General features: G+C 69.4%; 50 protein-coding genes (2 of these 50 cut by a window edge). 21 read left to right on the forward strand and 29 right to left on the reverse strand.

The genetic code is table 11. The annotated features are described in order from the left end of the window. On the reverse strand, positions 1–466 hold the 5' portion of the coding sequence (locus tag FN976_RS08660) for an alpha/beta fold hydrolase (RefSeq protein ID WP_145892614.1). It extends 479 nt beyond the left edge of the window; only the first 466 of its 945 coding nucleotides appear in the window; it begins with the start codon at positions 464–466; its stop codon lies off the left edge, out of view. An 85-nt stretch (positions 467–551) separates the two neighbouring features. On the opposite strand from FN976_RS08660, the gene FN976_RS08665 reads away from it, so the two are divergent. Further along, positions 552–1,322, forward strand: coding sequence for a 3-hydroxybutyrate dehydrogenase (locus FN976_RS08665; RefSeq protein WP_145892615.1), 771 nt, complete (start codon positions 552–554; stop codon positions 1,320–1,322). 3 nt (positions 1,323–1,325) lie between these two features. Here the strand turns inward: FN976_RS08665 and FN976_RS08670 are convergent, their stop codons facing one another. Genes FN976_RS08670 through FN976_RS08685 form a run of 4 tightly spaced genes read right to left on the reverse strand, consistent with a single transcriptional unit; the run spans position 1,326 to position 4,068 of the window. Then, positions 1,326–2,141, reverse strand: coding sequence for a metallophosphoesterase family protein (locus tag FN976_RS08670; protein WP_145892616.1), 816 nt, complete (start codon positions 2,139–2,141; stop codon positions 1,326–1,328). After that, entirely contained in the window at positions 2,138–3,076 is a 939-nt protein-coding gene (locus FN976_RS08675) for a diacylglycerol/lipid kinase family protein (protein WP_145892617.1), read from the reverse strand. The genes FN976_RS08670 and FN976_RS08675 overlap by 4 nt, the downstream gene beginning before the upstream one ends. A gap of 42 nt (positions 3,077–3,118) precedes the next feature. Then, the gene (locus FN976_RS08680; protein ID WP_145892618.1) at positions 3,119–3,820 is read right to left on the reverse strand and encodes an SIMPL domain-containing protein; all 702 of its coding nucleotides are present in this window, start codon (positions 3,818–3,820) and stop codon (positions 3,119–3,121) included. 38 nt (positions 3,821–3,858) lie between these two features. Then, entirely contained in the window at positions 3,859–4,068 is a 210-nt protein-coding gene (locus FN976_RS08685) for a hypothetical protein (protein WP_145892619.1), read from the reverse strand. Positions 4,069–4,233: 165 nt separating this feature from the next. Here FN976_RS08685 and ompR point away from each other — a divergent pair, with 165 nt between their 5' ends. Together ompR and FN976_RS08695 are read left to right on the forward strand one after the other, a co-directional pair. After that, positions 4,234–4,965 carry an osmolarity response regulator transcription factor OmpR gene (gene ompR / locus FN976_RS08690; protein WP_145892620.1) on the forward strand — a complete coding sequence of 244 codons (732 nt, stop codon included), beginning with the start codon at positions 4,234–4,236 and terminating at the stop codon, positions 4,963–4,965. A gap of 62 nt (positions 4,966–5,027) precedes the next feature. Then, a complete protein-coding gene (locus tag FN976_RS08695) occupies positions 5,028–6,497 on the forward strand; it encodes a sensor histidine kinase (protein WP_145892621.1) in 1,470 nt (489 codons plus the stop codon). Between the two features lie 89 nt (positions 6,498–6,586). On the opposite strand, the gene ispF is transcribed toward FN976_RS08695, so the two are convergent. Continuing rightward, positions 6,587–7,069 carry a 2-C-methyl-D-erythritol 2,4-cyclodiphosphate synthase gene (gene ispF / locus FN976_RS08700; RefSeq protein WP_145892622.1) on the reverse strand — a complete coding sequence of 161 codons (483 nt, stop codon included), beginning with the start codon at positions 7,067–7,069 and terminating at the stop codon, positions 6,587–6,589. An 8-nt stretch (positions 7,070–7,077) separates the two neighbouring features. Continuing rightward, positions 7,078–7,773, reverse strand: a complete 696-nt coding sequence (gene ispD, locus FN976_RS08705) for a 2-C-methyl-D-erythritol 4-phosphate cytidylyltransferase (protein WP_145892623.1) — start codon at positions 7,771–7,773, stop codon at positions 7,078–7,080. Positions 7,774–7,873: 100 nt separating this feature from the next. On the opposite strand from ispD, the gene mfd reads away from it, so the two are divergent. Then, on the forward strand, positions 7,874–11,320 hold the full coding sequence (mfd, locus tag FN976_RS08710) for a transcription-repair coupling factor (protein WP_145892624.1): 3,447 nt from the start codon (positions 7,874–7,876) through the stop codon (positions 11,318–11,320). Beyond that, the gene (locus FN976_RS08715; RefSeq protein ID WP_145892625.1) at positions 11,320–12,249 is read left to right on the forward strand and encodes a CAP domain-containing protein; all 930 of its coding nucleotides are present in this window, start codon (positions 11,320–11,322) and stop codon (positions 12,247–12,249) included. Before mfd ends, FN976_RS08715 begins: the two co-directional genes overlap by 1 nt. 16 nt (positions 12,250–12,265) lie before the next feature. Here the strand turns inward: FN976_RS08715 and FN976_RS08720 are convergent, their stop codons facing one another. Continuing rightward, positions 12,266–13,237 (reverse strand): CvpA family protein, encoded by a 972-nt coding sequence (locus tag FN976_RS08720; RefSeq protein ID WP_145892626.1) that lies wholly within the window; start codon positions 13,235–13,237, stop codon positions 12,266–12,268. A gap of 92 nt (positions 13,238–13,329) precedes the next feature. Here FN976_RS08720 and serB point away from each other — a divergent pair, with 92 nt between their 5' ends. Beyond that, entirely contained in the window at positions 13,330–14,055 is a 726-nt protein-coding gene (serB, locus tag FN976_RS08725; RefSeq protein ID WP_145892627.1) for a phosphoserine phosphatase SerB, read from the forward strand. 42 nt (positions 14,056–14,097) lie between these two features. Here serB and FN976_RS08730 read toward each other — a convergent pair whose 3' ends face one another. Together FN976_RS08730 and FN976_RS08735 are read right to left on the reverse strand one after the other, a co-directional pair. Next, complete coding sequence (locus tag FN976_RS08730; protein ID WP_145892628.1) at positions 14,098–16,809, reverse strand: sensor histidine kinase; 2,712 nt, start codon at positions 16,807–16,809, stop codon at positions 14,098–14,100. Beyond that, positions 16,806–18,062 (reverse strand): MFS transporter, encoded by a 1,257-nt coding sequence (locus FN976_RS08735; protein WP_145892629.1) that lies wholly within the window; start codon positions 18,060–18,062, stop codon positions 16,806–16,808. Before FN976_RS08735 ends, FN976_RS08730 begins: the two co-directional genes overlap by 4 nt. 125 nt (positions 18,063–18,187) lie before the next feature. Here FN976_RS08735 and FN976_RS08740 point away from each other — a divergent pair, with 125 nt between their 5' ends. Together FN976_RS08740 and FN976_RS08745 are read left to right on the forward strand one after the other, a co-directional pair. Next, positions 18,188–19,318 carry an ABC transporter substrate-binding protein gene (locus FN976_RS08740; RefSeq protein WP_145892630.1) on the forward strand — a complete coding sequence of 377 codons (1,131 nt, stop codon included), beginning with the start codon at positions 18,188–18,190 and terminating at the stop codon, positions 19,316–19,318. An 85-nt stretch (positions 19,319–19,403) separates the two neighbouring features. Next, positions 19,404–20,033, forward strand: coding sequence for a CDP-alcohol phosphatidyltransferase family protein (locus tag FN976_RS08745; protein WP_145892631.1), 630 nt, complete (start codon positions 19,404–19,406; stop codon positions 20,031–20,033). A 22-nt stretch (positions 20,034–20,055) separates the two neighbouring features. Here FN976_RS08745 and FN976_RS08750 read toward each other — a convergent pair whose 3' ends face one another. Genes FN976_RS08750 through FN976_RS08760 form a run of 3 tightly spaced genes read right to left on the reverse strand, consistent with a single transcriptional unit; the run spans position 20,056 to position 21,882 of the window. Beyond that, on the reverse strand, positions 20,056–20,751 hold the full coding sequence (locus FN976_RS08750; RefSeq protein WP_145892632.1) for a hypothetical protein: 696 nt from the start codon (positions 20,749–20,751) through the stop codon (positions 20,056–20,058). A 14-nt stretch (positions 20,752–20,765) separates the two neighbouring features. Then, a complete protein-coding gene (locus tag FN976_RS08755; protein WP_145892633.1) occupies positions 20,766–21,389 on the reverse strand; it encodes an FHA domain-containing protein in 624 nt (207 codons plus the stop codon). A gap of 43 nt (positions 21,390–21,432) precedes the next feature. Beyond that, positions 21,433–21,882, reverse strand: a complete 450-nt coding sequence (locus tag FN976_RS08760; protein ID WP_145892634.1) for a DUF2721 domain-containing protein — start codon at positions 21,880–21,882, stop codon at positions 21,433–21,435. A 97-nt stretch (positions 21,883–21,979) separates the two neighbouring features. Between FN976_RS08760 and FN976_RS08765 the strand changes: the two genes are divergently transcribed. Together FN976_RS08765 and FN976_RS08770 are read left to right on the forward strand one after the other, a co-directional pair. Beyond that, entirely contained in the window at positions 21,980–22,420 is a 441-nt protein-coding gene (locus FN976_RS08765) for a universal stress protein (protein ID WP_145892635.1), read from the forward strand. 89 nt (positions 22,421–22,509) lie between these two features. Next, complete coding sequence (locus FN976_RS08770; protein WP_255440244.1) at positions 22,510–23,703, forward strand: YbfB/YjiJ family MFS transporter; 1,194 nt, start codon at positions 22,510–22,512, stop codon at positions 23,701–23,703. On the opposite strand, the gene FN976_RS08775 is transcribed toward FN976_RS08770, so the two are convergent. The 9 genes from FN976_RS08775 to FN976_RS08815 all read right to left on the reverse strand — a co-directional run bounded on the left by FN976_RS08775 (position 23,700) and on the right by FN976_RS08815 (position 30,651). After that, entirely contained in the window at positions 23,700–24,410 is a 711-nt protein-coding gene (locus FN976_RS08775; RefSeq protein ID WP_255440245.1) for a M23 family metallopeptidase, read from the reverse strand. The two genes, FN976_RS08770 and FN976_RS08775, sit on opposite strands and share 4 nt — an antisense overlap. Beyond that, positions 24,407–25,456, reverse strand: coding sequence for a L,D-transpeptidase family protein (locus tag FN976_RS08780; protein ID WP_145892637.1), 1,050 nt, complete (start codon positions 25,454–25,456; stop codon positions 24,407–24,409). The genes FN976_RS08775 and FN976_RS08780 overlap by 4 nt, the downstream gene beginning before the upstream one ends. Positions 25,457–25,528: 72 nt before the next feature. After that, the gene (locus FN976_RS08785) at positions 25,529–26,113 is read right to left on the reverse strand and encodes a molybdopterin-dependent oxidoreductase (protein WP_145892741.1); all 585 of its coding nucleotides are present in this window, start codon (positions 26,111–26,113) and stop codon (positions 25,529–25,531) included. A 37-nt stretch (positions 26,114–26,150) separates the two neighbouring features. Next, a complete protein-coding gene (locus FN976_RS08790; protein ID WP_145892638.1) occupies positions 26,151–26,846 on the reverse strand; it encodes a transglutaminase-like domain-containing protein in 696 nt (231 codons plus the stop codon). Between the two features lie 5 nt (positions 26,847–26,851). Then, complete coding sequence (locus tag FN976_RS08795) at positions 26,852–27,640, reverse strand: 2-keto-4-pentenoate hydratase (protein ID WP_145892639.1); 789 nt, start codon at positions 27,638–27,640, stop codon at positions 26,852–26,854. Further along, a complete protein-coding gene (locus FN976_RS08800; RefSeq protein WP_145892640.1) occupies positions 27,637–28,437 on the reverse strand; it encodes an SDR family NAD(P)-dependent oxidoreductase in 801 nt (266 codons plus the stop codon). The genes FN976_RS08795 and FN976_RS08800 overlap by 4 nt, the downstream gene beginning before the upstream one ends. Further along, positions 28,434–29,078: a glutathione S-transferase family protein gene (locus FN976_RS08805; protein ID WP_145892641.1), complete on the reverse strand. Its 645-nt coding sequence runs from the start codon at positions 29,076–29,078 to the stop codon at positions 28,434–28,436. The genes FN976_RS08800 and FN976_RS08805 overlap by 4 nt, the downstream gene beginning before the upstream one ends. A 77-nt stretch (positions 29,079–29,155) precedes the next feature. Continuing rightward, on the reverse strand, positions 29,156–29,629 hold the full coding sequence (locus FN976_RS08810) for a hypothetical protein (RefSeq protein ID WP_145892642.1): 474 nt from the start codon (positions 29,627–29,629) through the stop codon (positions 29,156–29,158). A 47-nt stretch (positions 29,630–29,676) separates the two neighbouring features. Beyond that, positions 29,677–30,651, reverse strand: coding sequence for a Bug family tripartite tricarboxylate transporter substrate binding protein (locus tag FN976_RS08815; protein WP_145892643.1), 975 nt, complete (start codon positions 30,649–30,651; stop codon positions 29,677–29,679). Positions 30,652–30,780: 129 nt separating this feature from the next. On the opposite strand from FN976_RS08815, the gene FN976_RS08820 reads away from it, so the two are divergent. Then, positions 30,781–31,380, forward strand: a complete 600-nt coding sequence (locus FN976_RS08820) for a 3'-5' exonuclease (RefSeq protein WP_145892644.1) — start codon at positions 30,781–30,783, stop codon at positions 31,378–31,380. Here FN976_RS08820 and FN976_RS08825 read toward each other — a convergent pair. Then, positions 31,364–33,394 carry a penicillin-binding protein 1A gene (locus FN976_RS08825; protein ID WP_145892645.1) on the reverse strand — a complete coding sequence of 677 codons (2,031 nt, stop codon included), beginning with the start codon at positions 33,392–33,394 and terminating at the stop codon, positions 31,364–31,366. The two genes, FN976_RS08820 and FN976_RS08825, sit on opposite strands and share 17 nt — an antisense overlap. Positions 33,395–33,496: 102 nt before the next feature. On the opposite strand from FN976_RS08825, the gene FN976_RS08830 reads away from it, so the two are divergent. After that, positions 33,497–34,315, forward strand: coding sequence for an aldo/keto reductase (locus FN976_RS08830; protein WP_145892646.1), 819 nt, complete (start codon positions 33,497–33,499; stop codon positions 34,313–34,315). 15 nt (positions 34,316–34,330) lie between these two features. Here the strand turns inward: FN976_RS08830 and FN976_RS08835 are convergent, their stop codons facing one another. The 3 genes from FN976_RS08835 to FN976_RS08850 all read right to left on the reverse strand — a co-directional run bounded on the left by FN976_RS08835 (position 34,331) and on the right by FN976_RS08850 (position 37,551). After that, the gene (locus tag FN976_RS08835) at positions 34,331–36,100 is read right to left on the reverse strand and encodes an NHL repeat-containing protein (RefSeq protein ID WP_186510796.1); all 1,770 of its coding nucleotides are present in this window, start codon (positions 36,098–36,100) and stop codon (positions 34,331–34,333) included. A 402-nt stretch (positions 36,101–36,502) separates the two neighbouring features. Then, a complete protein-coding gene (locus FN976_RS08845) occupies positions 36,503–36,814 on the reverse strand; it encodes an SUI1 family translation initiation factor (RefSeq protein ID WP_432417859.1) in 312 nt (103 codons plus the stop codon). Positions 36,815–36,864: 50 nt separating this feature from the next. Further along, complete coding sequence (locus FN976_RS08850) at positions 36,865–37,551, reverse strand: glutathione S-transferase family protein (protein WP_145892650.1); 687 nt, start codon at positions 37,549–37,551, stop codon at positions 36,865–36,867. Between the two features lie 79 nt (positions 37,552–37,630). Between FN976_RS08850 and FN976_RS08855 the strand changes: the two genes are divergently transcribed. From FN976_RS08855 to FN976_RS08875, 5 genes are all read left to right on the forward strand, one after another. Then, on the forward strand, positions 37,631–40,372 hold the full coding sequence (locus FN976_RS08855) for a S8 family peptidase (RefSeq protein WP_145892651.1): 2,742 nt from the start codon (positions 37,631–37,633) through the stop codon (positions 40,370–40,372). Between the two features lie 61 nt (positions 40,373–40,433). Next, positions 40,434–41,696 (forward strand): phospholipase D-like domain-containing protein, encoded by a 1,263-nt coding sequence (locus tag FN976_RS08860; RefSeq protein ID WP_145892652.1) that lies wholly within the window; start codon positions 40,434–40,436, stop codon positions 41,694–41,696. Between the two features lie 24 nt (positions 41,697–41,720). Continuing rightward, on the forward strand, positions 41,721–42,560 hold the full coding sequence (locus tag FN976_RS08865) for an alpha/beta fold hydrolase (protein WP_255440249.1): 840 nt from the start codon (positions 41,721–41,723) through the stop codon (positions 42,558–42,560). 89 nt (positions 42,561–42,649) lie between these two features. Then, complete coding sequence (locus FN976_RS08870) at positions 42,650–43,306, forward strand: helix-turn-helix transcriptional regulator (protein WP_145892653.1); 657 nt, start codon at positions 42,650–42,652, stop codon at positions 43,304–43,306. A 107-nt stretch (positions 43,307–43,413) separates the two neighbouring features. Then, positions 43,414–46,479: an ATP-binding protein gene (locus tag FN976_RS08875; RefSeq protein WP_145892654.1), complete on the forward strand. Its 3,066-nt coding sequence runs from the start codon at positions 43,414–43,416 to the stop codon at positions 46,477–46,479. On the opposite strand, the gene FN976_RS08880 is transcribed toward FN976_RS08875, so the two are convergent. The 3 genes from FN976_RS08880 to FN976_RS08890 form a co-directional block, all read right to left on the reverse strand. Next, the gene (locus FN976_RS08880) at positions 46,430–51,109 is read right to left on the reverse strand and encodes a Dyp-type peroxidase domain-containing protein (RefSeq protein ID WP_145892655.1); all 4,680 of its coding nucleotides are present in this window, start codon (positions 51,107–51,109) and stop codon (positions 46,430–46,432) included. The two genes, FN976_RS08875 and FN976_RS08880, sit on opposite strands and share 50 nt — an antisense overlap. Before the next feature lie 86 nt (positions 51,110–51,195). Beyond that, positions 51,196–52,635 carry a pyridoxal phosphate-dependent decarboxylase family protein gene (locus tag FN976_RS08885; protein ID WP_145892656.1) on the reverse strand — a complete coding sequence of 480 codons (1,440 nt, stop codon included), beginning with the start codon at positions 52,633–52,635 and terminating at the stop codon, positions 51,196–51,198. Then, positions 52,632–53,252, reverse strand: coding sequence for a DedA family protein (locus FN976_RS08890; RefSeq protein ID WP_145892657.1), 621 nt, complete (start codon positions 53,250–53,252; stop codon positions 52,632–52,634). The genes FN976_RS08885 and FN976_RS08890 overlap by 4 nt, the downstream gene beginning before the upstream one ends. A gap of 116 nt (positions 53,253–53,368) precedes the next feature. On the opposite strand from FN976_RS08890, the gene FN976_RS08895 reads away from it, so the two are divergent. The 4 genes from FN976_RS08895 to FN976_RS08910 all read left to right on the forward strand — a co-directional run. Next, positions 53,369–54,352, forward strand: coding sequence for a tripartite tricarboxylate transporter substrate binding protein (locus FN976_RS08895; protein ID WP_145892658.1), 984 nt, complete (start codon positions 53,369–53,371; stop codon positions 54,350–54,352). A gap of 94 nt (positions 54,353–54,446) precedes the next feature. Beyond that, positions 54,447–54,920, forward strand: coding sequence for a tripartite tricarboxylate transporter TctB family protein (locus FN976_RS08900; protein WP_145892659.1), 474 nt, complete (start codon positions 54,447–54,449; stop codon positions 54,918–54,920). A gap of 4 nt (positions 54,921–54,924) precedes the next feature. Continuing rightward, complete coding sequence (locus FN976_RS08905) at positions 54,925–56,415, forward strand: tripartite tricarboxylate transporter permease (protein ID WP_145892660.1); 1,491 nt, start codon at positions 54,925–54,927, stop codon at positions 56,413–56,415. Between the two features lie 53 nt (positions 56,416–56,468). Beyond that, positions 56,469–56,606: the start of a nuclear transport factor 2 family protein gene (locus tag FN976_RS08910; protein WP_145892661.1), read on the forward strand. The gene runs 333 nt beyond the window's last position; only the first 138 of its 471 coding nucleotides appear in the window; it begins with the start codon at positions 56,469–56,471; its stop codon lies beyond the right edge, outside the window.

Below are 56,606 nucleotides of genomic sequence, written 5' to 3' on the forward strand. Positions count from 1 at the left end.
TGCGTTTCAGGGCCTCCCACTGGATGACGGGCCCGAAGTCGTTCAGCACCAGGCGGCGCACGGGCACCGGCAAAGGCAGGCTGGGCGTGCCGCAAAGCGCGAGGCCGATCAGCCCGCCCATGCTGGTGCCCAGCCAGTCGAGCGTGCGCATGGGCGCCTGGGCGTGCAGCTGGCCCAGCATGTGGAGCATGTCGCTGACATAGGTGGGAACGGCGTACCCCATCGGGTCGCGCAAGGCGTCGCTGCGGCCGCGGCCCACGACGTCCGGGCAGATGACCCGCAGTGGCTCGTTCGAGCGCGCGAGCAGCGCCTGGGCGATCACGTCGAAGTCACGGCCCTGCCGCGTGAGGCCGTGCGCGCAGACGATCACGTGCGGCGCATCGCCCGAACCCCACTGCCAGTAGGCCATGCGGTGGCTCCCGCCCGCGTCGGGACAGGATACGTAGTTCAGCGTAGGTACGGTCATGGATGCGCAATGGCCCGGATTCGCCGGATACTTTGAGGCTGCCTGCTCTTTCGCAAGCATCCTAATTCATCCCGGAGAGAACCACATGTTGAAAGGCAAGACCGCCCTCGTCACGGGCTCCACCAGCGGCATCGGGCTGGGCATCGCCAAGGCCCTGGCGCGCCAGGGGGCCAACGTCATGCTGAACGGATTCGGCGACGTCGAGGGCCCCAAGGCGGAAGTGGCGGCGCTGGGCGTGCAGGTGGGTTACCACGGCGCCGACATGAGCAAGGCCGCCGAGATCGAGGCCATGATGAAAGCCGCGGCCGCGCAGTTCGGCCGCGTCGACATCCTCGTCAACAACGCGGGCATCCAGCACGTGGCCCCGGTGGAGGACTTCCCGCCTGAGAAGTGGGACGCCATCCTGGCCATCAATCTCTCCAGCGCCTTCCACACCAGCCGGCTCGCCCTGCCCCCGATGAAGTCCGCCAACTGGGGCCGCATCATCAACGTCGCCTCGGTGCACGGACTGGTCGCGTCGGCGCAGAAGTCGGCCTATGTGGCCGCCAAGCACGGCATCGTCGGCCTGACCAAGGTGACCGCGCTGGAAAACGCCACCACCGGCATCACCTGCAACGCCATCTGCCCGGGCTGGGTGCTGACGCCGCTGGTGCAGAAGCAGGTGGATGCGAAGGCGGCCGCGCTGGGCCTGTCGAATGAAGACGCCAAGAAGCAGCTGCTGGCCGAGAAGGAACCGTCGCTGCAGTTCACCACGCCCGAAGAACTCGGCGAGCTCGCCGTGTTCTTCTGCTCGCCGGCCGCGAACAACGTGCGCGGCGTGGCCTGGAACATGGACGGGGGCTGGGCGGCGCAGTAACCGTCAAGCGCCCAGCACCAGCTCGCGCTGGTGTGTGCGCTCGAAGCGCTCGTCCGCCAGGTCGTAATCCCAGCGTTCGACGGTGCAGGAACGCGGCGCTCCCTCCGCCGGTGGCTGCCACCGCACCACGTTGACCGAATTGGGCGTCCCATGCCGCACCCGGTGCGACACCGCCGTCCCCGCCTGCAGGCAATACAGCGCGCGCGGGGTGCCCGCGGCACGCTGGCACAAGTCGCTCACGTACGGCAGGTGGATGTGCCCGCCGAGCACCAGGTCGGCACCGGCCCGGGACCAGGCCTGCACGGCGGCCTCGCCGCCATGCAGGCGATCTTTCTCGTCCTCTTCCCGCATCACGCAGGCCGGCTGGTGGGTCACCACGACCCGCAACTGGCCGCGGCGCGCCCCACCCAGGCGCCGCACCACGCGCTGCACCTGTGCAGAGGACACTTCGCCATCCTTGTGGCGCTCCGGCCGCGTCGTGTTCACGCCCACCAGCAGCAGGTCGGGCAGGTCGATCTCGGGTTCCAGCTCGGCGCCGAAAGCCGCGCGGTAACCCGCATAGGGATTGAACAGCCGCGCCGCGAGGTTGTAGAGCGGGATGTCGTGGTTGCCCGGTAGCGTCAGCAGGTTCGCCACGCCCAGCGAATCGCAGAAACGCCGTGCCGCCTCGAATTCGGCTGGTCGTGCGCGCTGCGTGATGTCGCCGCTGTGCACCACGGCGTCGGGCGCCAGCTCGCGCGCGAGAGCCTGCAGCGCCGTGACCACCTTGGGCTGCTCCGTGCCGAAGTGCGTGTCGGAGATGTGCAGCAGCACCGTCATGCGGCACCGCCTCCGCCGTCCACCGGCTTCAGCAGCATCAACGGCTTGGGCGACACCGAAAATCGCAGGGGGGGCTGCATGCGGACCACTTCGCCATCGGTCGCCACCTCCAGCGAGCGCCGCGTGCCGGTTTTCACCGTTAGCGACCGGAAAGCAAAGCTGTCGAGTTCCTCGCTGTCGCCGAGCCGCCCCGTGACGCCACGCAACAGCAGGCGCCACTTGGCCCAGCGGCCCTGCGGACGCGGCGCGAGAGCAGCCAGGGTGCCGCGGCCCGCCGTACCCATCACCTCCGGCCCGATGCCGACGCGTTCCAGCTGCTCCCGGTTGTTCCCGACGAACAGCGTCGGGGTGCGCAGGTTGCGCAATTGACCATCCTGCTCGATCTCGAGCACGAGCCGGCGCCGCCAGCCAAGCAACGAGACAATGCCCGAAAGCAGCGCAACCCAGCGATGGCGTCCCAGCTTCTGCTTGAAGGCTTCCCGGTCGCTCAGCACGCGCGGGTACAGGCCGATGCTGGCGTTGACCAGGAAGACGCGCTGGTTCACCAGCCCCACGGCCACAGGCACCGGCTGCGCGGCCAGCAGGCAACGCGTCGCGTCCTCGGCTTCGAGCGGCAGGCCGTGCTCGCGCGCGAACAGGTTGAAAGTGCCCTGCGCGATCACGCCCAGGGTGCAGCCCTCGGTCAGCGCCGCCTGCGCGGCGCTGTTCAAGGTGCCGTCGCCGCCGACGGCCACCAACGCGCCGCCGGTTTCGCGCGCACGGCGGGCCGCCGTGCGGCAGGCCGACGCGATGTCAGGCGCGGGCACTTCGATGATTTCATGGGGGCGGCCGCTCGCCGCCAGCACGGCGGCGATGCGGTCGCGGGTCTCACGGGCTTCGTTTTCCCCGGAGCCTGGATTGAGCACCACGAAGAGCGGTGGAGGCGTGTCGGGCATCGGGGCACTGTAGAGCCCCGGTGCGTGAAGCCCTGTCGGACACTAGCGCAACTGGACGGAGCCCGAGACCGTGACCGTGACGGCGCTCTTCCCCGCTTCGACCGGCACGGCGGCATCGGCCAAGGCGGCCTTGGCTTCCATCGCCATCATCCGGGGGCGCGGCTGGAAGCCCGGCTCGCTCGCGTTCACCGACACCTCGCGCAGCGTGTAGCCCGAGAAGCCGAAGCCCTTGGCGAGTTCGGCCGCGCGCGCCTTGAAACGCTCGATGGCCTGCGCCTGTGCCTCGCCCTCGACCTTGTTGCGCTGTTCGCGGCTCAGGCCGAAGCTCACGCCGCCCAGCGTCATGGTCTGGATGCGGCCGGCCGTCTGGGTGATGCGCGGGAAATCGCGCCCTTCCAGCACCAGCTCGGCGGTACCCTGCCACCCGCTCATCTTGCCGTCGCGGCCGTGTCGCGGATAGAGAGCAAAGTTGCCGGTGCGTACATCCAGCTGGCCTGGCTGTGCGTTCTTGCGCGCCTCGTTGAGCGCGGCGTCCAGCGCCGTCTTCAGCTGCGTCTGCACCACCGCGGCGTCGGCGCCTTCGCGGGCCGTCGTCAGGTTCATCACCAGCAGGTCCTGCTGGACTTCGACGGTCCCGCGAGCTTCCAGTTGCAGGACGTTTTGCGGTGGCGGGTAGGGAACGGTCTGGGCGGAAGCCGCCGAGGCCCAGAGGGCGCATGCGGCGGCGAGAGTCTTGTAGGTCATCGAGGGGGTTCCTTGCATCCGGCGCGCAGCATAGCCGCCTAGGGGCGGCGTGCGGGCGCGCGGTTGAAGTCGGCGAGTTGCCGGCGCAGTTCCGCCCGCTCACCTGGGGAAAGCTGCCGCGGCTGGGCCTCGCCTTGGCCAGCCGCTGACACCTGGCGAACCGTCTGGCGCAGCTCGCCTCCCGCGGGTGAAGCCAGCGCTGGCAGGGCCGCCGCGAAGAACCAGAAGAGCAGGAAGGATGACTTCATACGCATGCAACGGTCGAGCGTACAGGCCGCTCACATCGCTGCTGTGAACGACTGCGCCCTCGGGCAACATTTGTAACACTGTGAAAAGCACCTCGGAAAAACCCGCACGGCCGGGTGCATGGCCCTCAGAATCGGCTCTGTTACAAATTGGATTCCCGGAGAACCATGACCCAAGCAGCCGCCCGAACCGACAAGATCCTGGTGGTCGACGACGACGCACGCATTCGCGACCTGCTGCGCCGCTACCTGACCCAGGAAGGGTTCGAAGTCATCCTGGCGGAAGACGGGAAGGCCCTCAACCGCCTGATGCTGCGCGAGACGGCCGACCTGATCGTGCTCGATCTGATGATGCCGGGCGAGGACGGCCTGTCCATCTGCCGGCGGCTGCGCGCCGCCAACGACCGCACGCCGATCATCATGCTCACCGCCAAGGGTGAGGACGTGGACCGCATCGTCGGCCTGGAAGTCGGCGCGGATGACTACCTCGGCAAGCCCTTCAACCCGCGCGAACTGCTGGCCCGCGTGCACGCCGTCCTGCGCCGCCGCCCCGCGCAGGAAGCGCCCGGCGCGCCGTCGTCCGACAACGAGGTGGTGTCGTTCGGCCCCTTCGCCTTCGACCTGGGCGCCCGCACCCTGCGCAAGAACGGCGACGAACTGCCGCTGACCACCGGCGAGTTCGCCATGCTGAAGGCGCTGGTGCGGCACCCCCGCCAGCCGCTGTCGCGCGAAAAGCTCGCGCAACTGGCCCGTGGCCGCGAGTTCGAGCCCTTCGACCGCAGCCTCGACGTGCAGGTCTCCCGCCTGCGCAAGCTGATCGAGGCCGACCCGGCGTCCCCCCGCTACATCCAGACGGTCTGGGGTGTCGGCTACGTGTTCGTGCCGGACGGCGCGGGCTGACAAACGGCTGCCGAGGACGGACAATGGCCTGATGCCCAGGCCTGTCCTCCCACGCCCCCAAGATGCGAACGCAAGGCGCTGAAGCCACCGGGCCGGTTCCGCTCGAAACCGGCCCCGCCCCGCTCGAAATGCGGCCCCGCGTGGGGCTGTCGCTGTTCTGGCGTACTTTCTTCCTGCTCTCGCTGCTGCTGGTCGGCTCCATCGTCGCCTGGCTGCAGACGTTCCGCGCGCTGGAATTCGAGCCGCGCGCCGTGCAGACGGCGCAGCAGATCGCCTCGCTGGTGAACCTCAGCCGCGCGGCGCTGGTCCACGCCGACCCCATCGCCCGCGTATCGCTGATCAAGACCCTGGCCGACCAGGAGGGCGTGCGCGTCCTGCCGCGCGAACCGGGCGACCGGTACTCGGCGCTGACCGGCAGCGCCATGGACCGGCGCATCGTCGACGAACTGGTCAGCCGCCTGGGCTCCGGCACCCTGATGGCCAGCGCCGTCAACGGCGAACAGGGCTTGTGGGTCGGCTTCAAGATCGAGCAGGACGCCTACTGGATGCTGCTGGACCGCACGCGGTTCTCGCAGGTGGGCGGCCGGACCTGGCTCGTCTGGCTGATCACGGCCGCCGCCTTGTCGCTGGCCGGGGCGGCTGTCATCGCCCGCCTGATCAACCGGCCGCTGAAGCAGCTGTCGTTCGCCGCGAGCCGCGTTCGCGATGGCGACTTCGATGCCAGCCGGCTCGACGAGAAGGCCGTGACCAGCGAAATCCGCGAGGTCAACATCGGCTTCAACCGGATGGCCCAGCAGCTCGCCAAGATCGAGCAGGACCGCGCCGTCATGCTCGCCGGCATCTCCCATGACCTGCGCACGCCCCTCGCGCGCCTGCGGCTGGAAACCGAGATGAGCGTGGTCGACGAGGACGCCCGCGCCCACATGGCCGCCGACATCGACCAGCTCGACGCCATCATCGACAAGTTCCTCGACTACGCCCGGCCGGACCATGCCGAGCTCAAGCCCGTGATGCTGAACGACGTGGTCGAGGCCTGCGTCTATGCGATCCAGGAGCAGACCGACATCCGCGTCAACCTCGACCTGCCGAAGAACCTGGAAGTGCTGGCCGACGAGGTCGAACTCGCCCGGGTCGTCTCCAACCTGCTGGAAAACGCGCGCCGCTACGGCAAGACGCCCGAGACCGGCATCGCGATCGTCGACGTGGCTGCCCGAGCCAGGAACGAATGGGTGCTGCTGAAGGTGCGCGACCACGGCATGGGCGTCTCACCCGACGCGCTCCCGAACCTGATCAAGCCGTTCTTCCGCGGCGACGCCGCCCGCACCGCCGCCACGGGCGCGGGGCTGGGCCTGGCGATCGTCGACAAGACGGTGCAACGCATGGGCGGCATCTTCGCGCTGGCCAACACCACCTCGGGCGGGCTCGCGGCGCACATCAAGCTGCAGCGGCCGCGGCCAGTGCAGCAGGCGGCGGCTGCCTCGGCGAAAGACCAGGCGGACAAGCGTGCCGCGCTGCGCGAAACGGCGGCTTGAATGTGCCTCCTGTAGGCTGGGTTGCGCGGAAGCGCACCTCAGCGTTTCGGGTTCGCCGGGGGGCGCTGGGGTCGCTGCGCGAACCCAGCCTACAACTCCCCCAGCAACAGCACAACAGCCCGAGCCTCGATGCTCTGCCCCATGCCGACCGGGCCGAGCTTCTCAGCCGTCTTGGCTTTCACGTTGACGGCAGCCGGTGCCAGGCCGAGCGCCTGAGCGATTCGCGCACGCATGGCATCGATGTGCGGCGCCAGCTTCGGCGCCTGCGCGACGATGGTGCTGTCGATGTTGGAGATGCGCCAACCCTCGGCCTGGACACGCTTGGCCGCCTCGGCCAGCAGGACGATCGAATCGGCGCCACGGAAGCGCTCATCGGTATCCGGGAAATGACGGCCGATGTCGCCCAGCCCGGCGGCACCCAACAAAGCGTCCGTGATCGCATGCAGCAGTGCGTCGGCGTCCGAATGCCCCAGCAACCCTCGCTCGTACGGAATCTCGACGCCGCCCAGCAGCAGCTTGCGGCCGGGCACGAGGGCGTGTGTGTCCCAGCCCTCGCCCACCCGGATCAGCATGGGGGCCATCACCTGCGCCCGCGCAGCACCGCTTCGGCCATGGCGAAGTCTTCCGGGTACGTCACCTTGAAATTCTGGGCACCCGCTGGCACCAGCAGCGGCTTCAGGCCCATGGCCTCGATCGCGCTGGACTCGTCGGTGATGCTGTTGTCCGCACCTTCCAGCGCCTGGCGCAACATGCCGAGGCGGAACATTTGCGGCGTCTGGGCCAGCCACTTGTCGTCGCGCGACAGCGTGCTGGCGACCCGGCCGCCCTGGTCGATCTTCAGCGTGTCCGCGAGCGGGTGGGCCAGGAGACCGCCGACTTCGTCGTCGGCGCAGGTGTCGATGAGGCGGTTGACGAGCTCCGGCGTGATCAGGCAGCGGGCGGCGTCATGCACCAGCACCCAGTCGTGGTCCACGGCACCGGCACGGCGCAGCTCGCGCAGGCCGTTGGCGACGCTGGCGGCGCGCGTGGCGCCGCCGCAAGGCACGACCAATGCCGAGGTGGTGGGGTTGCGTTCGAAGAAGCCGTCGCCCGGTGCGACCACGACGAGGGTCCGTGCGATCCGCTGTACCGCAGCGAATGCCGACAAGGTGTGCCAGATCATGGGCTGGCCGGCCACGCGCTCGTACTGCTTGGGTCCGGCCGTTCCGGCCCGGCTGCCGTTGCCGGCGCAGGGAATCAGTGCAAAGTACCTGGGGGCGGGGGAGTTGCCGTTCATGTCGTCCGTCGATTCATTCTATCCCCCGTAAAATCGGGGCACCACCCCGCCCTCTCAAGGCGCGGGGTGTTTTGCATTTGCGGTCACCGAACGATTGTTGATGGATTTACCCAAGCTTTCCCCCGGCAGGCGAATGACCCTGCCAAGACCCGTGGGTTCCGCCGACGCGCTGCTCGCGGCGCGGCTGGCCCTGCGCGAGCAGCAGGCGGGACGCCTGACGGCCATCGTCACCGCTGACGCGATCGACGCCCAGCGCCTGCTGGACGAGATCGGGTTCTTCGCGCCGGACCTGCGCTGCGCCCTCTTCCCGGACTGGGAAACGCTGCCGTACGACCAGTTCTCGCCGCACCAGGACCTCATCAGCGAGCGCCTCGCCACGCTGTGGCGCATCCTGCAGCGCGAGGCCGATGTCGTGCTGATGCCAGCGAGCACCGCGCTGTACCGCCTGGCGCCGCCGGCCTTTCTCGCGGGCTACACCTTTCACTTCCGGTTGCAGCAGAAACTGGACGAAGCACGCCTGAAGGCGCAGTTGACGCTGGCCGGCTACAACCACGTCACCCAGGTCGTGAGCCCCGGCGAGTACGCGGTGCGCGGCGGGCTGATCGACCTCTTCCCCATGGGCTCACCGGTGCCGTATCGCGTCGACCTGTTCGACGATGAGGTCGACTCCATCCGCACCTTCGACCCGGACACGCAGCGCAGCCTCTACCCGGTGCCCGAGGTGCGGCTGCTGCCGGGGCGCGAGTTCCCGATGGACGACGACGCCCGGGCGCGCTTCCGCAAGCGCTGGCGCGAGCTGCTGGAAGGCGACCCCACCCGCAGCCGCATCTACAAGGACATGGGCAACGGCGTCGCCACCGCCGGCATCGAGTACTACCTGCCGCTGTTCTTCGAGGACACGGCCACGGTGTTCGATTACCTGGGCGAGCAATCGATGGTGCTGTTGCACGGCGACCTGGAGCCCGCCTTCCAGCGCTTCTGGCAGGACACGCGCGACCGCTACCGCCTGGTGCAGGGCGACCCGGATCGCCCGGTGCTCCCGCCCGAAGCGCTGTTCCTGAACGCGGAGCAGTTCTACACGCGCGCCAAGGAGCATGCGCAGGTGGCACTGCGCACCGATGCGCAGGACGTGGCCGAAAGCGCCTGGTTCCAGAAGCTGCCGGACCTGTCGGTCGTGCGCGGCGCCGAAGACCCGTTGCAGCGCCTGAAGGACCACGCCAAGGCGACGGCGCATCGCGTGCTGGTGCTGGCCGAAAGCGCGGGCCGGCGCGAAAGCCTGCTCGATTTCCTGCGGGCGAGCCACCTCACGCTGCCGGCCTTCGATTCGCTGGAGGAATTCCAGGCGAGCGACGAGAAGCTCGGCATCGCCACGGCGCCGCTCGCCAGCGGTTTCGCCTGGGTCGAACAGGCGATCGACCTCGTCACCGAAACGGAGCTGTTCGCCACCACGGCCACCACGCGCCGCCGCAAGAAGCAGGAACAGGTCAGCGACGTCGAGGCGCTGATCAAGGATCTCTCGGAGCTCAACGTCGGTGACCCGGTGGTTCACGCGCAGCACGGCATCGGCCGCTACCGCGGCCTGATCAGCATGGACGTCGGCCAGGGCAGCACCGAGTTCCTGCACCTGGAATACGCCGACAAGGCCACGCTCTACGTGCCGGTGAGCCAACTGCACCAGATCAGCCGCTATACCGGCGTCGGGGCGGACGAGGCGCCGCTGCACCGGCTGGGCTCGGGCCAATGGGAAAAGGCCAAGCGCAAGGCGGCCGAGCAAGTGCGGGACACCGCCGCGGAACTGCTGAACCTGTACGCCCGCCGCGCGGCGCGCCAGGGCCATTCGTTCCGCTTCTCCGCCCAGGACTACGAGACCTTCGCCAACGATTTTGGCTTCGACGAGACGCCGGACCAGAACGCGGCCATCCATGCCGTAATCCAGGACATGGTCTCGCCGCAACCGATGGACCGGCTGGTCTGCGGCGACGTCGGCTTCGGCAAGACCGAGGTGGCGCTGCGCGCGGCCTTCATCGCCGTCACCGGTGGCAAGCAGGTCGCTTTTCTGGCGCCGACCACCCTGCTCGCCGAGCAGCACTACCAGACGCTGGTCGACCGCTTCGGCAAGTGGCCGGTGAAGGTGGCGGAGATGAGCCGGTTCCGCTCCGGCAAGGAGATCACCGCCGCCCTCAAGGGGCTCGCCGACGGCAGCATCGACATCGTCGTCGGCACCCACAAGCTGCTGGCCCAGTCCACCAAGTTCAAGAACCTGGGCCTCTTGATCATCGATGAAGAGCACCGCTTCGGCGTGCGCCACAAGGAGGCGGTGAAGGCGATGCGGGCCGAGGTCGACGTGCTGACGCTCACCGCCACGCCGATCCCGCGCACGCTGGGCATGGCGCTGGAAGGCCTGCGCGACCTGTCGGTGATCGCCACCGCGCCGCAGCGGCGGCTGGCCATCAAGACCTTCGTGCGCAGCGAGAGCAACGGCGTGATCCGCGAGGCCGTGCTGCGTGAGCTGAAGCGCGGCGGCCAGGTCTACTTCCTGCACAACGAGGTGGAAACCATCCAGAACCGGCGCGAAGCCCTGGAACGGCTGCTGCCTGAGGCGCGCATCGCGGTGGCGCATGGCCAGATGCCCGAGCGCGAGCTGGAGCGCGTGATGCGCGAGTTCATCTCGCAGCGCTTCAACGTGCTGCTGTGCTCCACCATCATCGAGACCGGCATCGACGTGCCCACGGCCAACACCATCGTCATGGCCCGCGCCGACAAGTTCGGCCTGGCGCAGTTGCACCAGTTGCGCGGCCGCGTCGGCCGCAGCCACCACCAGGCGTATGCGTACCTGATGGTGCCCGACGTCGAGAGCCTCACCAAGCAGGCGGCGCAGCGGCTGGAGGCCATCCAGCAGATGGAGGAACTGGGCTCGGGCTTCTATCTCGCGATGCACGACCTGGAGATCCGCGGGGCCGGCGAGGTGTTGGGCGAGAACCAGAGCGGCAACATGCTGGAAGTCGGCTTCCAGCTGTACAACGAGATGCTGTCGGAGGCCGTCCGCTCGCTGAAGGCCGGCAAGGAGCCCGACCTGCTGTCCCCCCTGTCTGTCACGACAGAGATCAACCTGCATGCGCCCGCGCTGCTGCCCGAGGACTATTGCGGCGACGTCCACCTGCGGCTGTCGTTCTACAAGAAGCTGGCGACGGCGAAGAACGTCGACCAGATCGACCGCCTGCTGGAGGAGATCGTCGACCGCTTCGGCAAGCTCCCGCCGCAGGGCCAGACACTGGTCGACGTGCACCGGCTGCGCGTGCTGGCTCGGCCCTACGGCGTGGTCAAGGTGGACGCCGCCCCCACGATGATCCACATCACCTTCAAGCAGAACCCGCCGATCGAGCCGCTCGCCATCATCCAGCTGGTGCAGAAGAACAAGCACATCAAGCTGGCCGGCAACGACAAGCTGCGGGTCGAGCGCGCGCTGCCCGACCCGAAGGACCGGGCCCAGATGGTGCGGGATGTGCTCAAGTCGCTCGGGCAGCCCAAGGTGGCGGAGCCGGCCTGATGGGTGTCGCCGATGCCGTCGTCGCGGTGCTCGTCTTGCTGGGCCTGGTGTTTGGCTGGCGCCAGGGGCTGGTGCGCGCCTCCCTGGAACTGCTGGCAGTGGCAGGCGCCGCGGTCGCCGCGTGGCTGCTGTTCGGCTATGCGGCGTGGTGGCTGACCGACCGGCTGCCGGGGCTGGAAGTGTGGGTCGCCCCTTTGTCCATGAGCGTGATCTTCATCGCCGTGATGCTGCTCATTGCCGCCAGTGGCCGGCGATTGCTGCGTCGGTGGCCGATGGCCGTGCGCCCGGCCTGGCTCCATCGCGGCGGCGGGGTGCTGGCCGGCGTGGCCAATGGGCTGCTGCAGGCGGCCGTCGGCATGGCCCTGCTGGGGCCCGCGGCCAAGGCTGGCTGGCTCGCGCCGGCCATCAGCCAGGCGTCATCGCCGATCGAGGCGCGCATCGGCCCCGTCTTCGACCCGGCATTGCGCGACATGCGGCACGTGATCAGCCTGCCCGACCGGCCCGACGCGACCGTGGCGCTGGACTACCGGTTGCGCGCGGCCACCGTCCGCCCCGATCTCGAGGCGCGCCTGCTGGAACTGGTGAACGCCGAGCGCGCGCGCCATGGGCTGGCCGTGCTGATGGCGGACCCGGAACTGTCCCAGGTGGCCCGCGCCCATTCCAGCGACATGTTTGCCCGCGGCTACTTCTCGCACTATGCGCCCGATGGTGCGTCCATGGACGACCGCTTGCGCCGCTACCAGGTGCGTTATCGCATCGCCGGCGAGAACCTCGCACTGGCGCGCTCGCTCACGATGGCCCACGAAGGCCTCATGAAATCGCCCGGCCACCGCGCCAACATCCTGCGGCCGCAGTTCGGCCGGCTGGGCATCGGCGTCCTGGACGGGGGAACGCACGGGTTGATGGTGACCCAGAATTTCAGGGACTAGCCGAGCCTCGGACTCTTCAATTGCGGAAGTTCTGCGTGACCATGAGCCCGTCGCGCCCGCCATCGAGCACGCCGATGCCCAAGCGGCCGAACTGGGGCCGCAGGATGTTGGCCCGGTGCCCCGGCGACTTCATGAGCCCGTCGTGCGCGATGTTCAGCGTCTGCGCCATCGCCAGGTTTTCACCGGCCACGAGGTAGCGGACGTTCCGCTGGCGGATGCGGTCACCCAGGCTCTTCTTCTCGGGTGTCACGTGCGAGAAGTAGCCGCGGGCGAACATGTCGCGGCTGTGGGCCCGCGCCACTTCCGCGAGTTCGGGGTCGGCCTGCACCGGTTTCAGCCCCGCGCGCTCGCGCTCGGCATTGACCATGGCCAGCATGCGGGCCTCCAGGTCGGGCCGGACTTTGGGATCCGCGACGGTGGACTTGAGCGCGATGGTTTCATGCGATTCCGCAGGCACGGTCACCACCTGCATCAGGCGCCGGACCGCTGGGTCGAAGATGGGCGTGAGCCGGGCCTCCAGCCACTCGGCGGGCGAAGCCAGCGTCGAGGCCAGCGTGCTGGCACGTGTCATCGCCGCCAGTTGAGCGCCCAGCGGCACGGTGTGCAGGATGAGGGCGGCGACGGTCGCGTTGATCAGGCCGTTGCCCAACCCCGGCAGCAATCCGAAGAAGCGGTTGATGCCATGGACATGCACCTTGGGCGGCGCGCTGCGCGCGAGTGCAAGCCCGATGCTGCCCAGCAGCAGCCACGTGAACACCAGGATGCCCAGGAAGCTGAGGGGCAGCGTCCAGGCGGCCAACGTGGGGACCTGCCGCCCCAGCCACGCGGCCGGCGCCTGGTAGAACAGGAACGCCACCACCACGCCCGCGATGAGCACCAGCAGGTCGAGGGACGCAATGAGAAAACCGCGCCGCCAGCCGGCAAAGGTGCCCAACAGGATGACGAGCACCAGCAGGACGTCGATCAGCGAGAAAGTCAGTGGATCCATGGCCCCGTCAGTGTGGCCGCTGGCGGTTGAGCCTGCCGTCGGACAGCTTCGTCGGCCGGTGTCCGTGCGCGGGATGCGAAAATCAGCCCGACATGAGCACACCCCGAGAATTCGCCCCCGGCCTGGTGATCCAGGACATCACCCCGCCCCTGCGGCTGGCCGACTTCCGCCTGATCGCCTTCGACATGGATTCGACGCTGATCAACATCGAGTGCGTCGACGAGATCGCCGATGCCGCCGGCCGCAAGGAGGAAGTGGCGGCCATCACCGAAGCCGCGATGCGCGGCGAGATCACCGACTACAAGGACAGCTTGCGCCGGCGCGTGAAGCTGCTGGAAGGCGTGACGGTGGCCGAGATGGAACAGGTCTTCACCGAAAGGCTGCAGCTCAATCCCGGGGCGGCCGAACTGGTCGCCGCCTGCAAGGCGGCCGGCTTGAAGACGCTGCTGGTTTCCGGCGGCTTCACCTTCTTCACCGACCGCATCCGCGATCGCCTGGGCATCGACTACACGCGTTCCAACGTGCTGGAGATCCGCTCGGGCCCCAATTGCGGTGAACTCACCGGGCGGATGGTCGACCAGGAGTGGGGCGACATCTGCGACGGGGAGGAGAAACGGAAGATGCTGCTGGAGACTTGCGCGTTGCTCGGCATCCCTGCGCAACAGGCCATTGCGGTTGGAGATGGTGCGAACGACCTGCCCATGATGGCTGTCGCCGGATTGTCGGTCGCGTATCACGCCAAGCCCAAGGTGCGGGAGCAGGCGAAAGTGGCGATCAACTCCGGGGGACTGGACCGGTTGCTGGAGGTGCTGGCTTAGGGTCTGCGTTCCACGGCACCTGCCGGTCCGCGGTTTTCGGGGTTACCCCGGCAACCGCACGGTGAACGTGGTCCCCGCCCCCACCCGGCTTTCCACGGCGATCGTCCCGCCATGGACTTCAACGGCGTTCTTGACGATCGCCAGCCCAAGACCCGTGCCCTGGATGTCCCCCACGTTGCTCGCCCGATGGAATGACTCGAAGAGATGCGCAATCTCGTCGGCCGGAATGCCGATGCCCTGGTCCGACACGGTCAGCACGGTTTCCGCACCATCCTTCACCGCCTGGAACAGCACCCTGCCCCCCTGCGGCGAATACTTGATCGCATTCGACAGCAGGTTGCCGAAGATGTGGCGCAGCAGCTTCTCGTCGTACCGGCCGCGGCCCACCCCCGGGCCGCATTCAACGGTCACGGCCGCGGTCGCGTCGGGATGCTGCGCTCGCGCCTCGTCCACGAGCTGCTTGCACAGCCGCGGGAGGTCCACGTCCGAGGGCTTGAAGTCCAGCATCTGCGCGTCGGCCCGACCGAGCAGCAACACGCGGTCCAGCATGCGCGACATGCGCTGGACCCCATGCGCGATGCCGTCCAGCGTTTCCATCCGCTCCTCCGGCGGCAGCCGGTCACCGTAATGGCGCAGCAGTTCTTCCGCGGACAAGATGGCAGCGAGCGGCGTGCGGAACTCGTGGCTGGTCATCGCCACGAAGCGTGAGCGCAGTTCGTTCAGCGCCCGCTGCTGCTCCAGCGTCTCCAGCATCTCGGCTTCCGAACGCTTGCGCAGCGTGATGTCCAGGAAGGTCCAGATCACGCCGGAATCGGGGTCGTTGGGGCGCACGCAGCTGCCGCCCATCTGCACCCAGAAGAGCTCGCCGTTGCGGCGCTTCAGCTGCATCTCGCAGACGTAGGAGCCCGATTCGATCAATGCGGCGCGTGCCTCCACGCCGAAGCGTTCCCAGCTCTCCTGGTCCGGGTGGATGTAGTCGGAGCCCTGGCCGATCAGGATCTGCCGCGGGTAACCCAGCATCTGCGCGAACTTCTCGTTCACCCACTCGTGGCGCCGGTTGACCGAGAGCACGATGCCCACCAGCGCGTTGTTCAGGATGGCCTCACGCTCGGACATGCTGCGTTGCAGCTGCTCCTCGAGCACCTTGCGGCGCGTGATGTCCATGATGACCCAGACGGTGCCCTGGCTCAGGTCGGCCGCGCTCACCGCCTTGCCGGACAGCAGGATCCAGATCTTCGTCCCGTCGAACTGCTGGACGGGCAGTTCCTCGTGGTACACCTCGCCGCGCGCCGCGCAGGCCGCCACCGCGCCACCGACCCGAAGGTACTGTTCGCGCGACAGGTAGAACGGCTCCATCGACGCGATCTGGTCGCGGGTGGCGCCGAAGATGTCGAGCATCGCCTTGTTGGCCCAGCGCAGCCGGCCGTTGGCGGTCAGGAACGCGATGCCGACGATGGAGTTCTCCAGGATGATCTCGCGCTCCTCCAGCACGGTCTTCAGGCGCGCCTGCGACTCGCTCAGCACCTCGACCATCGCGTGTTCGGCCGCGATGCGCGCCTGCGCCTGCTCCTTGAAGCGGCGTGCCACGTTGATGCGGTCGGCCAGAGCGAACGAGAGCAGCACCATTTCGAGCGCCGAACCGATCAGGAGCGCGTTGGAGGTCAGCGGGTGCGAAGGCAGCACACCCGTGTTGTGGAGGAACAGCGCGATCACCCCCAGCAGCAGCACCGACCAGGCTGCCAGGTAGTGCCTGGCGCCACCATGGCCGCGGCGCAGCGCCAGCACGCCGGACACCACCAGGCCGGCCACGCTGGGCACCGCCAGGGCGGTCACCATCCAGCTGGAGAAGGTGTACGGCAGCAGGAGCGCCGCCGCCAGCGTCAGGACCCAGCCCCCGACGATCACGCGCAGCACACGGTCCATCACCGGCATGCCCTGCGCGCTGCCCAGGAAGTCGCGCGCGAACTGGAACCCGAAGATGGCCGCCAGGCACAGGCCGGCCGGTGGCGAGACGCTGTTCCACCAGACCAGCTCCGGCCAGATGAACTGGTAGCCGAAACCGGTCAGCGCGGCCTGCGCCGTCGCCATGCCCGCCACGAACAGCACGTAGACCAGGTACAGGCGGTCGCGCACCGCGACGAACAGCAGCAGGTTGTAAAGCAGCAGCCCGATCAGCAGGCCGAAGTACAGGCTCAGGACCGCGTAGTTCGCCTGGTCGTGCTCCCACAGGGCCGCGGCGCGCCACAAGCGCAGCGGGGCCGACACGGTGCCGGCGGATTCGATGCGCAGGTACAACGTCGTCGTCGTGCCGGGTGGCACGCGCACGGGCAGCACGTGGTTGCGATGCGGCACCGCGCGCGCGGCGAACGGCAGCAGGTCGCCGCCGATCTGGCGCTCGTGGCCGGATGAACCGTCGGGGGAATAGACCTCCAGCCGGTCCAGCGGCGGGTAGCCGAGTTCCAGCAGCCAGTTCGGGGCACTGCCGGAAGGCGACAACAGGTCCACCTTGAGCCAGATCGCGGAACGGGTCAGGCCGAAGTTGGCGCCCGGCCCCGACACCGGCACGGGGCGGAAGCGCGCCTGCTGCGCGGGCGCCAGGATGTCCTCGAAAGCCAGTTTGCCGGCAGGGTCCTCCAGCACCTGCAGTGCAGGCGCCAGGTTGTGGCTGGAGGCCCCACCGACGGCCAGCGGCGCCGCGGCGGCGGCGGCCCATCCGCCCAGCAACAGGCAGCAGGCGAGCAGTCGCCGGATCACGCGGCCAGCCGCGCCCGCCGCGGCCAGGGCACGACCAGTCCCAGCGAACGGGCCCGCAGCAGCAGGAAGCCGACGATGGTCATGTTCAGCAGGTTCCAGGCGATGCCATTGAGGAAGGCCGCACGGTAGGACCCGGTGAGGTCGAACACCACGCCGGACATCCAGCCGCCCAGCGCCATGCCGAACAGCGTCGCCATCAGGACCGTGCCCGTCCGGGCGCCGGCTTCCTGCGGGGGGAAGTATTCACGGACGATCAGGGCGTAGGACGGCACGATGCCGCCCTGGAACAGCCCGAACATGCCGGCGACGATGTAAAGCGAGACCAGCCCGTCGAACGGCAGGAACAGCAGCAGCGCCACGCCCTGCAGCATGGAGCCGAGCAGCAACGTGCGCAGCCCCCCGATGCGGTCGGAGATCCAGCCCGAGACCAGCCGGCTCACCACCCCCAGGGCCAGCATCAGCGACAGCATCTCCGCACCCCGCGCCGCCCCGAAACCCAGGTCGCCACAATAGGCGACGATGTGCACCTGCGGCATCGACATGGCCACGCAGCACGAAACGCCGGCGACCGACAGCAGGGCCGTCAGCGCGCCCGGCGACATGCCCAGCGGCCGGGCCGATGCATGCGCGGCTTGCGCCGCCGCCGTCACCGCCGGCTGCAGCGGCGGCCGGCGGCGCAGCACCAGCGCCAGCGGCACCATGCTCGCAAAGCAGAACACGCCGATGCCGACATAGGTGTGGCGCCAGCCCACGCTGTCGATGAAGTGCTGGATGATCGGCGGCCAGACCGCCCCGGCCATGTAGTTGCCGCTCATGCAGATCGCCAGGGCGATGCCCCGGCGGCGGTCGAACCACTGCGCGGTGTCGGCGACCAGCGGGGCGAACGTGGCGGAGGTGCCGAGAAGTCCCACGAAGAGGCCTTGCGCCAGGCAGAACAGCGCCAGGTTCGGCGCGAGGCCCGCGCCGACGAAGCCGAGGCCCAGGCCGCAGGCGCCGATCAGCACCGGCGCCATGACGCCGAACCGGTCCGCCAGCCGCCCCATCAGGATGCCGCCCATGCCGAAGCCGATCATCGTCAGCGTGTAGGGCAGCGACGCGTCGCCGCGGGCCACCCCGAAATCGGCCTGGATGCGCGGCAACACCACCGTGATCGAATACATGCCCGATCCACCGATGGTCATGAGCAGCAGGGACACGGCAAGCCGGCCCCAGGCATAGCCCGATTCGATGTCTTCCGTGGTCCCCCGCCGCATGGGGTGCTATTGGATACTATTTGTGGGACGAGGGTCGGATCGCATTTCCTAAGTGCTTTCCACACTGACTTTTCCGGCCATGTGGCCTAAGGTTCGCGTCAGTCGAATGGACGTGGAGCGAGACGATGAAAACAATGGCAATGCTGGCGCGGGCCGTCACGGCGGCGGTGGCGGTGTGCGGCGCGCAGGCGCTGCAGGCCGCGCAGATCGTGGTGGGGCAGGTCGGGCCGCTCTCGGGGCTGGAGGCGAGCCAGGGCCGGGCCTATGGCACCGGCATGCAGCTTTACTTCAACGCCGTCAACAAGGCGGGAGGCGTCGGCGGCCACACGTTCACGCTGGTGCGGCGCGACGACGGCGGCCGGCCCGAGGACACCGTGGCCGGCACCAAGGCCATGCTGGCGGAGGACCGCCCCCTGGTGCTGGCCGGCTATTTCGGCACCAAGAACATCACCGACCTGGTGGCTTCCGGCCTGCTCGAGAAGGAACGCATCGCCCTCGTGGGCTACCGCACGGCCGAAGTGCGCAGTGAAACCCCGCTGCTGTACAACGTGCGCGCCACCCTGCGCGACGAGGTCAACAAGCTCACCGAACACCTGGCGACCATCGGCATCACCCGCCTCGGCCTCTTCTACGAGGATGGGCCGGGCGCGCCGGCGCTGCTCGCCGCAGCCGACGAAGCGGCCAAGAAGGCGCGGGCCTCGATCACCCACAAAGCGGCCTACGAAGGCGGCACGGCGAAAGTGACGCCGGCGGTGGACCTGTTCCTGAAGAACCCGCCGCAGGCGATCATCATGATTTCCAGCGGGGCGGCCGCTGCCGGCTTCATCGAGCAGTACCGCGGCGCGGGCGGCGCCGCGCAGCTGTTCGCGCATTCGGGCGCCGACATCGAGCAGCTCTCCAAGCGCCTGGCCGAGGAGCAGATGCAGGGCGTCGCCATCGCGCAGGTCACCCCCAGCCCGTACAAGGTGGCGAGCCGCCTGGCGAAGGAATTCAACGACCTGGTCACCAAGACGCCCAACCTCGAGGTGCCCGTCAGCTACGCCATGATGGAAGGGTACATCGCGGCCAAGGTCATCGTGGAGGCCGTGCGCCGCCAGGGCGCGCGCCCCACGCGCGAAGCCATGGCCGCCACGCTCGATGCGATGGACAGCTACGACCTGGGCGGCTACGCGGTCGGATTCAAGCCCAACGCGCGCTCCGGCTCGCGCTTCGTCGAGCTGTCGATCATCAGCGGCGCCGGCAAGATCCGCCAGTAGGCCCGCGACTACAGGGCGCCTTGCCCGGCGACTACGGCCGGGCCAGCCCGCACGTCCTATGGTGGATCCGCAACAAGGACGCCCCATGCAACGCACTGCGCCGCGCCATTTTTCGATGGTCCGGGAATTCCACCTGGCCGATTTCTTCACGCTCGGCAATGCCGCGTGCGGGGTCGGCGCGATCCTGTTCGCCATGCTGTTCATGGCGCGCGGCGATTTCACGCACTTCTACCTGGCCGCGGTCCTGGCGCCGATCGCTTTCATCTTCGACGTGCTGGACGGCCGCATCGCCCGCGCCCGGCACCAGCACTCCGCCCTGGGGCGGGAACTCGATTCCCTCTCCGATGTGATCTCCTTCGGCGTTGCGCCGGCCGCCCTGGGCTTTGCCGCGGGCCTGCAAGGGGGGTGGGATGCCGCTGCGCTCGTCTACTTCGTGTGCTGCGGCGTGAGCCGGCTGGCCCGCTACAACGTGACCGCCGAGCAGCTCGCCGGCGACGAATCCGGCAAGGTGAAGTATTTCGAAGGCACGCCCATCCCCACCAGCGTGCTGATCACCGGAGTGCTCGCGCTGCTGGCCTGGCAGGACCGGATCGGCAGCAACCTGTGGGGCGGCGGCATGGACCTGGGCCCGTGGGAGCTGCACCCGCTGGCGCTGCTCTACGTGTTGTCCGGCAGCCTGATGATCAGCAAGACGCTGCGCATCCCGAAACTCTGACCCGCCGCGGGGAACGGCGCGGCTAGCGGCGTGGCGTTTCGGCGTCGTCGTCGGTGCCGGGGCGGGTGTTCTCGAAGCCCGGCGGGACGGAATCGGTGGGATGGGCCAGCGCCGCGTCGCGAATGGCGAACAGGGCCTGCAGGTCCTGGTCGAGATCGTCGGCTTCCTTCGCGGGCGTCAGTTGCCGGGCCTCGGCCTCCATCGGATCCTGCGTGGGGGCGAAGGACAGCGGCGATTCCTGCGCCGGTTCGATGGCCGCGGGCGCCGAGCTGATCCAGACCTTCGGATCGGGCATCGCCGATTTCTGCGGCGTGACGTAGCCCTCGAACTGCCAGCCGACGCTCAGCAACCACTCGGAGGCCCGGGTGTCGAAACGCGCCATTTCACGGTCGAAGCTGTCCTGGAAGGCGAACACGTACGCGAGCAGGCGGTCATGGCCCTGCTTCACGACAAAGCTCACGTGCAGGCCGGCCCGGCCGGTCTGGCTGGTGGTCGAGAGCATGCGCAGGTCGATCCAGTCCGACGGGATGCCGTGCTTGCGCATCGTGTCGCGCAGGATCACCTGCACCAGTTCCCGCCGCTGCGTGTTGCGCGAGGCGGTCGAATCGTCCTCGTCCGTGTTCTCGCTCTCGCGGAACTGCGTCGAGGCGGGCGTGCTGTGGGGCTCGCCCGGTTCCTTGTCCTTGCCGTTGCCGAAGATGCGCTTGATGAGACCCATGGCGGGATTGTGCGTTATTCCCTCAGCAGGAACTTCATCTGCGTGCCCGCGAGATCCAGCACGTCCTGGTCGGCGAGCTGCACGGGCTCGTCGCCGATCGGCCGGCCGTTCAGGGTGGGCACGTTGCTGCCGGCCAGGTGCGCCACGAAGTAGCCGGTGCGCCGGTGCGACACCGAGACCACCGTCACGCCGGGCTTGCCGAAGGTCGTGACCGCCTTCACCACGGGCACCTCCAGCCCGGCGGAGGAGCCCGTCATCACCTGGAACCTGGCGTTCACCGGCTGCGCCGCCGCGTGGCTTTCCAGCGTCATCGCCGAGGTCTCGCCGAAGGAGCTGGGCTGCTCCGAGGCCTGCAGGTACTTGATGCGGAACGGGCCGATGGCGATCACGTCGCCGTCGTGCAGCCGGGTCCGGCTCTTGACCATGTGGTCATTGACGTAGGTGCCGTTGGTGCTGCCCTTGTCCTCGAGGAACACGTCGGCCACGCCGACCAGGTCGAAAGTGCAATGCGTGCCGCTCACCACCAGGGTGTCGAGCACGATGTCGTTCTCCGGCCTGCGCCCCAGGGTCGTCCGGTCCTTGTGCAGGTAGACGTGCTTGACCTCGACCCCTTCGACCATCGCAATGAGTTGCGGCATCCCCAGCTCCCCATGACCGCGCGGCGCGGCCTGCGCAGGGATGCTACCGCCGCGTCACCTGGAAGTCGAGCAGCCGCGTGGCCAGCACTGTTTCCGCCAGGAAACAAAGCAGGGCCAGCAGGAACGCCACCACCCCCGCGAGGAAACCGCCCAGCGCCCAGCGCGTGACCTGCAAGGCGGAGGTCTCGCCCAGGAACAGCACGATGATGGTCAGGCCGATCAGGAAGGCGCAGCTGGTCAGCAGCGCGATGCAGCCATTGGCGAGCCGGCCGCGCAGCCGCAGCTGTTCGAGTTCGCGCGCGTGGCGGTCGAGAGCTGCCGCATCCTCGGTCGCGCGGGCGCGGTCCTCGACCAGGCGGGCCCGGTCGATGATGCGTGCGAGCCGGCCGGCCACGGCGCCGATCATGCCGGAAACCGCGGTGAGGAGGAACACGGGCGCCACGGCCAACTGGATGCCGTGGACGACGGCGGCGCTGTCGATGGGGAATGCCATGGCGGCGATGATACGCAGCGCGGCCCGGCGCATTGACGCGCGGCCGCTGCGGGCCTACGCTGGGCCACCCGCGACTCGCGGCGAGCCGGAGGCTTCCATGTTCAAGCACATCCTGCTGGCCACCGACGGCTCCGCCGCCTGCGACCAGGCCACCCGCACCGCCATCGGGCTGGCGCGCACCCACGGCGCGCGGCTGACCGCCCTCTATGTGGTGGACCCCTACCCCTACCTGGGCATCGGCCAGGCCAATCCGCTGGGCTTCCAGGCCTACATCGCCGCGGCACACGCCCATGCCGGCAAGGCCCTGGGCCGGGCCGCCGAACTGTGCGACGACGGCGGCCCGCCGGTCGCCATGGAAACCCGCATCGTGGAGGAAGCGACGTCCGCCCACGGCATCGCCCAGACGGCGCGGGACGAAAAGGCCGACCTGATCGTGATCGGATCGCACGGCCATGGCGCGCTGCGCAAGATCATGCTGGGCAGCGTGACCACGCGCGTCTTGGCCGAGGCGATCGTGCCCGTGCTCGTGGTGCGCTGAGCGCGCGAACCCCTTCGCCGGCGGCACGCCGGCCTGCATGCGACACTGCGCGCCGCATGAATGGATCGACCTTTCCCGCGCCCCGCCCCATGGCGGTCGCCTTCGCCGGCCTGGTCGCCCTGGCCGTCGCCATGGGCATCGGCCGCTTCGCCTTCACCCCCCTGCTTCCGCTCATGCTGGCGGAGCGCTCCCTGGACCTCTCCGGCGCCAGCCTGCTGGCCAGCGCGAACTACTTCGGTTACCTGCTGGGCGCCCTGGCCTGCACCTTCCAGCCCTGGTTCGCGCGGCGGCTCGGGTGGTCGGTCCAGGTCAACGGGCCTGCCTTGGTTCGGCGTGGCCTGGTGGCCACCGCCCTGCTCACGCTGGGCATGGCGTTGCACCTGCCGGCTCTCTGGCCCTGGCTGCGCTTCGCGGCGGGTGTGGCCAGCGCCGTCGTCTTCCTGTACACGACGGGCTGGTGCCTGGAACAGCTGGGGCGCCAGCAGCGCCCGGAGATGGGCGCGCTGATCTATACCGGCCCGGGCGCGGGCATCGTGGCGAGCGGCCTGGTCGCCACCGTGCTGCTGGCCCTGCATGTCCCGGCGATGGCGGGCTGGCTGGCGTTCGGCGCGCTGGCGGCGCTGTTGACCGCGCTGGTCTGGAAGATTCTCGATCCGCGAATGGCGATGACCGCAACGCCGGCCGCGGCCACCGTGGCTGCGCCGGCGCAGCAGGTGGGCACCCTCCCGGAAGTCTCGCTGCTCACCGTCGCTTATGGCATCGCGGGGCTGGGCTACATCATCACGGCGACCTTCCTGCCGGTGATCGCGCGCCAGGCCTTGCCGGGCTCGCCCTGGCTCGACCTGTTCTGGCCGCTCTTCGGCCTGGCCGTGATCGCCGGCGCGCTCCTGGCGTCGCGCATCAGGCGCGCCGGGGACCTCCGGATGCGCCTCGCCGCCTGCTATGCCATCCAGGCCGCCGGCGTAGCCGCCAGCCTGGTGAGCCCAACGCTGGCGGGCTTCGCCATCGGCAGCCTGCTGCTGGGTCTGCCCTTCACCGCCATCACCTTTTTCGGCATGCAGGAGGCGCGCCGGCTGCGCCCCGCCGGGCCGACCAGCCTGATGGGCGCCATGACCGCGGCTTACGGGCTGGGGCAGATCGCCGGCCCGCCGCTGGCGGCCTGGCTGGTCGCGCGTGCCACCCATGCGGCGGCGGGTTTCGAACTGTCGTTGTGGATCGCCAGCGGCTCCCTGGCCCTGGGCGCGGCGATCTACCTGGGTCTGGCGCGCCGCTATCCGGTTTAGCGGGAAGCCACCACCTCCGCGGGCGCCGCAAGACGCAGCGCCGGATACGGATTCACCGGGTCGCCCTGCCACCAGTTGCGTTGGGGTCCCAGCTTGAACACCGCGAAGTGCAGGTGCGGCACCTTCGGATCCGCGTTACCGGTGCTGCCGACGGTGCCGAGCAGCGTGCCGCGCTGTACCTCCATGCCTTCCTTCAGGCCGGGCGCATAGGCGTCCAGGTGCGCGTAGTAGTAGGCCAGGCGGCCATCCGCATCGAACAGGTAGATGGTGAGACCGCCCGGCTTGCTGGTGAACAGCTTGGCGATCCGCCCGTTGTCCACCGCGACGACGGGGGTGCCGGCGGGTGCTGCGATGTCGATGGCTTCGTGCGTGCGCGAGCCACGGCCTTGCTCGTAGGTGTCGTGCAAGGCGGCGGGCGGGATGCCGGCGACGGGGACCATCAGCGAACGCGCCACCAGGAAGCGGGCGCCTTCGAGATCGCCAGGGTCGCCGTCGAATCGGGGGGCCGCCAGGGCCGGCGCCGCACCCATCTGTGCGGTCGGCGGACTGCTGGGAGCTTGCGGTGCTGGCACAGCAGCTGCTGGCGCAGGTGCCTGCGCCACCTCCACCTGCGCCGGCGGGATCACCACCGTGCGCACCGGTTCGCGCCCGCAGCCGGCCAGCACGGCGGCGGCCGCGAGACAGATCAGGCCGGCTGCGCGGTTCACGATTGCACGTCGACCGCCATGCCCTTGCTCACCACGGCGGCCACGCGGGACACGTCCCAGTTGGTCAGGCGCACGCAGCCGCTCGTGACGGCTCGCGCCATCTGCGAAGGCTCGGAGGTGCCATGGATGCCCCAATGCTGCTTGCTCAGGCCCAGCCACGCTACGCCGACCGGGCTGTTCGGGCCGGGCGGCAGCTTCACCTTCTCGGTGGCCTTGGGATTGCGCAGCAGGCTGGGGTCGTAGCTGAAGTCGGGATTCATCACCTTGCTGATGATCGTCAGCCCGCCGGGCAGGAGCGGGTTCTGTTCATCACCAAAGCTGACGGGGAAGGCCCCCACGACCTTGTTGCCCGCATCCAGGAGGTAGAGCATGCTGTCCGACTTGTCGATCCGCAGGCTGGTCACGCCGGCGGGCTGCGGTTGGGTCTTGAGCACGTCCGGCACCACCACCAGTTGGCCCGCGGCGATCGGCCTGTCCTTGTTGAGGGCGGCCAGCAGCTTTGGGCTGGTGTGAAAACGCTCGCCCATCGCTTCCGCCAGGCTCTGGAACCCCAGGGCCGGCAGCCTGGATTGCATCACCGGGTCCGGCGGCAGGGGCGCGTACGGTCCAGCCACGTCCTCCGGCGTGAGGAGATAGGTGGCGAACACCGGCGCCTGCGGCTGTGCCAGCGCCTGCCAGGTCGCATCGTCCAGCGTGCCCGTGGTCGCCAGCCCGCGCGCCAGCTGGAAGGCCTGCAACGCGCGCTTCATGTTGCCGCCGAAGTGGCCGTCGATCTCGCCGGGCGAGAACCAGGCGCGATCGAGCATCACCTGCGCCCGCAGCACCGCCACGCCCCTCGCCCCTTCGGCGAGCACAGGCATCGCCGTGTCGGCATTGAGCTGGTTCATGTGCAGGGTGGCGTCCTGCGGGAACGCGGCAGGCACGACGGACGCCGGCTTCGCAGCCGCGGCACGAGACGGCGCCTTCGCCTGGGCCAGGGGCTGGCACAGTGCGGCGGCGAGCGCGAGGCCCAGGGGAAAGATCGAGGGAATTCGCTGGTGGTTCATGCCCCACCGTAGCGCGCCGCCACACCCGGCGTTGTAGTCGCGCGGCGATGGGCCCGGTAGTCGAATTCTTCGTCAGGCCGCCTGCGCGGCATCGATGTGGTACAGCCCCCAGGGGCAGAGCCCGAAGCGCTCGCTGACGGGCTTGGCCGCCATGTCGGGGAACTTGTCGGCTTCGTACACGGCCCACAGCGGGCCCAGGCCGCCCAGGGGCAAAGGCTTGCCATCGAGTTGCGTGGCCACGATGAAGCGGTACTTGCGGGCGTCGGCCAGCGAGATCGTGGGTGCATAGCCGTCGATGGCGCGCATCGCGACCTTGACGTTGTCACCGGTCACGCCGGCGGCCTTCAGCACGTCGGCCAGCAGCGGGCCGCGCAGCGTGTGCTGCTTGTTGTCGTACTCCAGCGTCGGCTTGATCGTGATGGCCGGGAGCGCCGCGAGCGCCGCGAAATCGAACGCATGGGCCTTCGCGAAGCTGAGCTTCTGCTTCGCCATCAGCTGGTCGAGCACGGGATCGAACGGGCCGCGGTTGCCCTTGTCGACCGCGCCGGTCACGGTCAGCAGGGCCGGCCCCTTGAGGCTGGCGGCGGCGTTGCCCTGCGCGAGCACCGGCGCGGCGGCGGCGCCCAGGGCGGTGGCGATGAAATGGCGCTTTCTGATCATGGCGTGGCTCCTCGTCGTTGTTCGAAGGCCGGCATCATAGGCGGGGCGCGGACTCCTTCGCAACATCGGCAAGGAAGTCACCCGCAGCGAGGCTTCCAGTGGTGGCGCTTCCCTGCAGCCAACGCGGGTACACCCGGCGGAATTCCTCCAGCAGCAGGTCCAGCGGCACGTCGTCGAAGCTGCCATGCTGCCGCAGGTACTCCATGTGGCGCTGGCCCGATTTGTCGAAGGGGTGGTAGATGGAGTCACTGATCCCGTCGAACTCCAGCGGCAGCAGGCCGAAGCGGTCGCACAGCTCGATGTTGAAGGCCGGCGTGGCCTTGCGCCAGGCGCCGTCCAGCCAGATTTCGGTGTAGCCGTGCCAGACGAAGACATCGGTGTTCATCGACTCCCGCATGCGCGCGGTGGACAGGTGGTTGCGCACGTCGGCGAAGCCGACGCGAGCGGGGATGCCGGCGGCGCGGCACGCGGCCGCCAGCAGCGCCGCTTTGGGCACGCACCAGCCGTACCCGTTCGCCAGGACCGTGCTGGCTTTCATGCCGTGCGGCTCCAGGTCCACGCGGTAGGGGTCATAGCGGAAGCCGTCGCGCACGGCGTAGTAAAGGCGGACTGCACGTTCGCGGTCCGTGCCCTCGCCGGCGTGCTCCGAGGCAAAGGCAAGCACCGCCGGATGGCTCGCGTCGACCAGTTCGGCGGGGGCGAGGCAGTCTTGCGGATTCGGCTCTTGCATGGGATTCAATCGGTGAAGCGGACGTGCAGGGAAGGCAGCGGTGCGTCGAACTCGGCCGACCAGCGCTCCCCGGGAGCGACCGGCCAGGCATCCGTCCAAGTGCCGGTGGTGACGACGTCGCCGGGCTGCAGGTCGGTCGCGCCGGGGCAGTCGCGCAGCGCCCGCAGGAAATGCAGCAGCGCGTGCAGCGGGCCATCGAGCACGTTCGCGCCCGCGCCGGTGTCGATGCTGTCACCGTCGCGCCGCAGCGTGACGCGCGCCGTGGCGAGCTCGCGGTCGAAAGCTTCGCCGCCGGACGGCAACGCGGACACCGGCACCTGGCGGCCGACCAGCAGCCGCGCATGCAGGGCGCCGTCGGCCACGGTATCGGCCGCGCTGAACTTCCAGCCGGCGCAATGCGACTGCACGATCTCGAAGCCGGGCGCGATCCAGGCGACGCTCGCCAGCAGGTCGTCCAGCGACGCGCGTGCCGGCGGCGTACGGGCCATCCCGAAGACGCACTCCGGTTCCAGGCGCGGCTGGCTGGTCGCCCGCAGCGAAACCGTGCCCTCGCCGTCGCAGAACGCCAGCGTGGTGTCCCAGACCGTGCCCCAGATCGGCCCGTACACGCCGTAGCGCGGCCAGATCGTCCGGTTGGTGAAGCCCACCTTGTAGCCGCGCGGCTGCTCGCCGCGCGCCATGCGCAATTGCCGGACGCTGAGGGCGCGTTCGTAGGCGAGCGGCACCTCCAGGCCGCAGCCATCCGTCCACAAGGTGGCGTCGTCGTAGTGGCGCAGCAATTCTTCCGGCGTCATTTCGTCCCCGGCGTCCCCGCAATCTGCGGCGCCCGACCGCCCAGGTGCATGCCGCTGTCCAGCAGCAGCAGCTCGCCCGTGGTCGTCTTCGCGCCGGTCACCAGCCAGACGATCGCTTCCGCCACGTCTTCGGGTGAAGACGGACGCGCGAGCGGCGCGATCTTCTCGTAGTTCGCGGCCAGCTTTTCGGCGCCTTCCTGGCCGATGCCCTTGATGAACCAGGGGCTGGTGATGAGGCCGGGGCAGACGGCATTGACGCGGATCTCCGGCGCCAGCGTGCGTGCCAGATGCAGCGTCATCGAATTCAGCGCGCCCTTGGAAGCGATGTAGGGCACCGAGGAACCGATCCCCAGCGAGCCCGCGATGGACGACACGTTCACGACGCAGCCGCGCGCGGCCTTCAGGTGCTCCACGGCGGCGCGCACCATCTGGAAGCTGCCGATGGTGTTGACGGCGTAGATGCGCTGGAAGGCTTCCACGTCGAGCGCGTCCCAGCCGGCGGCGGCTCCGAACACCGAGACGCCGGCGTTGTTGACCAGGGCGTCCACCCGCTCCCAGCGGCCGACAGCGGCCTGCACGATGGCGCGGCAGTCGGCGTCTTCGGCGACGCTGCCGCGCACCAGCACGGTTTCGGCGCCCGCCGCTTCGCACGCGGCCTGGGTCGCGCGGGCTTCCGTTTCGCTCTTCGAGTAGTTGACGGCGACGTTCCAGCCGCGCTGGGCCAACAGCAGCGCGGTCGCCGCGCCCACGCCGGTGGCCGAGCCGGTGACGATGGCGACGGGCCGGCTGGCTGTCACAGCTTCGCCTGCGCCGCCTTGCGATCAGCGACGACTTTCTGGGCGGAAGGACGCTCGCCGATGAACTTGACGTACGCGCGGTGGTCGATGCCGCCGGCGGCCAGCAGGTCCTCGCCGAAGCTCGCCTTGCTGGCCATCGCCACCAGCGGCAAGTTGTTGAAGGCGGAGCAGTCCGCCAGGGTGAAGGTGTCGCCGGCGACGTACGGCGAGAACTTCGCCAGCCGGCGGAAACCGGCGATCTTGCTTTCCAGTTCCTTTCGGACCGAGGCCAGCCGCGATTCGCTCAACGCCGGTCCACCGAAGAACGCGGAGTTGTAGAGCTGGCGCGCCGCGATCTCCAGGTGCCAGTCGATGAAAGTCGCGATCTCGCGCACCTTGGCCGCGGCGAACGGGTCCGCGGGCAGCAGCGCCGGCACGGGATGCACCGCTTCGAGGTAGTCGACGATGACCTGGCTCTCGCACAGCCCGCCCTGCGGCGTCTTCAGGAACGGGATCTTGCCCAGCGGCGACACGCTGAGCACGGCTTCATCGGTGCTCTTGGTCGGCGTGTCGGCCTCCTCGAACGCCAGCCCCTTCTCGAGCAGCGCGAGCTTGACCTTGTTGTAGTAGTTGCTGATGGGCGAGCCGTGAAGGACGAGCATGGGACTCCTGCGATGAAGGGATTCCCACCGACTTTACGCGCCTCGCGCGGCCGGGGGCTGCCGCCCCCGGGACAGTGCTACTTACGGATGACGGGGTTGTCGGGCAGCAGGGGTTGCGCGCAGGTCGGGTACTGCGCGCGCAACTCCTCCAGGCGCGTGCGCTCTTCCTGCGCGAACGGGCGGGCCGCGCGGTCCATCCCGCTTTCCATGTCGGTGTGCGCGCGCGTGGCCGCCGCCATCGCGCCGAGCTGGGCACCGCAGGCGTCCGCCGGGCGCTGCCCCGCGGCACGCGCCTTGAAGCTGCATTCGGAGAACGCGCTCTGCTTGGCCTCCTTGTCGGCCCGCAGTTCCGCCAGCCGCGTGGACGACCCCACCTGCTGCGTCGCCGCGATGCGGCGCGCCGCGGTGGCGTCCTGGATCGCTTGCGCCTTTGCCTTGATCTCGTCCTGCTGGGCGGGCGGCAGGCACTGAACGTTGAAGTGCACGGGCTGCGCAAGCGCCGCGACCGGACACATGGCGAGAACGAGCGCGACTTGAACGAACGACTTCACGGGACGATCCCTCCTTCAAAGGCGAGGGATTCTACTGGCTCAGCGGCTCAATCCAGCTTGGCGCCCGACTCCTTGACCACCTTGGCCCACTTCGTCGTCTCGGCCTGGGTGAACGTGGCCAGCGCCTCGGGCGTGCCGGCGCCCGGCTCCAGGCCGAGGCCCGCCAGCTTCTCCTTCACGTCCGGCAGGTTCAGCGCACGAATGGTTTCGGCGTTGATCTTCATCTGCACGTCGCGCGGCACGCCGGGCGAGCCATAAAGGGCGAACCACGACGTCGCCTCGAACCCCGGCAGGCCCGACTCGGCGATGGTCGGGATGTTGGGCGCGGCCGGCGACCGGTTGGCGCTGGTGACCGCGATGGCCTTGAGCTCGCCCGACTTGACCAGCGGCAGGGCCGAGGGCATGTTGTCGAAGATCATCTGGATGCGGCCGCCCAGCAGGTCGGGAATGGCCTGCGCGCGGCCCTTGTAGGGCACGTGCGTCATCTTGACGCCGGCCAGGGTGTTGAACAGTTCGCCCGAGAGATGGATCGACGTGCCGCTGCCGGAGGACCCGAAGTTCAAGGGCTGCTTTTTCGCCAGCTCGATCAGCTCCTTCACGCTGGATGCCGGCACGTTCTTGTTGACCACCAGCAGGTTGGGCGTGGCCGCCAGGAAGGTGATGGGCGTGAAGTCCTTCAGGTTGTTGTACGGCATCTTGTCGTACAGCGAAGGATTGATGGCGTGCGTGCCGACCGTGCCGATGACCAGCGTGTGGCCGTCACCCGCGGCCTTGGCAACGAAGTCGGCCCCGATGTTGCCGCCCGCGCCCGGCTTGTTGTCGACCGTGATCGGCTGGCCGAGCCCGGCCCACTTCTCGGCCAGGACGCGTGCCAGCGTGTCCGGTGCGCCGCCGGGCGGGAAGGTCACGACGATGCGGATGGGCTTGGTGGGCCAGGCCGCGGCTGGCGCCTGGGCCTGCGCCGCGCCGGCGAGCAGGACGGTGGACAGGGCGGCGAGGGCGAAGCGGCGCGAGCGGTGCATGGAAACTCCAGGAATGGATCGTTGGGTTGGCATGCAATCATTCTGCGGGCGGGCGTGCCGCCTGCAAATACTCCTCTGCCCTAGGAAGCGCGCGCCGACCGCGCTGCAGAACACCGTTACGCTTGCCCCATGTCACCAGCCCTGCCGTTGCCCAGCCCCGAAGAAGTCGCGCTGTTCGAACCCTTCGAACGCCTCGCGCTCGACCGCATCACCGTGGTCGCGATGGAGGCGCAAGCGCGCCAAGCCGCCGCCCACCTGATGACGGCGCGCGCCTGGGGCTTCGACACGGAATCGAAGCCCACCTTCGCGGTGGGCGAGGCTTCCGAGGGCCCCCACACGGTCCAGTTGGCGCTGGCCGATCATGCCTACGTCTTCCAGCTGCACGACCAGGGCTGCCGGGAAGAGGTGGCCGCGCTGCTGGCCCAGCCGGACGTCGTCAAGGCCGGCTTCGGCCTGGGCGACGACACACGACGCATCGCGCACAAGCTGGGTGTGGAGCCGCAGAACGTGCTCGATCTCGACACCGTCCTGCGGCAGCGCGGCTACCGCCGGCAGATGGGCATCAAGGCGGCGGTGGCGGTGCTGTTCGGCCGGCGCTTCCTGAAGTCGAAGAAGCAGACGACGTCGAACTGGGCGAACCGCCAGCTGACGGATGCGCAGGTGCTCTACGCGGCCAACGACGCCTGGGCCGCGCTGCGCGTGCACCACGCCCTCACTGGATCATCTTGAACAACCGGCCCAGCAGGTCGTTCACGACTTCCTGCACGGGGTCGATGCCCTGCTCGGGCTCGCGCGGCTTCGGCCGCGGGCGCGGGATGTCGAACTCGGCCCGCCCATCCACGGCGCGCACGCGCAGCGCCTGCTGGAAGAAGTCCCCCACCATCGGCAACGCGCTGCGAGCGCCCTGCCCCCAGTCTCCCATCGTGACGCGGTTGTCGTTGAAGCCGACCCACGCGCCGCTCACCAGGTGCGGGTGCATCATGATGAACCAGCCGTCGCTGTTGTCCTGCGTGGTGCCGGTCTTGCCGGCGACGTCGGCCTGGATGCCGTAGCGGGAACGGATCGAGACGCCGGTCCCTTCATCGACGACGCCGCGCATCACGTTCACCAGCTGCAGGGCCTTGCCGCGCTGCATCACCTGCTCGGGCGGCTTGGTGATGAACACGGCGAGCGTGCGCCCCTTGCGGTCCTCGATGTGCGTCACCAGCGTCGGCTCGATATAGCGGCCATTGTTCGCGAGGCTGGCATAGGCAGCCACCATCTCGCGCAGCGTGACCGGGCTGGTGCCCAGCGCGAGCGAGGGCACGGCGTCGAGCTTGCTTTCGCGCACGCCGAGCGCATAGGCCAGCTCGGCCACCCGCGCCGGGCCGACCCGCTGCATCAGCTGCGCGGTGATCGAGTTGCGCGACTGCACGAGTCCGTCGCGCAGCGTCATGGGCATGCCGGTGGGCGGCGTCGCGTCCTTCGGGCTCCAGACCGCGCCGCCGCGCTCCTGGATGGCGACCGGCTCGTCCACGAAGGTGAAGTCCGGGTCCATGCCCTGTTCGAAGGCCACGCCGTAGACGAACGGCTTGAAGGTGGAGCCGGGCTGGCGCCGCGCCTGGTTGACGCGGTCGAACTGCTCGGTGGCGAAGTCGCGGCTGCCCACCCAGGCCTTCACATGGCCGTTGCGCGGGTCCACCGACAGGAAGCCGGCCTGCAGCGCCATGGGCTCCTGCCCCTTGGCGCGCCGCCGGTCGGCCAGCGACTGCAGTTGCTGGATCTGCCGCGCCACCGCCTGGTTGGCCGCCTTCTGCAGGCGCGTGTCGATGGTGGTCCGCACCACGAGGCCGTCGGAATGGATGTCGTATTCCTCCCTGTCGGCCCAGGCGATCAGCCACTTGCGAAGGTGCTGCGCCACGTGCGGCGCCAGGCCCAGCGGCTGCTCCTGCCGCTCGAAGTCCAGCCGCATCGGCCGCGCGGCCAGCAGCTCGGCCCGTTCCGCGTCCAGCTTGCCGTGCTTCACCATCTGCGCCAGGACGGTGTTGCGCCGGGCGCGCGCGCGGTCCGGCGCAAGCACCGGGTTGTAGTAGCTCGTGCCCTTGAGCATGCCGATCAGCGTGGCGCTTTCCAGCACGTCGAGGCGCGAGGACGGCTTGTCGAAATAGGTGCGGGCCGCCATCTCGATGCCGAAGGCGTTGTACAGGAAGGGCACCGTGTTGAGGTAGGTCTCGAGGATCTCCTGCTTGGAGTAGATCGACTCGATCTTCAATGCGGTGATGGCTTCCTTCGCCTTCCGGTTCAGGGTGGGTGCGCGGCCGATCTCCTCGGGGTAGAGGTTGCGGGCGAGCTGCTGCGTGATGGTGGAGCCGCCCTGCCGGTTGCCCTTGAGCGTCTGCCACGCGGCCGACAGCGTGCGCCGCAGGTCGATGCCGTGGTGGTCGTAGAAGCGGTGGTCCTCCGTCGCGATCAGCGCCTGCAGCACCGGCGGCGCGATCTCGTCGAGCTTCACCCATTGGCGGTTGATGCGCTTGTATTCCGCCAGGACCACGCCGTCGGCCGACATGACCACCGACGGGTCCTCGCTTTTCGCCTTGCGCAGGTCCGAAATGCCGGGCGTGAGCGGGATCAGCACCAGGGCGTAGAGCAGCAAGGCGCCGGGCAGGACCAGCGCGGCCCGCCAGGGGTGGCGGCGAATGAGGCCAAGCAGGCGCTGCCACTGGACGGCGGACCATGCGGCGGCGCGGGCGAAAGCCGGGTGCATGGCGCGACTGTAGAGCCGGACGCTGACTTTCGCTGTAGGACAGCTGCGCCTCGCATTTCCTGGCCACCTTGCAGGCCGCCACAGCGCGCGCTAAGGTGCGCCATGCTCACCCGGACGATCCCCAGCGATGGCACGCCTCTGCCGGTCATCGGTTGCGGGACCTGGCTGGGTTTCGACATCGGGCAACGCCCCGCCGAGCGGCCGGCCCGGGCGGAAGTCCTGGAGGCGCTGTTCGCCGGCGGCGGACGGGTGGTGGACAGCTCGCCCATGTATGGCTCGGCGGAGGAAGTGGTTGGCAGCCTCCTGGAAACGAACCCCGCGCGGTCGCAGGCCTTCATCGCCACCAAGGTCTGGACCACCGGCCGCGAAGCCGGCATCGCGCAGATGGAACGGTCGATCCGGTTGCTGCGCGCCTCCCGCATCGACCTGATGCAGGTCCACAACCTGGTCGACTGGCGCACCCACCTGGAGACCTTGCGCGAGTGGAAGGCCCAGGGCCGCATCGGCTACATCGGCATCAGCCACTACACGGAATCCGCCTATCCGGAACTCGAGCAGGTGATGCACGCCGCGCCGTGGGACTTCGTGCAGTTCAACTACTCGATGGCGCACCCAGGCGCAGCGCAACGCCTGCTGCCGCTGGCCGCGGAACGCGGCATCGCCGTCCTGATCAACTTGCCGTTCGGCGGCGGGAAGATGCTGAAGTCGCTGCGCGAGAAACCTTTGCCCGGCTGGGCCGCCGGCATCGGCTGCACGACGTGGAGCCAGGTGCTGCTGAAATTCGTGCTGGCACAGCCGGCGGTGACTTGCGTCATCCCGGGCACGTCCGATCCGGGACACATGCGCTTGAACGCGCTGGCAGGCGAAGGTGTGATCCCTGGCCCGGAATTCTGGACACCGGACAAGCTCCCCGTGGTGTGAACCGCGGCCGGTGTCCTACTGGATCCGCACGGTCAGGACCGCATCGCGCACGGCCACGTGCAGCAACCCGTCCTTGCCGATCGCCAGGCCATGGACGATCCCGAGCGATCCCGGCAACGGCCCCGGCGTGACGGCGAAGCTGCCGCGCTGGCCGAAGGCGATCGACGCGTTCCCTTCAGGCGTCACCCGCCACACCACCTCTTCGTCCGCGACGTAGACATTGCCTGCGGCGTCGGCGGCGATGTGGGTCGGCCTCTGGAACGGGCCGCCGCGCAACAGCGGCGTCGCCTTGCCGCCCGAGAGCCGGGTCAGGTTCGTGCCGAGCAGCACGTGGATGTCGCCATTGGCCGACGTCGTGACCGCCCGGTGCCCCCGCCCGCCCAAGCCGTCGATCCCGGGACGCGGCGGCCCGAGATCGGCGGCGGGCAAGGCCACCTCCACCGCCCGAGTGGCGACATCCAGCCGGACCAGGTCGCCGGTGCGCACATTCAGGAAATGAATCGTCGTGCCGTCACTGGACACCGTCAGGGACCCCGGGGTGATGTCGGCCGTGCGGGTCTGCGGCCATTCGGCCACTGTCGTGACGGTGCCGCCCGCACTGACGCGGAGGATGGAGCCGCCCTGGGGCTCGGCCCCGAAGATGCCGCCAAATGACGGATTGGCCACATAGGCGTTGCCGGCCGCGTCCATGGCCATGCCCAGCACGTCACGGCGGTATTCGGAGGAGTAGACCGCAACCGGCAGCCGGCCGCTGGCCTGTCCCTGCGCGTCGATCATGACGAAACCGGCTGTGCCATCCCACGACTCCCGCCGGGTTCCGGAATACACGACGGTGGCGCCCAGCGGGTCGACACCGAGCTGGAGCGGGTCCCCGAAGGGCAGCGGGTCACGCGGCGGTGGGCCCGCGAAAGCGAAAGTCGCATACGGGTTGGCCGCCTGGGTTGAGCGGGAGCTGCCGGGCGCGGGCAGACGCAAGACGCCCCCTGCGTGCGTCGCGAGCAGATCGCCATCGATCGCGAATGCAATGCCTGCGCGTTGGCCCCGCAGGTCCAGCCGCTGCCACACGGGGAAGGTCTGCACGTAGTCCGCCGCGCTGATCGAGCGGATGAAGCCGGTGCCGCCATCCACCACCTGCATGTCGCGGCCAATTGCCGTGATCGCGTCCGGGTGGATGAAGCGGGCCTCGGCCGGATCGCCGTCACGCGCGATCGGGTCGCCGGCGGAACCCAGCGTGGTGACCACCCCCTCGGGCGAAATCTTCCGGACGGTGTGGCGGTCCGGCTGGGTGGCGTAGATGCTGCCGGTCGCGCTGACCGCGATGTCGCCAAAGCGGGAGAACCGCGCCTGCGTTCCGGAGCCGTCCTGATCACCGGACACGCCGTCGATCCCGGCCAGGAGAGCAAGGCCCGCGGCCTCCGTCCAGCGATACACGCCGCCTCGGCCCGCGAGGTAAAGGCCACCGCCCGGTGCAGCGACCATGCCTTCGACCTCCGAGATGCCGGCCAGCGTGACCGCGGAGCCGTCAGGCGCAATCCGGCGCACGAAGCCCTGGTCTTCGACGTAGACGACCCCGTCCGCCAGGGCGATGTCGTTCGGTGACGCGAAGCGCACGATCTCGGCGTAACCATCGACCCGGCGCCGGTCGCCCGCGCGGCCGGCCCACGTTCTGACAAAGCCGTCGGTGCCGATCTGCCGGATCGTGCCGTTGCCTGTGTCGGCGACGTAGATCACCCCGGACGCATCGATGGCGAGGTCCGCCGGATGATCGAAGCGCGCTTCCAGCATGGGGCCGTCCTGGGCTCCCATGACGGGGAGCGCAGCCGGCCCCGCCCGCAAACTCAAGGTTCCGGCCAGGGGTGGCTGTGGCGCGGGTGCGGGCGACGGAGGGGGGACGGGAGCCGGTGCAGGTGCTGGCACAGGCGCTGGCGCTGGCGCAGGATCTGGTGCTGGCGTGGGGGATTCCGCGCCTCCGCCCCCGCCGCATCCCGCGGCCGCACCAACCAGGACCGCGACGGCCCAATACTGCCTCCAGGCGGTCGAACGATGCGCCGCTGCTGTCTGGACTTTCATGAAACTTCCCATGGCGGATGCGAGTGACAAGCCATCATCCCGTCCGCTTCCGCCTTCCGGGCCGGTGCAGGGATTTCTTTACCAACCGTTGCCGTGCGGAAACCTGCCCGTGGCGGATCAGCCACCCGCCCGCTTGGCCGCATGCCCCTGCTGGACCAGCAGCGCGACGATCTTGTCCGCGTGATCCCCCTGCACTTCGATCAGACCATCCTTGACCGTCCCGCCGGACCCGCAAGCCGCCTTCAACTCCTGCGCCAGCTTGACCAGGGCAGCCCCATCGAGCGCCAATCCGCGCACCACGGTGACCGCCTTGCCGCCCCGGCCCTTGGTTTCACGCCACACGCGCACGGTGCCGTCGCCCACGGCCGCCGCCTTCGCGGCCTGCTTGCAGACGCACTGCACCACCGGGCGGCGGCAGGTGGGGCACATCCGCCCCGCTTCGGTGGAATAGACGAGGCCGCCGGTGGCCGGCCGCGGCTTCACAGGCCGAGGCGCGCGTTCTGCGGGAACAGCGCCTGGCGGGCCTGGTCGTCGAATTCCTGCTTGAAGGCGAAGCGCTCCTTCAAGGCTTCGGCGCGCTGCGCCGCGGGCCGTGCGTTGATGGCGTCGAGATGGCGCTTCACGTTGGGGAGGAGCGCCCACGCTTCCGGCCCCATCGCCCGCGGGATCATGCGCGCCCAGCCCCACACCGCCATGTCCACCAGCGTGTACGTGTCGCCCACCATCCATTCCCGGCCGGCCAGGCGCTCGTCCACCAGTTTCCAGTGGCGCTCGGCCTCGAAGCTGTAGCGGTTCACCGCGTATTCCTTGGGCTCGGGCGCGAAGTGCTTGAAATGCACCGCCTGTCCGCAATAGGGGCCAATGCCGGTCGCGACGAACATCAGCCATGAATGCATGTCCGCCCGCGCTTGCGGCGCGTTGGCGGGCAGGAACAGGCCCGTCTTTTCCGCCAGGTAAAGCAGGATCGCATTGCTGTCGAAGACCTTCACGTCGCCGTCGGTCAGCGCCGGCGTCTTGGCGTTCGGGTTGATCGCCCGGAAGGCCTCGCCGTGCTGCTCGCCCTTGCGGGTGTCGATGGCGACAACTTCGTAAGAAAGTCCCGCTTCCTCGAGAAACAAGGCGACTTTCAGCGGGTTGGGGGACGGATGGAAGTAAAGCTTGAGCATGATGCCGATTCTAGGAAGGAAAGCAGGAGCCCGCCGCGCCTGTTCCCCTATATTGCGCATGTTGTCCCGGAGATTCCCGATGCCCAGTTTCACCGGTAGCGCCCCGTTGCGCGCTGCCACCCTCGCCGCGCTGATGGCGCTGCTCGCCGCATGCGGCGGCGGCTCCGGAGGCGCCGCGCCCGAAGCCGCGGCCTTGACCGCCGCCCCTGCCATTTCCGGCTTCACCGACCAGATCATCGTCAAGCCGGCCAACGCGGCGCTGGTGGCGGCCTATGAGTCCCGGGCCGCGGAATTCGCGCAATCGCTGAGCGGCGATGCGGGGATGCGGCTCACCGCCGTGCGCCAGACCCACGCCGGCGGCCACGTGCTGGCCCTGCCCGCGCAACTGCCGGCGGCGCAGGTGGCGGACATCGCCAGCCGGTTGCGCCAGCGCACGGACGTCGAATACGCCGAACCGGACACCTTGCTGCAGGCCACCGTCATCCCCAACGACGCCCAGTTCAACCAGCTCTGGCACCTGCGCGAGCCCGCCGTGGCGGCGGGCGGCATCAACGCAGTGGATGCATGGGATCTGACGACGGGCGATCCCAACCTGGTCGTGGCCGTGGTGGACACCGGTGTCCTGCGCCATCGCGACTTCGGCGGCCGGGTGATCGCGGGGTATGACTTCATCAGCAACGCCGCCATCGGCAACGACGGCAACGGGCGCGACGCGGACGCCGTCGATGCCGGCGACTGGCTCACGGCCAGCGAAGCCGCGGCGCTCGAGCGCACGCCGCGCGCCAGTTCCTGGCATGGCACGCACGTGGCGGGCACGATCGCCGCGGCCGGCAACAACGGCCAGGGCGTGGCCGGCGTCAACTGGCGATCGAAGATCCTGCCGGTCCGCGTGCTGGGCAAGGGCGGCGGCTACCTCTCCGACATTTCCGACGGCATCGCCTGGGCGGCCGGCGTGACGGTGAGCGGCACCCCGGCCAACACCACGCCGGCGCGCGTCATCAACCTGAGCCTGGGTGGCGCAGGGTCGTGCTCGCAGACCACCCAATCGGCCATCAACGCCGCCGTCGGGCGCGGCGCCGTCGTCGTCGTGGCCGCGGGCAACGAAGGCATCAACGCCTTCAGCTCGCAGCCCGCCAATTGCGCAAACGTCATTTCGGTGGCCGCGGTCGGCTCGGCGGGGCAGCGCGCCTCCTACTCCAATTTCGGCAGCACCGTCACCATTGCCGCGCCGGGCGGCGACCCGCAGCGCGACTCCGGCGTGCTCTCGCTGGGCGACGCCGGCGAACGCGCGGCGCTGAACGACGGCTCGGTGCTCGCCTCCTATGGCACCAGCATGGCCGCACCGCACGTGGCGGGCGTGGTCTCGCTCATCCTTTCGGTGAATCCCGCGCTGTCCCCCGCCGAGGTGAAGGCCCTGCTGCAGTCGACGGCGCGCGCGTTCCCCACCGGCACGGGCCGCGACTGCACCACCGCCCTGTGCGGCGCCGGCATCGTCAACGCCGGTTCCGCGGTCCGCGCCGCCGCCAACGTGCCGGCGGCGACGGGTGTGGCGGCCGCGATCCCGCAATCCGGCGTCTGGTGGAACCCGGCCGAGAACGGCCGCGGCTATGTCATCGAGATCCGGGACGGCAAGCTCAATTTCGGCGCCTACCTGTACGACCCCAATGGCCGCGCCACCTGGGTGTCCTCGGGGCCGGCCGCCATGCAATCGGCCACCCGGTACACCGGCACCCTCGATGCTTACGCGGGCGGGCAGACCCTGACCGGGCCCTACAAGCCGGCCGCCCAGCGCGGCGTGCTGGGGAACGTGACGCTCGAGTTCACCGGGCAAGCGACCGCCACGCTCACGTGGCCGGGGGGCACGGTGCGGCTGGAGCGCTTCCGCTTCGGCAGCACCGCGCCCGCCACGACTTTCGCGCCAGAAGCCGGCGTGTGGTGGAACCCCCAGGAGTCCGGCCGCGGCTGGTCGATGGAAGTGCAGAACGGCGTGCTGGCGCTCACCGGCTTCATGTATGACGATGCCGGCAACCCGGCCTGGCATCTTGCCGTCGGGCCGATGTCGTCGGCCACCACGTTCAGCGGCAACTTCATCCAGTATGCGAATGGCCAGACGCTGACCGGTGCCTACAAGCCGGCCTCCGTGGCGAACGCCAACGCCGGCTCCGTGAGCGTGCGCTTCATCGACACGGCGAATGCGGTGCTCACGCTGCCCGACGGGCGCCAGATCACGCTGGAGAAGTTCCGGATCGGCGGCGCCGCGCCGGGCGTCACGATGCCGCTGAACCAGGTGCTGACGGCGCGGCTGGTGGGCGTGTGGAGCCTGACCTACCGCATCGTGTCCGAATGGACCGACACCTTCCTGTTCAACGAGGTGCGCGAAAGTGCCACCTACCCTGGTGAATACAACGTGTGGGGCATCAACCAGTACGACTCGCTGGCCGTCGGTGGCTGGGACCCGGAGCTCGGCCAGTACACGATCTACGCGCCCGGTTTCGAATTCGATGACTTCTATGTCGTCGACCTGCCGACCATGAACACCATGAGCGGCTGCTACTACCTGGTCTTCCGCAACCCGACCCAGGTGAGCGAGTGCTACCCGCTCGCGGGCAACAAGACCCAGGAGATCGCGCCGCTGGACATCGTGTCGCTCCAGCCTTACCGCTCCACGCTCCCCGCCACGGCGCGCGCGACGGCGCTGGCGCGCGAAAGCGCGCAGGCAGGCACCAAGGCGGCGCCGCTGGCCAAAGCCCCGGTGCTCGCCCGCAAGCCGGAAGTGGATGCGCTGATCCGGGCCGTGGAGGCGCGGCGAGCCGCGCGTTAGCCGCAGAAAGTCAGGGGCCTGTCTGACAGGCCCGCTGGCTCAGCGTTGTTACGGTAGGGGCATGGGCCCCACTTTCTGGACCGCCGTCTTCCTGGGCACGATCGCCTTGCTGATCGGCATCATCTGGTCGATCCGCCGCCACCGCTCCCCCGTGCTGCAGGTGGAGTGCGACGCGCCCATCGACACGCTGGTCGACTCGCTCGCCGGCCTCACGCTCGGCACGCCGGTGCCCGGCAATTCAGTGCAGGTGCTGGAGAACGGCGCGTTCTTCGACGTGCTGATCGGACGCATCGCGGCGGCGAAGGCGACGGTGCACTTCGAGACCTTCCTGTGGAAGGAGGGCAAGCTGGGCCAGCGCCTGGCCGATGCGTTCGCCGAGCGCGCCAGGGCCGGCGTCAAGGTCCGGGTGCTGCTGGACGCCCAGGGCTCCAAGAAGATCGGCATCGAGGCGACGCACAAGATGCGTGCCGCCGGCTGCCGGCTGGAGTTCTTCCACAAGCGCTCGGTCTACACCATCGGCATCCTGAACGACCGCGACCACCGCAAGCTGTGCGTGATCGATGGGCGCGAGGCCTTCGTCGGCGGCCACTGCATCGTGGACGACTGGCTGGGCAACGCCGAGGACGGCCAGCATTTCTCGGACGTGAGCGTCTGGATCCACGGGCCCGCCGTGCACAGCGTGCAATCCGCCTTCAGCGAGAACTGGGGTGGCGAGACCGGCGAAATCTTCCTGGGCGACGACTGCTTCCCCAAGCTGGAGGCAGCGGGCGAAGCCACCATCCACGCCGTCTTCGTCAAGCCCGAGAGCTCGGCGCCGGCAGTGAAGATCCTGCACCACACGGCGATCTGCCTGGCGCGCAAGCGCATCTGGATCCAGAACCCCTACTTCATCCCGGAGCCGGAGGCCATCGAAGCGTTCGGCGCCGCCGTGAAACGCGGGGTCGACGTCCGGGTGCTGATGCCGGCCACCAGCGGCTCCGACAGTCCCATGGTCCAGCACGCGGGCCATCGCAATTTCGAGAAGATGCTCGAGTGCGGCGTCCGCCTGTTCGAGTACCCGCACACGCTGCTGCACCAGAAGGTGATGACCATCGACGGCGTCTGGAGCGCCGTGGGTTCGACCAACTTCGACGACCGCTCGTTCGACACCAACGACGAGATCACGCTCGCCATCCTGCATCCGCCGCTCGCCGTGGAGCTGGACGCGATCTTCGAGAAGTACGTCGCCCGGGCCGAGGAAATCCAGCTGGACAAGTGGCGCAAACGCCCGTGGCGCGAGAAGGTGCTCGCGCACGCGGCCTACGCCATCAACGAACTGCTGTAGCGGCCGCTGACGCAAAATCGCGCGGTGTCTTCGCCACTGCACCCTGAAGCGCGCCGCGTTCTCGCGCTCGCCACCCGCATCGAAACGCCGTGTGCCGACGGTGCTTTGGTCTGGCATGCCTGGGGCGACGGCGAGCCCCTGGTCCTGCTGCATGGCGGCAGCGGCAGCTGGACGCATTGGCTGCGCAACGTCGAAGCGCTGGCCGCGGCCGGCCGACGCGTGCTCGCCCCGGACCTGCCGGGCAGCGGCGAGTCGGCCTTGCCGGCGGGCGCGGCGGATGCCGATGACCTGGTCGATCCGCTGGCCGCCAGCCTGCGCGAGGTGGCGGGCGACGGTCCGCACGACATCGTGGGCTTCTCGTTCGGCGGCCTCACCGCCGGCCTGCTGGCGCAGCGGTATCACGGCCTGGTCCGAAAGCTCGTCCTGGTGGGTGTGCCGGGCCTGGGTGTTCGCGGCGAACGGCTGAAGCTGCGCACCTGGCGCGACGAAGCGGATGCGGCCGCGCGCGAAGCCGTGCACCGGCACAACCTCGGCGTGCTGATGCTGCACCGGCCGGAATCCATCGATGCACTGGCGCTGGCCTTGCACGCGGCGAACCTGTCACGGGACCGCATGCGCAGCCGCCGGCTCGCACTGACCGACATCCTGGCGCGCGCCCTGCCCACCCTCGCTTGCGAGCGGCACGCGATCTTCGGTGCCCAGGATGCGCTGTACGCCGATTTCTGGCCCGGCATCCAGCGGCTGTTCGCCGCCGACCCGGGCTTCGGCGAACTGGTCTTCATCCCCGGCGCCGGGCACTGGGTGCAGTTCGAGGAGGCCGCGGCTTTCAACACGGAATTGCTGCGGCTGCTGAAAAAGCGGTGACTTCCATCACATCTTTCCCGTGACAAGCTGCGTTTGCGCGCGACCGGCCACTCCCTAGACTGTGTCCATCAGTAAGAAGGGCAGTGCTCATGGACGCCAACGGGAAGCTCGAGACGGATTTTGCCTGGCGCGTGCTGGAGGAGATCGACTATGGCTTGATCCTCGTCAGCCCCGCCGGCACGCTGCAGCACGCCAACCACCTCGCGCGCCATGAGCTGGCCCGCAACCGGTTCCTGGGCGTCGAGGCGGGCAGCATCGTCGGCCAGACACCCCTCCAGACCGAGGAGCTGCTGCGTGGCGTGCGCTCCGCGTCGCTCGGCCGGCGCCAGATGCTCACGCTGCGCAACGGCCCGCAGGCCCTCCCCGTCGCCTGTGTCCCGCTGTCCCACCCCCAGGCCGGCGAGTCGGCATCGGTCCTGCTGATGCTGGCCCGGCAGTCCGGCACCCAGAACCTCGCCATCACCTTTTTCGCCCGAACGCACGGACTGAGCCCGGCCGAGCAGTCGGTGCTGCGGCTGCTGTGCGACGGAATGGACGTCCAGGAAATCGCGCAGGCCCACCGGGTCTCCGAGAACACGGTGCGGACGCAGGTGCGCTCGCTGCGGGACAAGACCGGCATCAACAGCATGCGGCTGCTGGTGCAGCGCGTCGCGGCACTGCCGCCGGTGGTCCCCATGAGCCTGGCGCCCGCGGCGCCGCCCACGATGCAAACGGAAGTCTCACCGCCGGAGGCCGTGGCCTGCTGAACGACTAGCCCCGAATCCGTCCAGCCCGGTGGTGGCGGCACAACAGTGCCGCCCGCCGGGTCGCGTGCGTTCGCGGCACCGGCCGGGAGGTCGTGCAGAATCGCCGCATGATTCCCGCCCCTGCCGCAGGCGACGAGGGGCCCGGCTCTGCCAGCGGCGGCCAGCGGCGCTACGTGACAGTCCTGTTTTCCGACGTCTCCGGCTCCTCCGAGCATGCGGAGCGCCTCGAAGCCGAAGACTATTCCGAACTGCTCGCGCAGTTCCGCCGCTTCGCCCGCGAGGTCATCCCCCGCCACGGCGGCAGCGTGGCGCGGCTGCAGGGCGACGGCCTGCTGGCGATCTTCGGCCACCTGGAACCGCGCGAAGACGACGGCCGCCGCGCGACCGAAGCCGCCCTCGAACTGCACGACGCCGTGGCGCAACTGCGCGCCGGCAGCGGCCCGACGGCCACCACCTTGCAGCTGCATTCCGGGATCCATGCCGGCCTGGTGCTGGTGATCGAAGGCGACATCGAACGCGGCCGCTTCGACGTGGTCGGCGAGGTGCCGAACACCGCCTCGCGCCTGTGCGCGCTGGCCGCCACGGGCCAGATCCTCGTCAGCGAGGAAACGCTGGGGCCGCAGGCGCACTTCTTCAACGCTTCGACGCTGCGCCGGCTGGTGATCCGCGGCCGCGCCGAGCCCCTCAACGTGTTGCGCATCGACGGGCGGGCCTCGGTGGAACGGCGCTTCGACGCGGCCAGCCGCCGCGGCGTGCTGCCTTTCGTGGGGCGCAAGGCGGCGCTGGCGGAATTGCTGGCGGCCGCCGAGCGGGCCCGCCGGGGTGAATCGCCGCTGGTGGTCGTGAGCGGCGAGCCCGGCATCGGCAAGACGCGCCTGGTCGAGGAATTCCAGCGCCGGCTGGAGCCGGACGCCTTTCACGTCCTGCAGGGCTACTGCGAAAGCTACCTGGGTGCGGAGCCGCTGCAGCCGTTCATGCAGTGGATCCGCGGCGCCCTTGGCCGGCAGGCGCCCCTCACCGACGACGAAGCGCTCTCGCCGGCCGCGCAGGCGCTGCTGGGCGGCGCGGGCACCCGGGCGTCACCACATCCGGTGCTCCTGGTCACGGCGATCATCGAATTGATCGGCATGCTGGCGCGGCAGCACACCCTGGTGCTGGTGCTGGACGACTGGCAATGGGCCGACGACGCCAGCCGGCAGGCGCTGGAAACGCTGCTGGCGCGCCAGATGCCGGTGCTGGTGATCGTGGCGACCCGCCCGAGCAAGGAAGCGGACCCGGGGCTGGCCGATGCCCGCACGCTCCTGCTGCAACCGTTCGACGCGGTCGACAGCGCCGACGCCATCGCGGCCTGGCTGCCCTCGGTCGAGCCTTTCGTCACCCAGGAGATCGTGCGCCAGTCCGGCGGCTCGCCGCTCTTCATCGAAGAGCTGTGCCACGCGGCGGCGCAGGGCGATTTTCATGCGACGGCGCGGCGGGCCAGTGCGGCGTGGATCAATGCGCTGGTCGCGTCCCGCCTGTCGCGCTTGCCGGAGGCGCAGGCCGAGGTGCTGCGCGCGGCCTCCGTCGCGGGCAACGTGTTTCCCGACTGGTTGCTCGAACGCATGGTCGGCGAGGATGCCGCGGCACCGCTGCTGCAGGCGCTCTCGGCCACCGATTTCCTGGTCGCGGCCGGCCAGCCGGGCATGCTGCGCTTCAAGCACCTGCTCACGCGCGATGCGGTCTACGGCACGGTCCACCCGGCGCGGCGCCGTGCGCTGCACCTGCGCGTCGGCCAGGTGCTCGAGGAAGTCGGCAACCAGGACGCGTTCGAGTGGCTGGAGGCCCTCTCCTATCACTACGACGCCGCCGGCGTCAGCGACAAGGCCGCGCAGTACGCCGAGGCCGCCGGCGACAAGGCGCTGGCCGCCATGGCGACCGACCGGGCACGCGTGCACTACCTGACCGCGCTGCGATCGCTCGACGCCTTGCCGCAATTGACGCGGCCTCTCAAGGTGCGCTGGTGCGCCCTGGCGCAGAAGCTGGGCCAGGCCTGCGTCTTCGACCCGCTGGACGTGACCGAGGGTTCGCTGATGTTCGAGCGGGCCGCCCGGCTGGCGCGCGAGACCGGTGACCAGAACGCGATCGCGCGCGCCGAATACTGGCTGGGCTACGTCAACTACGGCCGCGGCCGCCCGCGCGTCTCGGTGCAGCACTGCGAAACTGCCCTCACCCATGCACTGGTGAGTGAAGACCTGAAGCTGGTCGCCCAGGTCGAGGCCACGCTGGGCCAGGCGCTGGCCTCGGCCGGCCGCTACGACCGGGCGCTGCCGTTGCTGACGCGCGCGGTGGAGAGCAAGCGGCAGCAGAGCCGCCCCGGCAGCGGCACGGCCGTGGGCTCCGCGTACACGCTGGCCCGCATCGCCTACACGCTGGGCGACCTGGGCCGCTTCGACGAGGCCCACGCGACCTTCGCGGAAGCGCAGCGGCTGCTCGGCGACAAGGAGCACTCGGTGGGCGCCTCGGTGCTGGAACTCGTGTGCGCGGTGCACCTGTGGCAAGGCCGCTGGGAGGAGGCGCGGCGCGCGGGCATCGAAGGCAGCGAGATCGCGCTGCGCTGCCGCAGCCGCTACCTCGTCGCCATGGGGCGCGCGCTGGCTGCGTGCGGCGGCTGGGCGCTGCAGGAGGACCCGGCGTCGCTGCAGGTGCTGCGCGAAGCGACGCAGTGGATCGAGGAACGCGGCGGCGCGGTTTCGACGTCGCTCAACCACGGCTGGCTGCTGGTCGCCACCGTGCGGCTGGGGCTGGAGCAGGAGGCGCGCCAGCATGCCGTCAACCTGTTCCGGCGCGCACGCGCGGAAGACCGGCACGGCCAGGCGATGGGCTGCCGCTCGCTGGCCCGCCTGGCCGCCGCGCACGGCGACGTGCCGCGCGCGCTGCACTATCTCGCGCTGGCCGACCGCGCCGCGGCCGTGCGCGATTCACCGCGCGAGCGCGCCGTGACGCAGCTGGTGCGTGCCGAGCTGGCCCCGATGCTGGGCCGCGCGGCGGATGCCGCGCCCCTGGCGAGCTCCGCCGCCGAAGCGTTCGAATCCATGGCGATGCAGTTCCACCTGGAGCGCGCCCGCAAGGTGCTGCGCGGCGAATTCACGGGATCTGCTGGATCGCCTTCGCCAGCTTCGCCGCCAACAGCTTGAAGCCGGCGTTGGTCGGGTGCAGGTCGTTCGCCCAGGCGAGGTCCGCATCCGCGTCGTCGGGCCACGCGGCCTTCAGCGTGCCACGCAGGTCCACGTGGATCACCTTCAGGCCGTCGACCTTGCCGTCGAGCTTCGCCAGCACTTCGTCATTGAGCTGGTCGATCAGATGCTTCATGCAGCCGGCCGCCGCAGCCATCACCGCTGGATCGCCCAGGTTGTAGTCCTGCTCCTCGAACGGCTGGCGCAGCCAGCGGCCGAACTCCATGGCCCCGCGCGGCAACGGGTGGTCGTAGCCGTGCACCAGCACCGGCAGCCGGCGGCCGACCCGGGTGAATTCGGCCTCGATGGACCGCAGCACCCGCAGATAGGAATCCATCAGCATGTCGATGTGCGCCTTGACCAGCAACGGGTCGAGCTTGGGCAGCGGATGCGCTGCGGTGCGCCGCACGATCATCTGTTTCAGCGCCGCTTCGGTGGAGTCGTTACCGCCCCCGGACAGCAGGACGGCCTTGGGCTTGCGCAGTTGCAGCTCGTTGGCGATGAACTGGCGGAACGGCCCCGGCTTCGCGGCCATGGTGGCGATGCGCGGCCACTGCTCCCAGTTGCAGAAGCGCCGGCTCAGCTGGTAGTTGTGCTGGCTTTCCAGGCAATCGCGCAGGTCGCTGCCCAGGTCGATGCCGAGCCGGTAGTCCAGCCATGAGTCGCCCCAGGCCAGCACCGTCGCGCCGTTGGCGGCGGGCAGGTCGGCGCGGGCCTGGGTGAAGCGGTCCATCAGTTCCTGCAGTTCGTCGCGCAGGTCGACCGCGTCCAGCAGCTTCTCCTTCAGCTCGTCGAAGAAGGAGGGTTCCGGGGGCTTCGGCGGCGGCGGGGCGGGCGGCGGCACCCAGCCGGAATCACCCTCGATCTGGAAGGTGAGCGGCGCCGCGCCCTGGCGCAGCAGCTCGGGCCGCGTCAAGAGCGCGGTCAACGTGCCCAGCATCGCGCCGATACCTGCCTCGTGGCCGGGGCAGGCGTGCAGCGGTCCGCGCTGCGCACCCGTTCCACGCTGGCCGCCGAACATCAGGCGGCCGTCGGCAATCCCTTCGGCCAGCGACTGCTGCGTGCCGGAGACCTTGCCGAGCACGACGACATCGCCCGCCTTCACTTCCTCGTTGCCGATGGTGTGCGCCTCACTCACCTGACGCCAACCCACGGGAGGCATCGGCCGCATGCGCGCCGCGTCGGCCAGCGCGCCGGCGACGAAGGCGTCGGCCGTGGCGTAGTCATGGTGGCCGGCGAGTTCGGCGCGCAACGCGCCGAAGCGGCCGGTGCGCTGCCACTCGCGCAGCACGTTCAGCACGGCGCCGATGGTGGTGGGGCTGAAGCCCATGATCACGCCGATCATGGTGCGCGCCGCGAAGCCGTCGCGGTCACGCAGCGGGTGCTCCAGCGCGGCCTTGGCGATGGGCGCGGGCGTGTGGCCGTCGCGCATGGTCGGCAGGTGCTCGCGATGCGCCGCGACGAAGGCGAGCATGGCCTCCTCCAGCGCCTTGCCGTGCTGCTGGCCCAACGCTTCGGCGGTCTTGCCGGGATTCGGCTGGAAGAAGTAGCGCGAGGGCGCGGCGAAGTGGCCGGGGTACAAGGGCGGCTGGCCGGGCTGCCAGCCCGCGTCGCTGCCGCGGCGCAGTGGCGCACCTTCGGTGTCCTTCAGGCCGAACCAGTCCTCGATCAGGCAGGCCACGACGTGCTCGACGACTTCGCGGGCCTCGAAGCCGACCTCGAAGCGCGCATCGCGCACTTCCACCGACTTGCGCCTGGCCTCTTCGACGATGGCGTCGATCTTGGCGTTGGCGGCGGCCTTGGCCACCTCGAAGACGCCGCGCTTGTCCAGCGCGGCGACGGCGGCGTTGATGGGGTCGGCCTGCTCCTCGTAGGCCGGCCCGGCATCGAGCCCCAGGAAGATCTCGCCGAAGCTGGAGCGCATCCGCTTCATGTGGCCGCAGACGCTGTACTGCCCTTCGGGGTTGTGCAGCACCTTGAGCATGCGGTCGCGGTCGGCGACGAGCACGCCGTAGGCCGTGCGCAGCACACCGCCGTGGTTCTCGCGGATCGCGGCCCAGATCGAAGCCGCGTCCAGCCGGTCGACGCTGTCCGGGTCTTCCATCGCCGCCTTCCAGCCGTCCAGCGTGTTGGCCGCCTGCAGCCGCGCGATGAGCGCTTCTCCCCGCGCGGCGTCCCAGGGCACCGGGGGCCGCGCACCGGCGGCGCGCGCCGCCTTGGCCGAGAGGTCATCCAGCACCTGCACCGAAGGCGCGAGCAGGTACATGCCCCATTCCAGCTGGGTCAGCGGCTGCGGTGCGTCGAACAGCACCGAAGCGGCTTCCAGTTCGACGTGGAAGGTGTGGTCCTTGTGCTCGAAGCGGAAGTAGCGCGCCTGGCCGCTTTCCCCAACCCCCACGATCGGACAGACCTGGGCAGACGAACTGCCGGTGCTGTTGCCCCCCACCAGCCAGCGCTGCACGATCTCGAACTGTTCGCCGATGTCGGCGTTGTAGGCCATGAACAGCAAGCCGCGGTCGGCGTCGCGGTCCCCCTCGCCGGGCGCGCGCAGCGGGCCGTAAGGCAGGCTGCGCCGCATCAGGCGCGGCAGGCGGCCGGCATCCTGCGGGTCGGCGCGCGGGTGGGCGCGGCGGATGTGCGCGTGCAGCGGGCACAACTGGCCGCCGGGGTCGGGTTCGTAGTCGAAGCGGTTGCGCTCGTTGCGCTCCAGGATCTGCGGCGCCACCATCGGCATGCCGTCGCGCGAGCGCCCCATCAGCTTGCCGTAGACGATCTCGGTGTACTCCGACGGGTCGCCGCCCAGGGCCTTGGCCATCTCCATGGCGGTTTGGGCCACCGCGCGCTCCAGCCGGCTCGCGAACTGCCGGTACTTGCGCATCACCAGGAAGCTGCCGTTGGCGAGCCAGGCCAGGCGCGGATCCTTCTCGGGGTCGGCCGGCACATCCTGCGCGTTCGGGTGGCCCTGGATGATCTCGCCCAGATGGATGCGGTTGCGGTCCCAGGAGTCGCCCTCGACGTCGGGCTGGCCATCGCCGTCGGCGTAACCGAAATGCTCGATCGGGACGTCACGGCCCGCATGCTTGCGCAGGTTGCGGCGCAGCGACTGGATGGCCAGGATGCGCGTGCCGCGGGCGATGCCTTGCAGCGCCGCCACCTCGTCGCGCAGCGGGTGATGAAGCTCAAAGTAGTCGAGCGCACGCTCCTGGGCCGCCGTCGCGCGGCATCGCAATTGCAGCACGGCATGGACGCCGTCGAGTTCGGCGGTGATGACCTCGTGCGGCCGCTGGTCGAGCGTGATGAACCGGCCCGGCAGCCGCCAGCGCCGCGGATGGTTGTGGCGCACGTCGCCCAGCTGGCCGGCGCGCGCCGCCATGCCCTGGCGGAACTCCTCCGGGAACAGCGCCAGCTCGTCTTCCGTCAGCCCGGCCACCCGCAGGCCCGCCAGCGTGAGCGCGACGTTGCGGAAGACGATGCCCGGGCCCGCGATGTGCCGGTCGGCATCCTTGGTCACCGCGCCATGGGCCCAGGCGAAGAAGCGGCTCGCCGCCGCCGCGTCGTCGAACGCCAGCAGCAGCACCAGGCCATGCGTGATCTCTTCGTAGGGTCGCAGGATGCCGCCCTGGATCTGCGCGCGGTGCACCGCCGGGACCGGCGCGCCGTCGGGCGCCGGCTGCTCGGGCCGGCGCAGTTCGGCGTCGCCATGCGAATCAGGGAACAACCAGTCCAGCTGGCGGGCGAACCGCGTGCGCGCCTCCGCCAGCGGCGCCTGCGCCAGCCTGGCGTCGCGCATGTGCACGAACTCCAGCAGCAGTTGCAGGCTGGCGCGCCGCAGGAAGTCGCCGTCGACGGTGCCGGGGCGGTAAAGGTCCGTCAGCCGGTACAGCACGGCCAGGCCCTGCAGCCCGGTCCGCACGCGTTCGCGCACCATGCGGATGTCACCCGGGTAGGCCACCTGCGGGTCGTCCGGCAGCGTGTCGATGCCCTGCACCAGGCGCGACACCTGTTCCTCGGCCGACGGCAGGACGGCATGCATGGTGTGGCGTTCGCGCTCCTCCAGCGACTGCGCGCCCGAACGGGCCCGCATGCGCTCCACCCGGCGGTGGTACAGCACGTCGCGCGCCGTGAATTCGGGGGGGCCGTAGAAGAAGCCGGTCTCGCGCTGCACGCTGCGCGCCCACGCGGCCCACTGCCGGTAGGTGCTGCCCCAGGCCGGCACGTAGCCCTCGGTGTCGAAAAAGATCAGGTCGAGCAGCGTGCCGACCTTGTCCCAGAGCACGCGGATGTACGACTCCCAGCTGCCGTCGAAAGTGACCGAGAGCAGCACCATGTCGCGGCCTTCGAGCTCGAACACGGCGACCCGAACCGACTGGATGACACCCACGCGTTCCACCGAGTCGGACAGCAGGCGTGCCGGGGAATATTCATGCGAGGCGGTGCGGGCGCCGTGCAGGGCCTCGAGCACGCGCTTGATCCGGGTCTTGTAGGTGACCGACTCCATCGAGTCGACGAAGCCGGTCTTGACGGGCGCCAGCAGGGTCAGGTCGGAACTGCCCCCCAGGCTGCGGCCCTTGATGATGACGTCGCGTTGCACGGTACTGCTCCTCGGGGTCGAGGACGCATCGTGCCCGCGACGGCGCGCGGCGTCATCCTATCAATGGAGGATGTTCCGGGATTCCCCTAGCCCCGGCGCTGCTTCCACGCGACGTACCAACCCGCGACCTTCTGCGCCACGGCATCGACGACGCCGGCTGCCGGCGGCGCCGCATGCAAGTCCAGTTTCTGGCCACCCGCACGGTACATCTGGAGGAAGAGATCCAGCACCTTGTCCTTCACCATGCCCCGCAGCGGCACGTGGCTCATCATCCCGTAGGTGGCCGCGCTGCCGCTGCGCGCCAGCGACGGATCGGCCTTGACCACGGCCACCGCTTCGCGCAGATCGTGCAGGTAGGCGCCGACCACGCCGTCGTGCGCCGCCGTCACCATCGCGTGGAGGCCGTCGGGTTGCTGCAGGCGGTTCACCGTCCAGCCCTTCGCGTCGAGCTGGTCGCCGACGGCGAAGATGTTCACGGCGCGGTCGCGGGCACCGTAGGCCAGCAGCGGCCCGCTGGGGTCGCCCAGCACCTGCAGCTCTGGGATCGCCGCGATGCCGTCCCGCATGGCGCCGAAAGCTTGCATCGTTCGGGCGGCCAGCTCGCGATAGCCCGCCTCGCCGAAATGCTGCATCGCGGCCCACGCCGCCGCGTAGGCGCCGCCCGGGCGCGTGCCCAGCAGCGCGGGCGAGGCGAACACGCCGCCCGGCCAGTCCTGGTAGACGAACATCTGGTGGCGCAACAGCTCCAGGCTGCGGTAGGTGATGGTGGAGGCGCCCTTGGCCGCGAAGCCGTACTTGTGGATGTCGGCGGAGATCGAGGTGACGCCCGGCACGCGGTAGTCCCAGGCGGGCAGGGCCCGGCCATTCATCTCCATGAAGGGCAGGATGAAGCCGCCCACGCAGGCATCGACGTGCATGGGCACGCCGCGCGCCGCGGCGATGGCGCCCATGGCTTCGATCGGGTCGATGGTGCCGTGCGGATACTCCGGGGCTGAGCCCAGAACCAGCACCGTCTGCCGGTTGACCAACCCCGGCAGTTGCGCGACATCCGCGCGCAGGCTGGCGTCCAGCGGCAGCAGCCGGGGCCGCACGCCGAAGTATTCCGCTGCCTTGAACCAGGCCACGTGCGCGGTCACCGGCAGCACCATCTCCGGCTTCTTCACGCCGCGCTGCGCGAGCGCCATGTCGCGATAGGTCTTCACGGCCAGCAGGCAGCTCTCGGTCCCGCCGGAGGTGACGACGCCGCAAGTCTCCGGCGGCCCATGCAGCAGGCCGGCCAGCACGGAGATGATCTCCGTCTCCATCCGTTTCAGGCTCTGGAAGGCGGTGGGATTCAGGCCGTTGGCGGACTGGAACGACTGCCAGGCCTGGCCCAGGAATTCATCGTGCGCGTCGTCCAGCCAATAGACGAGGCTCCACAGGCGGTTGGACTTGTAGTCGGGGTCGCCTTCCGCGAACGCGCGCAGGGCCTGCAGCACCTCCTCGCGCGGGCGCCCTTGCGGCGGCAAAGCCGCATGTCCGTTCACGCGGACGGCCTCGCCCGCGTGCGGCGCCAGCGTGCCGCGGCCCAGACCAGCAGCGCCAGCACGACGACCGCGCCCACCAGCACGCCCTGGAACTGGCCGACCAGCGCCATGATCTCCTGCCAGCGCCCGCCCACGTAGCGCACGCCGTACACCAGCAGCGGCAGTTCCACGACCGCGGCCAGCCCGTCATACAGGAACAGGTGGCGGTACGGCATCTTCAGCGAACCGGCGGCGAAGAACAGCGCCGTGCGCACGCCGGGCATGAAGCGCACCACGAAGATGTAGGCGGGCCCATAGCGCCGCATCGTGTCCTGCGTGGCGGCCAGCCGCGCGGGCGAGATCACGCGCCCCGCCCACCGGTGCGCCAGCAGGCGCGTGCCGAAGCGATGGCCCCAGTGGAACACCAGCGCATCACCCCCGATGAGACCGAACCAGGCGACCACCATCAGCGGCACCGGTTCCATCACGCCCTGGAGCGTGAGAGCCGCGGCCGCGAGCAGCAAGATGTCCTCGTTGATCGGCGCGCCAATGCCGCAGCTGAACAGCAGCGCGAAGAGCAGCGCGTAGGCGGGGAAGCCGGAGAGCGACTGGAGGAATGCGAGCGCGGAGTCGAACATGGCGTGGACGGGAATGTTAGCCGTGCGACTGCAGGCGGGTTTCCCCCTAATGGCTTGAAACGGCCGGAGCGGCTAGATTCGAGAAGTTGTACGACAACTTACAGGAGCACCCCGTCATGTCCCGCCCCAGCCGCCGTTCCCTCCTCGCCGCCGCACTCACCGGCCTCGCGCTCACCGCGGTGACGCTGCCCGCGGCTGCGCAGAACTATCCCAGTCGCCCGATCCAGCTGATCGTGCCGTGGGGCGCCGGCGGCGGCACCGACGCGACGGCCCGCATCATCGGCAGCCTGCTGGAGAAAGACCTCGGCCAGCCGGTCAACGTCGTCAACCGCACCGGCGGCAGCGGCGTCGTGGGCCACGCGGCCATCGCCTCCGCCCCGCCCGACGGCTACACCATCGGCCTGGCGACCGTCGAAATCGGCATGATGCATTGGCAGGGCCTGACGGAACTGACCGGCGCTTCGTACACCCCGATCGGCCTGGTGAACGCGGACCCCGCCGGCATCCAGGTGCGCGCCGACGCCCCCTACAAGACCGTGCAGGAACTGCTGGCGGCCATCAAGGCGAGCCCGGGCAAGCTCAAGGCCTCGGGCACCGGCCAGGGGGGGATCTGGCACCTGGCCATCGCCGGGCTGCTGCGCGACCAGAAGATCGATCCGGCGGCCGTGCCCTGGGTCCCGAGCAATGGTGCCGCGCCCGGCCTGCAGGACATGGTGGCCGGTGGCGTGGACATCGCGCCCGTCTCGCTGCCCGAGGCGCGGTCGCTGATCGATGCCGGCAAGGTGAAGAGCCTGGCCATCATGAACGACAAGCCGGCGGCGCTGTACCCGAACGTGCCGACGCTGAAGTCGGCCATCGGCAGCGACTGGACGATGGCCGCCTGGCGCGGCATCGTCGCGCCCAAGGGCATCCCCAACGACGTGCGCGACAAGCTGGCCGCGGCCATCCGGAAGGTGGCCAACAGCAAGGAATACACCGACTTCATGGCCAGCCGCGGGTTCGGCGTGGTCTATGCGGGCCCGGAAGACTTCGGCAAGTTCATGGCCAAGTCCGACACCGAACTCGGTGCGACGATGAAGGCTGTGGGGATCGCGAAATAGACGCCTTGTCATCCCCGCGCAGGCGGGGATCCAGGGTACTGAAAGATGGAAGGCGGGAGCCCTGGATTCCCGCCTCCGCTGGAATGACGAACTTGTGAAACTCAACGACGCGGTTTTCGGGCTGCTGCTGCTGGCCCTGGGCGGGCTCGTGCTCTTCGCGGTGCAGGGCTTCCCGAAGATCCCGGGGCAGCCGGTAGGGCCGGCGCTGTTCCCCGGCATCATCGCCATCGGGCTGTGCGTTGCCGGAGCTGGCCTGGTGGTGAAGGGCTGGGTCCAGCGTGGATCGCAGCCCTGGATCGAGTTGGAAGACTGGGTGCGTTCGCGCCGTCACGTCGCTGCACTGGCGGTGTTGCTGGGCTCGATCGTGTTCTACATCGCGGCGGCGAACTGGCTGGGCTTCCTGCCGGTCGCCGTGATCGTCCTGACCGCGCTGATGGCCACGCTGGGCGTGGGGCTGCCGCGGGCGCTGCTGATCGCCGTCATCGCGACGCTGCTGATCCACTTCGCTTTCTACAAGCTGCTGCGCGTGCCCCTGCCCTGGGGCGTGCTGAAGAACTTCGCGTGGTGACCTGATGTGGACCGCACTCGTCCAGGCGTTCGGCATGGTGTTCGAGCCGGTGACGCTGATGGCCATCGTCGGCGCCTCGCTGTTCGGCCTGTTCGTCGGCGCCGTGCCCGGCCTCACCGCCACGATGGCGACGGCGCTGCTGGTGCCCGTGACCTTCTTCATGCCGCCCATCCCCGCCATCGCCACCATGGTGACGGCGACGGCCATGGCCATCTTCTCCGGCGACATCCCCGGCTGCCTGCTGCGCATCCCCGGGACGCCGGCGTCGGCGGCCTATACCGACGAAGCCTTCGCCATGACGCGCAAGGGCGAAGCGGAGATCGCGCTGGGCGCGGGCCTCGTCTTCTCGGCCGTCGGCGGCCTGTTCGGCACCGTCGTGCTGATCGTTGCAGCGCCCGCCCTGGCGAACTTCGCGCTGAACTTCAGCTCGTTCGAGTACTTCTGGCTCGTGCTGCTGGGTCTCACCTGCGCGGTCTTCATCACCTCCAGCAACCCGCTCAAGGGCATCGTGATGCTGCTGCTGGGCCTGCTGGTGGCCTGTGTGGGCCTGGGCAACCCCGCAGGCTTCCCGCGCTTCACCTTCGGCAACGCGGAGATGACCGGCGGCATCGGCATGATCCCGATGATGATCGGCATGTTCGCCATCTCGGAGGTGATCCGCTACGTGGTGGACACCAGTCCACCGGCGGAACTGGTGGTCGAGAAGGTCGGTAACGTGATGCGCGGCCAGTGGGAACTGGCGAAAAAGTATCCCAAGCAGATCCTGCGCGGCAGCGTGCTGGGCACCGCGGTGGGCGCCCTGCCCGGCGCCGGCGCCGACATCGCGGCCTGGATGTCGTACGCGATGAGCAAGAAGTTCAGCAAGGAGCCGGAGAAGTTCGGCACCGGGCACGTGGAAGGCATCGTGGAATCGGGCTCCGCCAACAACAGCGCGCTGGCCGGCGCGTGGATCCCCGCCCTGGTGTTCGGCATCCCCGGCGACTCGATCACGGCCATCGTGATCGGCGTGCTGTACATGAAGAACATGAACCCGGGGCCGACGCTGTTCACCACGAACCCGCAAAACATCTACGCGGTGTTCATCCTCTTCATCCTGGCCAACATCATCATGGTGCCGCTGGGCATCCTGTGCATCAAGGTGTCCAAGCGCATCCTGAAGGTGCCACGCAACGTGCTGATGCCGCTGATCCTGCTGTTCTGCCTGGTGGGGACTTTCGCGATCAACAACTCGATGTTCGACGTCGGCGTGATGCTGGTGGCGGGCGTCATCGCCTACCTGCTGGAAGCGAACAAGTTCCCGATCGCACCGGCCATCCTGGGCGTGGTGCTGGGTGGGATGCTGGAGGAGAACTTCATCACCTCGATGATCAAGTCCAACGGCAACTACACCGGCTTCGTTTCGCGGCCGATCGCCGCGGGGCTGGCGGTGATCACGGTGCTGGTGTGGGTGGTGCCGCCGGTGTTGCGGTGGTGGCGCGGGCGGCGCGCGGTCTGAACCCCTGATCCCTCCTGCCGTTTTCGGGCGGCTGGCTGGATAGACTGGTTGGCATGAATACGACCGAAGCCGCCACCGAATCCGAACTGGAAGGCCTGCGGCGCCTGAACAGGCGCTTCATCCACAACTTCGTGACCAACGACGTGGCCTCGCACGACGCCATCCTGCATGCGTCGTTCCGGGCCCTGTAT

The organism is Caenimonas sedimenti, from assembly GCF_007833165.1.
Lineage (GTDB): Bacteria > Pseudomonadota > Gammaproteobacteria > Burkholderiales > Burkholderiaceae_C > Ramlibacter > Ramlibacter sedimenti.

What these genes read in the sequence shown, in the direction of transcription:
- mfd (WP_145892624.1), top strand. Translation starts at nt 7,874, where the DNA reads ATGGATTTACCCAAGCTTTCCCCCGGCAGGCGAATGACCCTGCCAAGA.
- FN976_RS08670 (WP_145892616.1), bottom strand. Translation starts at nt 2,141, where the DNA reads ATGACGGTGCTGCTGCACATCTCCGACACGCACTTCGGCACGGAGCAG.
- FN976_RS08905 (WP_145892660.1), top strand. Translation starts at nt 54,925, where the DNA reads ATGTGGACCGCACTCGTCCAGGCGTTCGGCATGGTGTTCGAGCCGGTG.
- FN976_RS08890 (WP_145892657.1), bottom strand. Translation starts at nt 53,252, where the DNA reads ATGTTCGACTCCGCGCTCGCATTCCTCCAGTCGCTCTCCGGCTTCCCC.
- FN976_RS08820 (WP_145892644.1), top strand. Translation starts at nt 30,781, where the DNA reads ATGTCACCAGCCCTGCCGTTGCCCAGCCCCGAAGAAGTCGCGCTGTTC.
- ispD (WP_145892623.1), bottom strand. Translation starts at nt 7,773, where the DNA reads ATGAACGGCAACTCCCCCGCCCCCAGGTACTTTGCACTGATTCCCTGC.
- FN976_RS08870 (WP_145892653.1), top strand. Translation starts at nt 42,650, where the DNA reads ATGGACGCCAACGGGAAGCTCGAGACGGATTTTGCCTGGCGCGTGCTG.
- FN976_RS08685 (WP_145892619.1), bottom strand. Translation starts at nt 4,068, where the DNA reads ATGAAGTCATCCTTCCTGCTCTTCTGGTTCTTCGCGGCGGCCCTGCCA.
- FN976_RS08780 (WP_145892637.1), bottom strand. Translation starts at nt 25,456, where the DNA reads ATGAACCACCAGCGAATTCCCTCGATCTTTCCCCTGGGCCTCGCGCTC.
- FN976_RS08875 (WP_145892654.1), top strand. Translation starts at nt 43,414, where the DNA reads ATGATTCCCGCCCCTGCCGCAGGCGACGAGGGGCCCGGCTCTGCCAGC.
- FN976_RS08755 (WP_145892633.1), bottom strand. Translation starts at nt 21,389, where the DNA reads ATGCCGCAACTCATTGCGATGGTCGAAGGGGTCGAGGTCAAGCACGTC.
- FN976_RS08680 (WP_145892618.1), bottom strand. Translation starts at nt 3,820, where the DNA reads ATGACCTACAAGACTCTCGCCGCCGCATGCGCCCTCTGGGCCTCGGCG.
- FN976_RS08815 (WP_145892643.1), bottom strand. Translation starts at nt 30,651, where the DNA reads ATGCACCGCTCGCGCCGCTTCGCCCTCGCCGCCCTGTCCACCGTCCTG.
- FN976_RS08790 (WP_145892638.1), bottom strand. Translation starts at nt 26,846, where the DNA reads ATGCAAGAGCCGAATCCGCAAGACTGCCTCGCCCCCGCCGAACTGGTC.
- FN976_RS08795 (WP_145892639.1), bottom strand. Translation starts at nt 27,640, where the DNA reads ATGACGCCGGAAGAATTGCTGCGCCACTACGACGACGCCACCTTGTGG.
- FN976_RS08735 (WP_145892629.1), bottom strand. Translation starts at nt 18,062, where the DNA reads ATGCGGCGGGGGACCACGGAAGACATCGAATCGGGCTATGCCTGGGGC.
- FN976_RS08750 (WP_145892632.1), bottom strand. Translation starts at nt 20,751, where the DNA reads ATGGGTCTCATCAAGCGCATCTTCGGCAACGGCAAGGACAAGGAACCG.
- FN976_RS08850 (WP_145892650.1), bottom strand. Translation starts at nt 37,551, where the DNA reads ATGCTCAAGCTTTACTTCCATCCGTCCCCCAACCCGCTGAAAGTCGCC.
- FN976_RS08715 (WP_145892625.1), top strand. Translation starts at nt 11,320, where the DNA reads ATGGGTGTCGCCGATGCCGTCGTCGCGGTGCTCGTCTTGCTGGGCCTG.
- FN976_RS08695 (WP_145892621.1), top strand. Translation starts at nt 5,028, where the DNA reads ATGCGAACGCAAGGCGCTGAAGCCACCGGGCCGGTTCCGCTCGAAACC.
- FN976_RS08770 (WP_255440244.1), top strand. Translation starts at nt 22,510, where the DNA reads ATGGCGGTCGCCTTCGCCGGCCTGGTCGCCCTGGCCGTCGCCATGGGC.
- FN976_RS08855 (WP_145892651.1), top strand. Translation starts at nt 37,631, where the DNA reads ATGCCCAGTTTCACCGGTAGCGCCCCGTTGCGCGCTGCCACCCTCGCC.
- FN976_RS08745 (WP_145892631.1), top strand. Translation starts at nt 19,404, where the DNA reads ATGCAACGCACTGCGCCGCGCCATTTTTCGATGGTCCGGGAATTCCAC.
- FN976_RS08825 (WP_145892645.1), bottom strand. Translation starts at nt 33,394, where the DNA reads ATGCACCCGGCTTTCGCCCGCGCCGCCGCATGGTCCGCCGTCCAGTGG.
- FN976_RS08835 (WP_186510796.1), bottom strand. Translation starts at nt 36,100, where the DNA reads ATGCTGGAAGCGCGCTTCGATCATCCGGCGGACCTCGCCATCGATGCG.
- FN976_RS08665 (WP_145892615.1), top strand. Translation starts at nt 552, where the DNA reads ATGTTGAAAGGCAAGACCGCCCTCGTCACGGGCTCCACCAGCGGCATC.
- FN976_RS08845 (WP_432417859.1), bottom strand. Translation starts at nt 36,814, where the DNA reads ATGTGCCCCACCTGCCGCCGCCCGGTGGTGCAGTGCGTCTGCAAGCAG.
- FN976_RS08720 (WP_145892626.1), bottom strand. Translation starts at nt 13,237, where the DNA reads ATGGATCCACTGACTTTCTCGCTGATCGACGTCCTGCTGGTGCTCGTC.
- serB (WP_145892627.1), top strand. Translation starts at nt 13,330, where the DNA reads ATGAGCACACCCCGAGAATTCGCCCCCGGCCTGGTGATCCAGGACATC.
- FN976_RS08860 (WP_145892652.1), top strand. Translation starts at nt 40,434, where the DNA reads ATGGGCCCCACTTTCTGGACCGCCGTCTTCCTGGGCACGATCGCCTTG.
- FN976_RS08895 (WP_145892658.1), top strand. Translation starts at nt 53,369, where the DNA reads ATGTCCCGCCCCAGCCGCCGTTCCCTCCTCGCCGCCGCACTCACCGGC.
- FN976_RS08805 (WP_145892641.1), bottom strand. Translation starts at nt 29,078, where the DNA reads ATGCTCGTCCTTCACGGCTCGCCCATCAGCAACTACTACAACAAGGTC.
- ispF (WP_145892622.1), bottom strand. Translation starts at nt 7,069, where the DNA reads ATGCTGATCCGGGTGGGCGAGGGCTGGGACACACACGCCCTCGTGCCC.
- FN976_RS08675 (WP_145892617.1), bottom strand. Translation starts at nt 3,076, where the DNA reads ATGCCCGACACGCCTCCACCGCTCTTCGTGGTGCTCAATCCAGGCTCC.
- ompR (WP_145892620.1), top strand. Translation starts at nt 4,234, where the DNA reads ATGACCCAAGCAGCCGCCCGAACCGACAAGATCCTGGTGGTCGACGAC.
- FN976_RS08740 (WP_145892630.1), top strand. Translation starts at nt 18,188, where the DNA reads ATGAAAACAATGGCAATGCTGGCGCGGGCCGTCACGGCGGCGGTGGCG.
- FN976_RS08830 (WP_145892646.1), top strand. Translation starts at nt 33,497, where the DNA reads ATGCTCACCCGGACGATCCCCAGCGATGGCACGCCTCTGCCGGTCATC.
- FN976_RS08760 (WP_145892634.1), bottom strand. Translation starts at nt 21,882, where the DNA reads ATGGCATTCCCCATCGACAGCGCCGCCGTCGTCCACGGCATCCAGTTG.
- FN976_RS08765 (WP_145892635.1), top strand. Translation starts at nt 21,980, where the DNA reads ATGTTCAAGCACATCCTGCTGGCCACCGACGGCTCCGCCGCCTGCGAC.